This is a genomic window from Embleya sp. NPDC050493, from assembly GCF_044458105.1.
In the GTDB taxonomy this organism is placed as follows: domain Bacteria; phylum Actinomycetota; class Actinomycetes; order Streptomycetales; family Streptomycetaceae; genus Embleya.
Map to the genome: position 1 here is coordinate 675873 of NZ_JBITHP010000003.1, position 57671 is coordinate 733543.

The 57671-nt window shown below is 72.8% G+C and carries 47 protein-coding genes (2 of these 47 cut by a window edge); 20 read left to right on the forward strand and 27 right to left on the reverse strand.

Annotation, left to right across the window (positions count from 1 at the left end; all coding sequences use genetic code 11):
• From ACIBM5_RS09650 to ACIBM5_RS09680, 7 genes are all read left to right on the forward strand, one after another.
• On the forward strand, positions 1–1118 hold the 3' portion of the coding sequence (locus tag ACIBM5_RS09650; protein WP_396006269.1) for a PucR family transcriptional regulator ligand-binding domain-containing protein. Its footprint begins 577 nt before the window's first position; the window shows 1118 of its 1695 coding nt (coding positions 578–1695); its start codon lies beyond the left edge, outside the window; the stop codon is at positions 1116–1118.
• 231 nt (positions 1119–1349) lie between these two features.
• Complete coding sequence (locus ACIBM5_RS09655; RefSeq protein ID WP_396006270.1) at positions 1350–2246, forward strand: IclR family transcriptional regulator; 897 nt, start codon at positions 1350–1352, stop codon at positions 2244–2246.
• A 102-nt stretch (positions 2247–2348) separates the two neighbouring features.
• Positions 2349–3275, forward strand: coding sequence for an SDR family oxidoreductase (locus tag ACIBM5_RS09660; protein ID WP_396006271.1), 927 nt, complete (start codon positions 2349–2351; stop codon positions 3273–3275).
• A 188-nt stretch (positions 3276–3463) separates the two neighbouring features.
• Entirely contained in the window at positions 3464–4681 is a 1218-nt protein-coding gene (locus tag ACIBM5_RS09665; protein WP_396006272.1) for a CaiB/BaiF CoA transferase family protein, read from the forward strand.
• Positions 4678–6219 carry a carboxyl transferase domain-containing protein gene (locus tag ACIBM5_RS09670; protein ID WP_396006273.1) on the forward strand — a complete coding sequence of 514 codons (1542 nt, stop codon included), beginning with the start codon at positions 4678–4680 and terminating at the stop codon, positions 6217–6219. Before ACIBM5_RS09665 ends, ACIBM5_RS09670 begins: the two co-directional genes overlap by 4 nt.
• 249 nt (positions 6220–6468) lie before the next feature.
• Positions 6469–7425: a carbamate kinase gene (locus tag ACIBM5_RS09675; protein ID WP_396006274.1), complete on the forward strand. Its 957-nt coding sequence runs from the start codon at positions 6469–6471 to the stop codon at positions 7423–7425.
• Between the two features lie 88 nt (positions 7426–7513).
• Positions 7514–8638, forward strand: coding sequence for a ring-opening amidohydrolase (locus tag ACIBM5_RS09680; protein ID WP_396006275.1), 1125 nt, complete (start codon positions 7514–7516; stop codon positions 8636–8638).
• Positions 8639–8972: 334 nt separating this feature from the next.
• On the opposite strand, the gene ACIBM5_RS09685 is transcribed toward ACIBM5_RS09680, so the two are convergent.
• The 4 genes from ACIBM5_RS09685 to ACIBM5_RS09700 form a co-directional block, all read right to left on the reverse strand.
• Positions 8973–9611, reverse strand: coding sequence for a YciI family protein (locus ACIBM5_RS09685; RefSeq protein WP_396006276.1), 639 nt, complete (start codon positions 9609–9611; stop codon positions 8973–8975).
• A gap of 93 nt (positions 9612–9704) precedes the next feature.
• Complete coding sequence (locus ACIBM5_RS09690; RefSeq protein ID WP_396006277.1) at positions 9705–11210, reverse strand: ABC transporter substrate-binding protein; 1506 nt, start codon at positions 11208–11210, stop codon at positions 9705–9707.
• A gap of 213 nt (positions 11211–11423) precedes the next feature.
• The gene (locus ACIBM5_RS09695; RefSeq protein ID WP_396006278.1) at positions 11424–13040 is read right to left on the reverse strand and encodes an FAD-dependent oxidoreductase; all 1617 of its coding nucleotides are present in this window, start codon (positions 13038–13040) and stop codon (positions 11424–11426) included.
• A gap of 211 nt (positions 13041–13251) precedes the next feature.
• On the reverse strand, positions 13252–14118 hold the full coding sequence (locus ACIBM5_RS09700) for a glucose 1-dehydrogenase (protein ID WP_396006279.1): 867 nt from the start codon (positions 14116–14118) through the stop codon (positions 13252–13254).
• Between the two features lie 383 nt (positions 14119–14501).
• Here ACIBM5_RS09700 and ACIBM5_RS09705 point away from each other — a divergent pair, with 383 nt between their 5' ends.
• Positions 14502–15446 (forward strand): DMT family transporter, encoded by a 945-nt coding sequence (locus ACIBM5_RS09705; RefSeq protein WP_396006281.1) that lies wholly within the window; start codon positions 14502–14504, stop codon positions 15444–15446.
• Between the two features lie 195 nt (positions 15447–15641).
• Here the strand turns inward: ACIBM5_RS09705 and ACIBM5_RS09710 are convergent, their stop codons facing one another.
• Genes ACIBM5_RS09710 through ACIBM5_RS09720 form a run of 3 tightly spaced genes read right to left on the reverse strand, consistent with a single transcriptional unit; the run spans position 15642 to position 18609 of the window.
• Positions 15642–16481 carry a hypothetical protein gene (locus ACIBM5_RS09710; RefSeq protein WP_396006283.1) on the reverse strand — a complete coding sequence of 280 codons (840 nt, stop codon included), beginning with the start codon at positions 16479–16481 and terminating at the stop codon, positions 15642–15644.
• A complete protein-coding gene (locus ACIBM5_RS09715) occupies positions 16478–17482 on the reverse strand; it encodes a fatty acid desaturase family protein (RefSeq protein ID WP_396006284.1) in 1005 nt (334 codons plus the stop codon). The genes ACIBM5_RS09710 and ACIBM5_RS09715 overlap by 4 nt, the downstream gene beginning before the upstream one ends.
• An 11-nt stretch (positions 17483–17493) precedes the next feature.
• Positions 17494–18609 (reverse strand): amidinotransferase, encoded by a 1116-nt coding sequence (locus ACIBM5_RS09720; RefSeq protein WP_396006285.1) that lies wholly within the window; start codon positions 18607–18609, stop codon positions 17494–17496.
• A 731-nt stretch (positions 18610–19340) separates the two neighbouring features.
• Between ACIBM5_RS09720 and ACIBM5_RS09725 the strand changes: the two genes are divergently transcribed.
• Positions 19341–20123, forward strand: a complete 783-nt coding sequence (locus ACIBM5_RS09725) for an isoprenyl transferase (protein ID WP_396006286.1) — start codon at positions 19341–19343, stop codon at positions 20121–20123.
• A gap of 288 nt (positions 20124–20411) precedes the next feature.
• Here ACIBM5_RS09725 and ACIBM5_RS09730 read toward each other — a convergent pair whose 3' ends face one another.
• Both ACIBM5_RS09730 and ACIBM5_RS09735 read right to left on the reverse strand, forming a co-directional pair.
• Positions 20412–21644, reverse strand: a complete 1233-nt coding sequence (locus ACIBM5_RS09730) for an MFS transporter (protein ID WP_396006287.1) — start codon at positions 21642–21644, stop codon at positions 20412–20414.
• The gene (locus ACIBM5_RS09735; protein WP_396006288.1) at positions 21641–21919 is read right to left on the reverse strand and encodes a hypothetical protein; all 279 of its coding nucleotides are present in this window, start codon (positions 21917–21919) and stop codon (positions 21641–21643) included. The genes ACIBM5_RS09730 and ACIBM5_RS09735 overlap by 4 nt, the downstream gene beginning before the upstream one ends.
• A gap of 97 nt (positions 21920–22016) precedes the next feature.
• On the opposite strand from ACIBM5_RS09735, the gene ACIBM5_RS09740 reads away from it, so the two are divergent.
• Entirely contained in the window at positions 22017–23222 is a 1206-nt protein-coding gene (locus tag ACIBM5_RS09740) for an ROK family transcriptional regulator (protein ID WP_396006289.1), read from the forward strand.
• A gap of 204 nt (positions 23223–23426) precedes the next feature.
• On the opposite strand, the gene ACIBM5_RS09745 is transcribed toward ACIBM5_RS09740, so the two are convergent.
• The 7 genes from ACIBM5_RS09745 to ACIBM5_RS09775 all read right to left on the reverse strand — a co-directional run bounded on the left by ACIBM5_RS09745 (position 23427) and on the right by ACIBM5_RS09775 (position 32476).
• Complete coding sequence (locus ACIBM5_RS09745; protein ID WP_396006290.1) at positions 23427–24326, reverse strand: carbon-nitrogen hydrolase family protein; 900 nt, start codon at positions 24324–24326, stop codon at positions 23427–23429.
• Positions 24327–24447: 121 nt separating this feature from the next.
• On the reverse strand, positions 24448–25101 hold the full coding sequence (locus tag ACIBM5_RS09750) for a carbon monoxide dehydrogenase subunit G (RefSeq protein WP_396006291.1): 654 nt from the start codon (positions 25099–25101) through the stop codon (positions 24448–24450).
• Between the two features lie 15 nt (positions 25102–25116).
• On the reverse strand, positions 25117–27546 hold the full coding sequence (cutA, locus tag ACIBM5_RS09755) for an aerobic carbon-monoxide dehydrogenase large subunit (RefSeq protein ID WP_396006292.1): 2430 nt from the start codon (positions 27544–27546) through the stop codon (positions 25117–25119).
• Positions 27543–28112, reverse strand: coding sequence for a (2Fe-2S)-binding protein (locus ACIBM5_RS09760; RefSeq protein ID WP_396006293.1), 570 nt, complete (start codon positions 28110–28112; stop codon positions 27543–27545). Before ACIBM5_RS09760 ends, cutA begins: the two co-directional genes overlap by 4 nt.
• Positions 28109–29032 (reverse strand): FAD binding domain-containing protein, encoded by a 924-nt coding sequence (locus ACIBM5_RS09765; protein ID WP_396006295.1) that lies wholly within the window; start codon positions 29030–29032, stop codon positions 28109–28111. Before ACIBM5_RS09765 ends, ACIBM5_RS09760 begins: the two co-directional genes overlap by 4 nt.
• Before the next feature lie 56 nt (positions 29033–29088).
• Positions 29089–30561 carry a uracil-xanthine permease family protein gene (locus ACIBM5_RS09770; protein ID WP_396006296.1) on the reverse strand — a complete coding sequence of 491 codons (1473 nt, stop codon included), beginning with the start codon at positions 30559–30561 and terminating at the stop codon, positions 29089–29091.
• Positions 30562–30820: 259 nt separating this feature from the next.
• A complete protein-coding gene (locus tag ACIBM5_RS09775) occupies positions 30821–32476 on the reverse strand; it encodes a PucR family transcriptional regulator (protein WP_391583855.1) in 1656 nt (551 codons plus the stop codon).
• 291 nt (positions 32477–32767) lie between these two features.
• Between ACIBM5_RS09775 and ACIBM5_RS09780 the strand changes: the two genes are divergently transcribed.
• From ACIBM5_RS09780 to ACIBM5_RS09790, 3 genes are read left to right on the forward strand one after another with little or no spacing between them, the layout of a single operon-like run.
• A complete protein-coding gene (locus tag ACIBM5_RS09780) occupies positions 32768–33727 on the forward strand; it encodes a DUF2877 domain-containing protein (protein ID WP_396006297.1) in 960 nt (319 codons plus the stop codon).
• Positions 33728–33764: 37 nt separating this feature from the next.
• Positions 33765–35189: an FdrA family protein gene (locus ACIBM5_RS09785; RefSeq protein ID WP_396006299.1), complete on the forward strand. Its 1425-nt coding sequence runs from the start codon at positions 33765–33767 to the stop codon at positions 35187–35189.
• A complete protein-coding gene (locus ACIBM5_RS09790) occupies positions 35186–36607 on the forward strand; it encodes a DUF1116 domain-containing protein (protein WP_391583852.1) in 1422 nt (473 codons plus the stop codon). The genes ACIBM5_RS09785 and ACIBM5_RS09790 overlap by 4 nt, the downstream gene beginning before the upstream one ends.
• Before the next feature lie 384 nt (positions 36608–36991).
• Here ACIBM5_RS09790 and ACIBM5_RS09795 read toward each other — a convergent pair whose 3' ends face one another.
• From ACIBM5_RS09795 to ACIBM5_RS09805, 3 genes are read right to left on the reverse strand one after another with little or no spacing between them, the layout of a single operon-like run.
• Positions 36992–38101 (reverse strand): XdhC family protein, encoded by a 1110-nt coding sequence (locus ACIBM5_RS09795; protein WP_396006300.1) that lies wholly within the window; start codon positions 38099–38101, stop codon positions 36992–36994.
• A 6-nt stretch (positions 38102–38107) separates the two neighbouring features.
• A complete protein-coding gene (locus tag ACIBM5_RS09800) occupies positions 38108–39274 on the reverse strand; it encodes a VWA domain-containing protein (RefSeq protein ID WP_396006301.1) in 1167 nt (388 codons plus the stop codon).
• Position 39275: 1 nt separating this feature from the next.
• The gene (locus tag ACIBM5_RS09805; RefSeq protein ID WP_396006302.1) at positions 39276–40178 is read right to left on the reverse strand and encodes an AAA family ATPase; all 903 of its coding nucleotides are present in this window, start codon (positions 40176–40178) and stop codon (positions 39276–39278) included.
• A gap of 262 nt (positions 40179–40440) precedes the next feature.
• Here ACIBM5_RS09805 and ACIBM5_RS09810 point away from each other — a divergent pair, with 262 nt between their 5' ends.
• The gene (locus ACIBM5_RS09810) at positions 40441–41715 is read left to right on the forward strand and encodes a sensor histidine kinase (RefSeq protein WP_396006303.1); all 1275 of its coding nucleotides are present in this window, start codon (positions 40441–40443) and stop codon (positions 41713–41715) included.
• A 36-nt stretch (positions 41716–41751) separates the two neighbouring features.
• Complete coding sequence (locus tag ACIBM5_RS09815) at positions 41752–42426, forward strand: response regulator (protein ID WP_396006304.1); 675 nt, start codon at positions 41752–41754, stop codon at positions 42424–42426.
• Positions 42427–42457: 31 nt separating this feature from the next.
• Here ACIBM5_RS09815 and ACIBM5_RS09820 read toward each other — a convergent pair whose 3' ends face one another.
• Both ACIBM5_RS09820 and ACIBM5_RS09825 read right to left on the reverse strand, forming a co-directional pair.
• Positions 42458–43222, reverse strand: a complete 765-nt coding sequence (locus ACIBM5_RS09820) for a nucleotidyl transferase AbiEii/AbiGii toxin family protein (protein WP_396006306.1) — start codon at positions 43220–43222, stop codon at positions 42458–42460.
• Positions 43223–43561: 339 nt separating this feature from the next.
• The gene (locus tag ACIBM5_RS09825) at positions 43562–44881 is read right to left on the reverse strand and encodes an aromatic acid exporter family protein (RefSeq protein WP_396006307.1); all 1320 of its coding nucleotides are present in this window, start codon (positions 44879–44881) and stop codon (positions 43562–43564) included.
• A gap of 151 nt (positions 44882–45032) precedes the next feature.
• Between ACIBM5_RS09825 and ACIBM5_RS09830 the strand changes: the two genes are divergently transcribed.
• On the forward strand, positions 45033–45191 hold the full coding sequence (locus tag ACIBM5_RS09830) for a hypothetical protein (protein ID WP_396006309.1): 159 nt from the start codon (positions 45033–45035) through the stop codon (positions 45189–45191).
• 135 nt (positions 45192–45326) lie between these two features.
• Here ACIBM5_RS09830 and ACIBM5_RS09835 read toward each other — a convergent pair whose 3' ends face one another.
• Positions 45327–46502 carry a serine hydrolase domain-containing protein gene (locus tag ACIBM5_RS09835; protein ID WP_396006310.1) on the reverse strand — a complete coding sequence of 392 codons (1176 nt, stop codon included), beginning with the start codon at positions 46500–46502 and terminating at the stop codon, positions 45327–45329.
• 339 nt (positions 46503–46841) lie between these two features.
• Between ACIBM5_RS09835 and ACIBM5_RS09840 the strand changes: the two genes are divergently transcribed.
• Positions 46842–47126 (forward strand): hypothetical protein, encoded by a 285-nt coding sequence (locus tag ACIBM5_RS09840; protein ID WP_396006312.1) that lies wholly within the window; start codon positions 46842–46844, stop codon positions 47124–47126.
• 50 nt (positions 47127–47176) lie between these two features.
• On the opposite strand, the gene lanL is transcribed toward ACIBM5_RS09840, so the two are convergent.
• Together lanL and ACIBM5_RS09850 are read right to left on the reverse strand one after the other, a co-directional pair.
• The gene (gene lanL, locus ACIBM5_RS09845; RefSeq protein WP_396006313.1) at positions 47177–49765 is read right to left on the reverse strand and encodes a class IV lanthionine synthetase LanL; all 2589 of its coding nucleotides are present in this window, start codon (positions 49763–49765) and stop codon (positions 47177–47179) included.
• Between the two features lie 236 nt (positions 49766–50001).
• Entirely contained in the window at positions 50002–50172 is a 171-nt protein-coding gene (locus ACIBM5_RS09850; protein ID WP_391583840.1) for an SflA family class IV lanthipeptide, read from the reverse strand.
• Positions 50173–50600: 428 nt separating this feature from the next.
• On the opposite strand from ACIBM5_RS09850, the gene ACIBM5_RS09855 reads away from it, so the two are divergent.
• Together ACIBM5_RS09855 and ACIBM5_RS09860 are read left to right on the forward strand one after the other, a co-directional pair.
• Complete coding sequence (locus tag ACIBM5_RS09855; protein ID WP_396006315.1) at positions 50601–53372, forward strand: AAA family ATPase; 2772 nt, start codon at positions 50601–50603, stop codon at positions 53370–53372.
• Positions 53373–53562: 190 nt separating this feature from the next.
• Positions 53563–54384, forward strand: a complete 822-nt coding sequence (locus tag ACIBM5_RS09860) for a phosphatase (RefSeq protein ID WP_396006316.1) — start codon at positions 53563–53565, stop codon at positions 54382–54384.
• Between the two features lie 206 nt (positions 54385–54590).
• Here ACIBM5_RS09860 and ACIBM5_RS09865 read toward each other — a convergent pair whose 3' ends face one another.
• Positions 54591–55019: a DUF5997 family protein gene (locus ACIBM5_RS09865; RefSeq protein ID WP_396006317.1), complete on the reverse strand. Its 429-nt coding sequence runs from the start codon at positions 55017–55019 to the stop codon at positions 54591–54593.
• Between the two features lie 58 nt (positions 55020–55077).
• On the opposite strand from ACIBM5_RS09865, the gene ACIBM5_RS09870 reads away from it, so the two are divergent.
• The gene (locus tag ACIBM5_RS09870) at positions 55078–55857 is read left to right on the forward strand and encodes a LysR family substrate-binding domain-containing protein (RefSeq protein ID WP_396006318.1); all 780 of its coding nucleotides are present in this window, start codon (positions 55078–55080) and stop codon (positions 55855–55857) included.
• Positions 55858–55905: 48 nt separating this feature from the next.
• Here the strand turns inward: ACIBM5_RS09870 and ACIBM5_RS09875 are convergent, their stop codons facing one another.
• Together ACIBM5_RS09875 and ACIBM5_RS09880 are read right to left on the reverse strand one after the other, a co-directional pair.
• Entirely contained in the window at positions 55906–57249 is a 1344-nt protein-coding gene (locus ACIBM5_RS09875; protein ID WP_396006319.1) for an MFS transporter, read from the reverse strand.
• Positions 57250–57456: 207 nt separating this feature from the next.
• Positions 57457–57671, reverse strand: the 3' end of a protein-coding gene (locus ACIBM5_RS09880; RefSeq protein WP_396006320.1) for a hemerythrin domain-containing protein. Its footprint extends 433 nt past the window's final position; 215 of the gene's 648 nt are visible here — the last part of the coding sequence; its start codon lies off the right edge, out of view; its stop codon occupies positions 57457–57459.

The following is a 57671-nucleotide window of genomic DNA, read 5'->3' on the forward strand; positions in this document are numbered from 1 at the left end:
TGGTGCGGGCGCCGGCGGCGCAGGCGGGGGTGGAACTGCGCGGGGCGCTGTGGGGGCGGTTGCTGCTGGGCGCTTCGGGGGTGGGCGGGGCGGACGGGGACGACGAGGGAGCGGGCGCCGGCGAGGGCCCTGCGACGGCCGTGGCCGACGTGCCGGCGGGCGGGGCCGGGGACGGGGCGGGAACCGTACGGCCCGGTGCCGACGAGCACGGGGATGCCGGGTCGTGGTCGGGGGTGGCCGTCGAGGTCGCGGTGGAGGTCGCCGAGCACGCGGCGCAGGTGTTCGCGCCGGCCCTGTTGCGGCTGGCGGATCGGGACGGGTGGGTCGGACGCGAGCGTCGTGAACTCGTCGAGGGACTGCTGCGGGACGCGCTGCCGCCGCGCGAGGTGGCGGCGCGGCTGTCGGTCTGCGGCCTGGTTCCGGCCGGGACGGCGGCCTGGGCGAGTGTCGCCCTGCACCTGCCGGATCCGGTACGGGCGGTGACAGCGCTGTACGAGGGGCTGCGTGCCTGCGGCGGCCGCGGCCTGGTCAGCGACGGGCCGGGCGGAGCGTACGCGCTGATCGCGCTCGACCGGGACACGCACGTCGCAGAACTGGCCACGCGCCTGGGCCTGCCGACGGTGGCGGGCGACGAGCCGACCGCCGCGCTGGGGCCGTTGGTGCGCGACGTGGCCCGAGTGGGGCACAGCCTGCGCGCCGCGCGGGACACCCTGCGGCTGGCCCGTCGGCTCCGGCCGGTGCGGTCCGCGGCCGTCGCCGACACGGTGCTCGCCGACGCCTGGGCCCTGGAACGGGTGCTGGATCGGCTGACCCCCGAGGAACTCGCCGACCTGGTCGAGGACCAGCTCGGCCCGCTGCTCGCCTCGGACGCCGCGCGCGGCACCGGCCTGGTGGACACGCTGGAGGCGTACCTGCGCTGTGGTTGCTCCAAGACCGAAACCGCCGGGGTGCTGTTCCTGCGCCGCCAGTCGGTCCACCAGCGCCTGGCCCTGATCGAGTCCCTCCTGCGGGTCAGCCCCGACGCCCCCGACCGCCAGGGCCCGCTCCGGGCAGCCCTGACCGCCCGCGCCCTGCTCGCCACCCGGGGCCCACACCCGATCCGGGCCACGCCGACGTGAGGTCCCCGCCGGGGTCCCGGCGACATTCGACGGAATTCACCCGGCAGGTCGAGGGCGTGGCGCGGTTCGCGTGGGATCGGGCCGAATCGGCGCCGATCGTCGTGCACCCGGTCGAGGGCTCCGCGCGGCGTACCCCGTGCTACATATGGAATCCTTCTCGCGCGCCGTCGCCCGCGCCCGGCGGAGGCGGCGGCGCGTCACCATGCGGTCCCGGCGAGCAGAAGAGGCGCGATGCCCGAGCGGCGTTCCCCACCCACCGAGAGGGTGGCCCAGGTGCTCAATCTGCTCGCGGACCACGCGGGCAGGCCACTGTCGTTGGCGGTGATCGCGGAGCGCCTCGACCTGAGCAAGCCCACCTGCCTGGGCATCCTGACGACACTGACCGAGACCGGGTTCGTGCACCGCACCGCCGACAAGACCTACCGCCTCGGCGCGGCGATCGCCCGGCTCGGACGAGCGGCGGAAGTCGGCGTCGCGCCGCTGGACGTGCTGCTTCCGCACCTGAACGACCTGCACCGGGACCTCGGTCTGAGCTGCCTGCTGACCGCGCTTCGGGACGGCGAGACGGTGGTGGTCGGCCGCGCCGGGGCGATCGGCACCGGGCGCCGCCCCCAGGACCTGGTGGGTGATCGATTCCCCGCCGTCCCGCCCCTGGGCCTGGCCGAGCTGCTGTGGAACGGGGACCAGGCGCTGGACACCTGGCTGGAGCGCACACCGCTCGTACCCGTCACGGCACGCCGCGGCACGCTGCGTCGCGTGGTACGCGAGGCGCGCGAGTCCGGGTTCCTGATCGAATGTCTGACCGCGGCGCCCGCCGCGCGCAACGACGTGCTGGCCAACCTCGTGACGTCGGGCATGCCGGACGCCACCATCGCGACGCTGCGCGACTACCTCCCGGACGCCGACTGGGAGGAGTTCACCGCCGAGGTTCCCGACGAGGCGCTCGACGTGGCCACCATCCACGCGCCGGTCCACGATCATCAGGGCGCGCAGTGCTTCACCGTCTCCGTCGTGGTCGGGCGGCGCCGCCTCCCGCCGCGCACGTGCGCCAAGTGGACCCGCACCATCACCGAGTCGGCGCTTGCGGCAACGGCGGCCATCGGCGGTTGGAACCCCTGGACCGGGTGACGCCGACGCGTCCTGCCTTCGGCAGGATGTGCCCGATTTCGGGGGTGGCTGTTGGCGAGGGCGGACGGTGCCGGGGATCGGTCCGCTGCCTAGCGTGAGTGCATGATCGTGATCACTGGTGCGGCGGGGAAGACCGGGCGGGCGCTCACCTGGGCGTTGGCGGAGCGTGGGGCTCGGGTTCGGGCGTTCGTGCGCCGGCCCGAGCAGGTCGCGGTGGCGCTCGCGGCGGGGGCGACCGAGGCCGTGGTGGGGGACGTCGGGGAACCGGCCGACCTGGACCGGGCGCTGCGCGGGGGTACGGCGGTCTATCACATCGCCCCGAACGTGCATCCGGACGAGCCGGCCATCGGTCGTGCGGTGATCGCGGCGGCGCAGCGGGCCGGGGTGGGGCGGTTCGTGTTCCATTCGGTGCTGCGGCCGCAGTTGCGGGCGATGCCGCATCACGAGGCGAAGGCGCGGGTCGAGGAGGCCCTGTTCGAGTCGGGCCTCGCGGTGACCGTGTTGCAGCCGGGGCCGTACCAGCAGAACACCCTCGACGCGCGCGACGCGATCGTGCGGACCGGCGACTTCGCGGTGCCGTACCGGGTGGACGCGCCGTTCGCCGCCGTCGATCTGCGCGATGTCGCCCGGGCGGCGGCCGTGGTGTTGTGCGAGGAGGGGCACGAGGACGCGGTGTACGAACTGGCCGGTCCCGAGGCGCTGACCCCTAGGCGGATCGCCGAGGAGCTGTCCGAGGTGCTGGGCCGGCCGGTGACCGCACGCCGGATCGACCCGCGCGACTGGTGCGAGGAGGCCCGTGCCGGCGGGCTGTCCGGCTATGCGCTGGACACCCTCACCGCGATGTTCGCCTTCTACGACCGGCACGGCCTGACCGGCAATCCGCGCACCCTGGCCGCGCTGCTCGATCGTGCGCCGACCCGCTTCGTGGACTTCGCCCGGCGGGTGTTCGGGCCCGAGGACGCGCATGACGCACCGGGCTTCCAACACCAAGTTTTGCCAAGCGAGCGCGATTCCTTGGGCAGTAACTGACGGGGAGCGGAACCCCGAAGCCGCCTAGCTTGGACGCATCCGGCGCCGGACGACGCATCTCGTCCCGCCACCCACACCGCGCACACATGCACTGCCGGCACGCGTCACGCACCACACCCGCACACCGCACGGATGCACGGATGCACGGACGCGCCACACCGCACACTTGCAGAAAGGGGTGTTTCGACGTGAGCGGACCGCTCTGCGACCTCGTCGTGCTCGACCTCTCCCGCGCCCTCGCCGGCCCGCACGCCGCGATGATGCTCGGCGACATGGGCGCCCGGGTCATCAAGGTGGAGAACCCGGACGGCGGCGACGACACCCGTGGCTGGGGTCCGCCGTTCGTCGGGGCCGAGGATGCGCGCGAGTCGACCTACTTCCTGTCCTGCAACCGCAACAAGGAGTCGATCGTCCTCGACCTGAAGACCGAGGAGGGCCGACGCACGCTGGCCCGACTGATCCGGCACAGCGACGTGCTCGTGGAGAACTTCCGCACCGGCGTGCTCGATCGACTCGGCTTCCCGATGGAGGAGCTGACCCGGCTCAACCCGCGCCTGGTGGTGCTGTCCATCACCGGCTTCGGGCACGACGGCCCGCAGGGCGGTCGACCCGGCTACGACCAGATCGCCCAGGGCGAGGCCGGCCTGATGAGCCTGACCGGCCCCGGCCCCGACGACCCCACCCGGATCGGCGTGCCGATCGGCGACCTGCTGGCCGGGATGTACGGCGCCTACGGCGTGGTCGCCGCACTGCACGAGCGCGAACGCACCGGCCTCGGCCGGGTCGTGCGCACCTCGCTGCTCGCCGCGATCGTCGGCGTACACGCCTTCCAGGGCACCAACTACACCGTGGCCGGCCAGGTCGGGCACGCGCAGGGCAACCTGCACCCCTCGCTCCAGCCGTACGGCTCCTACCGCTGCAAGGACGCGATCATCCAGGTCGCGGTGGGCAGCGAGAAGTTGTGGGCCAAGTTCGCCCCGATGGTCGGCTTGGCGGTGGACGACCCGCGCTTCGCGGTCAACGCCGACCGCGTGGTCAACCGGGCCGAACTCGCGGACGCGATCAACGCCGCGTTCGCCGCGCGCGAGGTGGACGCGCTGTTGCCGGAACTGGCCGCCGCGGGCATACCGGCCGGCGAGGTGCGCACGATCGACCGGGTCTACGAGTGGGACCAGACCAGGTCGCAGGGTCTGCTGCTCGACGTCATGCACAGCACTCTCGGTCCGATCACCCTGCCCGGCCCGCCGATCCGCCTCGACGCCGTGGCCGACGTGGACGGCGGTTCGGCGGACGGCGGTCGGCGCCGGCACGAGGCCCCGCCGACGCTGGGCCAGCACACGGACAGCGTGCAGGCGTGGCTCGACGCCGAGGACGCCCGCGCCCTGCACGCCGCGCGGCGCGCATGAACACCGCGCCCGTGCCGGCGCCCGCGACCGCGCCCGTACCGAACCGCCGCACCCGCGTCGGTGCGCACGCGCTGATCCGGCTGGTCCTGGACCCCGACACCTGGACGAGCTGGGACACCGCGCCGCACCGCCCGGAGCGGCTGGACCCGGGGTACGTCGACGAACTGCGGGCCGCCGCGGCCAAGAGCGGCGTGGACGAGTCGGTGGTCACCGGCGAGGGCCGCATCCAGGGTCGCCGAGTGGCCGTGGTGGCCTGCGAGTTCGACTTCCTGGCCGGTTCGATCGGGGTGGCCGCGTCCTCGCGCCTGGTCGCCGCGATCGAACGTGCCACCGCCGAACGGCTGCCGCTCGTGGCATCGCCGACCTCCGGCGGAACCCGCATGCAGGAGGGCACGGTCGCCTTCCTCCAGATGGTGCGGATCAGTGCCGCCGTCGCCGCTCACAAGAGCGCCGGCCTGCCGTACCTCGTCTACCTGCGAGGCCCCACCACCGGTGGTGTGCTCGCCTCGTGGGGCTCACTCGGTCACGTCACCGCCGCCGAACCCGGCGCGCTGATCGGCTTCCTGGGCCCGCGCGTGTACGAGGCTCTGCACGGGCAACCCTTCCCGGAGGGTGTCCAGGTCGCGGAGAACCTGTACGCGCACGGACTGGTGGACGCCGTCGTCGAGCCCGACCGGCTCGGCGAAGTGGCCGCACGAGTCCTGGATATCGTCACCGCCCCGCGGGAACACCTGCCCGACGTCGCCCCGTTGCCGGTCGAGGATCTGGCCGACGTCCCGGCATGGACCTCGGTCGAACTCTCCCGTCGTGCCGAACGCCCGGGCGCCCGCGCCCTGTTGCGCCACGCGGCGAGCGCGGTGGTGCCGCTGCACGGGACCGGCCAGGGCGAGAGCGACCCCGGTCTGCTGCTCGCGCTGGCCAGGTTCGGCGGCGCGCCGTGCGTGGTGCTGGCCCAGGACCGGGCCCGGCAGTCGAGCCACGGTCCGTTCGGCCCGGCCGGGCTGCGGGTGGCCCGGCGCGGCATGCGACTGGCCGCCGAACTCGACCTGCCGCTGGTCAGCGTCGTGGACACCGGCGGCGCGGCGCTCAGCCGGGAGGCCGAGGAGGGTGGCCTGGCCGGCGAGATAGCCCGCTGTCTGGCCGAGTTGGTCACCCTGCCCACCCCGACGTTGTGCCTGCTGCTCGGGCAGGGCGCGGGCGGCGGCGCCATGGCCCTGTTGCCCGCCGATCGGGTGTTGTGCGCCCAGCACGGCTGGTTGTCGCCGCTGCCGCCCGAGGGGGCGTCGGCGCTGCGCTACCGGACGCCGTCCCGGGGAGCGGAGATCGCCGCCGCGCAGGGCATCAGGTCGCTGGACCTGCTGCGCGACGGGGTGGTGGACCGGATCGTGGCCGAGCGGCCCGACGCGGCCGACGAGCCGGTCGCGTTCCTGGCTCGGCTGGCGCAGGTGCTGGAGTACGAGTTGGTCGGCCTGCTGCGCCGACCCACGGCCGAGCGGCGTGCGGCCCGGTTGGAACGGTACGCCCGGCTGGGCTGCTGAGGGCGGCGGGCCGACCGCGGGCCCGACCGACCCGCCGGCGTTGCGCAGCGCCCGGCAGCCGCCGGCGGCGCGTACCGTCCGGATTCGCCGGCGATATCCACCGCCGTCCACCACTCGGCAAGATTTGCCAGATCGATGGGTGTTTGTGGTCAACAAACTCCCAAGCCATCGACCTGGTGACCGGCCTAGAGTCCCAAGTCCCGAACGGACGGGACTCCCGCGTACGACAGGAACAGGAGAGTTCGACACATGCCAACTCCCCGCACCGGGAGAGTACTCATCGCCCTCGGCGGAAACGCCATGACGGGACCCGATGGCAGCGCCACCCCGGACGCCCAGCGGTCCGCCGTCGCGGTGGCGATGGAAGCGGTGGCCGACCTGATCGCCTCCGGCGTCGAGGTGGTGCTCACCCACGGCAACGGACCGCAGGTGGGCAACCTGCTGGTCAAGAACGAACTCACCGCGCACGTCGTTCCTCCGGTGACCCTGGACTGGTGCGGCGCGCAGACGCAGGGCACCCTCGGCTTCACCATCGTCTCCGCCCTGGAGGCCGCACTGCGGCGCCGTGGGCTGGCGGCACCGGTGGCGGCCGTGGTGACCCGCACGCTCGTGGATGGCGCCGACCCGGCGTTCGAGCACCCCACCAAGCCGGTCGGCCGGCATCTGCCGCGGGCCGACGCGGAGCGGTTCGTCGCGCTCGGTCAGCACTGGGAGGACCGGGGCGCGAAGGGCTGGCGGCGGGTCGTACCGTCGCCGGATCCGCTGGAGGTGGTCGACGCGCCGGCCATCCGGACGCTGGTCGCGGCGGGCTTCACCACGATCGCGGCCGGTGGCGGCGGCATTCCGGTGGTGCGCGACGCGGACGGCGCCGAGCGCGGCGTGGAGGCGGTCCTGGACAAGGACCTCACCGCGGCCCTGCTCGCCGTGTCGGTGGACGCGGACGTGCTGGTGATCGCCACCGACGTACCCAACGCGATGCTCGACTACGGCACCGCGAACGTGCGGGTGATCGGCCGGGTCACCCCCGAAGAGCTGCGCGAACACGCCGCGGCCGGCCAGTTCGCCGGTGGCAGCATGGGACCCAAGGTCGAGGCGGCGGTGCGCTTCGTCGAGAAGGGCGGCCGGCGCTCGGTGATCACGTCACTGGACCGGATCACCGCCGCGGTGGCGGGCGAATCCGGGACGGTCGTGGAGTCGGGCGGGTAACGGCCCGTCGTCCGCGACAGTCGCAGGTGACGAAGTACAAAGAATTCGACCGCAAAGAATTCGGCGTCGAAGAATTCGGCGAACTCCAATGAACGAGGTGGAACGAGTGCCCAGGCCGATCGAGGTTCACAAGGTCGCCATCGAGAGCGTCACCGACGCGTCCGGATTGGCCAAGCTCATCGACGACGGCGTGTTCGCCGCGGACGACGTGCTCGCCGTCATCGGCAAGACCGAGGGCAACGGCGGGGTCAACGACTACACCCGCATCCTGGCCGACCGCGCCTTCCGCGAGGTGCTGGTCGCCAAGGGGAAGCGTTCGGCCGAGGAGGCGCAGCAGGTTCCGCTGGTGTGGTCCGGCGGTACCGACGGTGTGATCTCCCCGCACGCGACGGTCTTCGCGTACGCGCCGGAGAACCGGTACGAGCCCACCGACGAGCCGCGCGTGTCGGTCGGCGTCGCGATGAGCGAGCAGATCCTGCCCGAGGACATCGGCCGGGTGCCGATGGTGGAGAAGGTCGCCGCCGGCGTACGCAAGGCGATGGCCGTCGCGGGCATCACCGACCCGGCCGACGTGCACTACGTGCAGACCAAGACGCCGCTGCTGGTGCTGGACACCATCAACGACGCCAAGGCGCGCGGGTTCGACGTGTGGACCGAGGACACCCTCAAGTCGATGGACGTGTCCAACTCCACCACCGCGCTGGGCATCGCGGTGGCGCTCGGCGAGATCGAGCTGCCGACCGCCGAGCAGATCCACCGCGACCTGTCGCTGTACTCGTCGGTGGCGTCCTGCTCCTCCGGCGTCGAACTGGACTGCGCGCAGATCGTCGTGGTCGGCAACGTGCGCGGTGTGGGCGGTCCGTTCCGGGTCGGCCACGACGTGATGAAGGACGCGCTGGACGCGGACGGCATCTGGTCGGCGATCCGCTCGGCCGGCATCGACCTGCCGGACCGCCCGCACACCTCCGACCTGGGCGACCGCCTGGTCAACGTGTTCCTCAAGTGCGAGGCGGACCCGAGCGGCAGCGTGCGCGGTCGACGCAACATCATGCTCGACGACTCGGACGTGCACTGGCACCGCCAGATCAAGGCCACCGTCGGCGGCGTGACCGCGGCCGTCACCGGCGACCCGGCCGTCTTCGTCTCGGTCGCGGCCGTGCACCAGGGCCCCTCCGGCGGCGGCCCGGTCGCGGCGATCGTGCGGATGGACTGACCCGCCCCTCGCCGGACCGACGCACCTCTTTGCGGAACCCGTCGACGGCCACCGCCCCTCGTCCCGGGGCGGTGGCCGTCGGCACGTCCGCCGGTCGCGGCCACCCCCCCGGACGGGCAGCGGACCGGGTGCCGGATGTGCTCATGCTCCGCGCTCGCCCCGAGCTGCGGCCCCGAGCTTCAGTCGCCGCGCGGGTGGGTGGTGTGGCGGATCCAGACGTCGGGTTCGACGTAGAGCGCGTGGTCGTGGGTGAGGTCGCAGTGGACCGGGACCAGGGCGCCGGGCACCGCGATGTCGCCGTCGTGGTCGAAGGGAACGCTCAGGCGGCGCGCGATCAGGGTCCGCCGGAGGGGGCCTGATTCTCCTGCCGTCGGCCGCCGAAGCACCAGTCGTGGACCTCGATGTGCTCGTACAGGCCGGCTCGGGTGTACGGCGCGCGGGTCAACAGGCGCTCCGCGGACGTGCGGTCCGGCAACTCGGCCAGGATCGCGATGCCCAGCCATTCCTCAGCGGCGTCGGTGGAGAGCAACGGGCCGCAGACGATCAGGTTGTCGCGGTGGTCGCCGTCGACCAGAAGGCGCAGCTGCTCCTCGGGCGACCCGTCCCGACCGGCGGCCGGGTCCGCCCGGCCGTGGGCGAGGATCAGAAAGCGCGGGCGGCCTTCGGAACTCCCCTCGAAGTCCCACATCTTCCGGCCGAGCGTGTTGCGCCAACGCCGGATGAGCACCTCTTCCTCGTACACGCCCGCCCGGTGGTTCGGCTCGTCGTACGCGAACACGCGCGCGGCATCGGCGTCCGGCAGGTCGACGATGTGGACGCTGCCGGTCACCGTCTCGCCGTCGGGGGCGAAGGTCGGCCCGCGGGCGATCATGCCCTCGGCGTACCCGTCCATGAACGACCAGTGGGCTTCCAGAAGTTCGTCTCGCAAGGCCCTGGTTCCCGGCTTGTCGCGACAATAGAAGAGGTACTCCATGTCGATCCCCCATGTGTGACGCCGTCGTCGGCACGCACAGTACGGGAGCCGGCCCACCCTGTCGATCGACCACGAACACCCTTCGGTCGGGGGTCAGCCCACGTCGACGCGGTCCAGGAACGGCAACGCCTCGCCGTAGTACCGCAGGTCGGTGACCCTGGTGGTGTGGATCAGGCCGAGCGGGTTTCGGGTGTACACCCAGATCGGAAGGTCCGCGACCAGGGCGCGTTGCAGGTCGGCGTACGCCTGCCTGCGCACGGCGGGGTCGGTGGCCTGTCGGCCGCCGGCCAGGGCGCGGTCGGCCTCGGGGTTCTTCCAGCCGGTGGCGTTCTGTGCGCTGGTGGAGGTGTAGAAGTTGAACAGGATCGGCTCGGGATCGACGAAGGTCAGTTGGAAGAGCATGGCCTGGAAGTCCTTCTGGACCGCGTACTTGGTCAGGTACGTCCCCACGTCCGGCGCGTCGATGGTCATCGCCACGTTCCGGAACTCGCGCAGCCGGCTCTGGATGGTCTCGGCGGCCTTGGCGGCGGAGGGGTTGCGCGGGATCAGGAAGGTGAAGTCGACCTTCTTGCCCTCGGCGGCAAGGGCGTCGAACAGGCGTTGCGCCTCGGCCCGATCCGGCGCGGGTTGTGTGACGCCGGCGTCGAAGAACGGACCGGCCGGGGAGAACAGCCCCGTTGCGGGGGTGCAGCCGTTGTCCAGGACGCGGCAGATGGTGCCCGCGTCGAGGGAGAGGGCGATCGCCCGGCGGGCGCGCGGGTCGTCGAACGGGGCTCGGGCCAGGCTGAACTGGACCATCTGGCCGCCGCCGACCGGCGCCTCGACGGCCTTGAGTTCCTTGCCGGCGCGGGCCAGGAGGCGGGGGTCGCTGCTCGGAAACAGGTCCGCCTGCCCGGACTTGACGGTGCTGTACTGCTGCTCGATGTCGGGCACCGTCCGGATCACGAGCCGGTCGAGTTTGGGCAGGCCCTTGTGCTTTTGCCAGTAGTCCTTGTTCTTGACGAAGGTCTGCTCCGAGCCGCGGGTCCAGGTGTCCAGGGTGAACGGGCCCGCGCCGATCGGCTTGCTGCCGTAGGTGTCCGGGCCCTGGGCGATCGCGGAGGGGGCCTCGATGTACGGGAGATTGGTGGCGATGATCCGGTCGAGGTTGGGGTTCGGCGCGCCCACGACGGTGATCGACAGGGTGAGCGGGTCGACGACCGCGGTTCGCAGCGAGGCGGCGGCGTTGCGCTGCAACGAGCGGGTCTCCGGCTTGGCGTGGGTGTCGTAGTTCAGCTTGACCGCGGCCGCGTCGAACGGCGTCCCGTCGGAAAAGCGCACATCGGGCCGCAACTTCATCGTCCACGTCGCCCCGCCGTCCGCGCTGGACAGGGATTCGCCCAGGTGCGGGGTGGCCTTGCCGGTGGTGGTGTCGAGGTAGAACAGCGGGTCGTACAGGGCGTTCAGCCGCGGGCCGTCCACGAGCGCCGTGGTGTTGGCGCGGAACGGGTCCAGCGTGGTCGAGTCCTGAACCGCGAGCATCGTCAGGGTGTGCGCGGCGGAGGCACCGCCGCCCCCGCACGCCGCGGAGGCCGCGACCAGCGCGAGAACTCCCGTCACCACGCAGGTGCGGCGGGCCGCGCGGACACGGATCGGCCTCGTCGGTATCCGACTTGAGGCAACCGGCCCTGTAGGAACCGGCCCTGCGGGCATCGGTCTTGCGGACATCGGTCTTGCCGGGTCGGGTCCTGCGGACACCTGTGTCTCCTTGTGCCGGGGGTTCGGGGGTTCGGGCGGTCGGGAATCGGGATGATCGGCGGATCGGGTCGCCGGTCAGATGGTGCGGGCGGGCTGCCGGGCGGCGTGCCGGCCGGCCAGGTAGCCGACGACCATCCCCGCGGCGATGGTGGCGCCGCCGCTGGGGTAGGCCCAGCCGAACAGGTTGGCCGCGGTGTTGCCCGCCGCGTACAGGCCGGGCACGGTGCCGCCGCCCTGGCTGCGGACCCGGGCATGGCGGTCGATCCGGGGGCCGCCGTTGGTGCCGAGGGTGCCGGGGTGGATCTCGACCGCGTAGAACGGCGGTTCGGTGATCGGTGCGACCTGCCCGGGCGCCATCAGGCCACGTTCGGTGCGGTCGAAGTCGGGGTCCGTGCCCTTCTCGGCGTGGGTGTTGAACCGGCCGATGGTCGCCTCCAGGGCCGCTGCGGGGAGCCCGGCGAGTTCCGCGAGTTCGGCGATCGTGTCGGCGCGGTGCACCCACGCGGGGTCCGCGCCGCCGGGCAGCATGGACAGGATGCGGCGGCCGGCGCGTACCGTGTGGTCGAAGACGAGGTACGCCGGGCCGGTGTTGGGGAAACCCACCCCGTCGAACGCGCCGAACATCTTGGGGAAGTCGTTGTACGGGAGCGCCTCGTTCGCGAAGCGCACCCCCGCGCGGTTGACGACGACCGACGCGGGTGCGCCGCGACCCCACTCGAACTGCGGGACCCGCTCGCCGTCCCGGGTGATCTCGGGGTCGAACATCGCGGGGGTGCCCCAGTACGAGGTCATGTTGCCCAACTCGGCGCCTGCGGCCACGGCCATCGCCAGGCCGTCGCCGGTGTTGTTGCGCCACGGGGTGAGCGGCCGCACGTCGTACCCGATGTGCGCGCGCACCAGTTCGGGGTTCCATTCGAAGCCGCCGCAGGCCAGCACGACGCCCTTGCGCGCGCCGATGTTCAGCAGCGCGCCGTCGTGTTCCGCGCGTACGCCGACCACCTGCCCGTCGACGACGACCAGGTCGAGTGCCGGGGTCTGCGGCAGTGTGGTGACGCCGCGCTCCAGCAGGCCCTTGAACAGCCGCGCGATCAGCGCCGCGCCCTTGGGCCGGACGTCCTCGGCTTCGCGGCGGGCCAGTTCGGCCAGCAGCTCGGGCGTCTTGGGCGCCATGTCCTCGCTGAGCGTGGTCGCCGCCCCCAGCGACATCAGGGTGCCGCGATCGACCAACCTGGCCGCCCATTCGCCGAGTTCGCTGCCCACCGGGTACGGGTCCGGCTCCACCGCGCGGCCCGGGGTCGCGTGGTGACCGGGCAGGCCCCACGTCGCGTAATAGTCCACCAGTGGGCTGGTGTGGGTGCGCAGCGGCGTGTGCTCCTCCAGGTAGCGCAACATCTGCGGCGCGGTGTCGACGAACACCTCCGACAACTCCGGGTCGGGTTCACGCCCGTCGGCCGTCGCCCGAATGTAGGCGAGGGCGTCCTCGCGGTCGTCGCCGCCCGTCATGTGGTGGTTGCCCGGCAACCACATCACCCCGCCCGAGACGGCGGTCGTGCCGCCGAGCATGGCGGACTTCTCCAGGATCAGGACCTCCGCGCCGTCGTCGTGTGCGAGCGTCGCGGCGGTCAGGGCGGCACCGCCCGAGCCGACCACCACGACGTCGACGATGCGGTCCCAGCTGTTCGGGTTGTTCATCTGCTGTGTCCTTCGGGAGAGTCGGCGGGTTCGGCGCTTCGCGGGATCGCGGAACCGGGGATCGGGGAATCGGCAATCGGAGATCGCGGAACCGGGCGGAACCGGGAGTCGGGGGAATCCGGGGATCGCGGGTTCGGGTCGCGCAGGCTCGGGCGGCTCGACCGTCGAGTGGTCGACCGAACGCCCGCATCCGGGTCGGGGCGCGCAGGGGTCAGGAGCCGGGTCCCGCCGTCCAGCCGCCGTCGAAGACGAACTCGGATCCGGTGGAGTACGAGGACTCCTCCGACGCGAGGAACAGCGCGAGGTTCGCGGCCTCCTCGACGGTCCCGACCCGGCCGAGCGGCAGCTTGGCCATCGGGTCCAAGCCGTGTTGTCGCGCGAGCTCCAACCCGGCGCGGGCCATGTCCGTGTCGATCGCGCCGGGGTGGATCGAGTTGACCCGGACTCCGAGCGGCCCCAGTTCGATCGCCGCGGACTTGGTGAGCCCGCGGATCGCGAACTTCGTGGCCACGTACGCGCTCGTGTGGGCGGCGCCGACCAGGCCGTTGATGGACGACACGTTCACGATCGACCCGCCGCCGGCCGCCACGATGGCGGGCGCGGCCGTCCTGATGCCCAGGAAGCAACCGAGCAGGTTGATCTCCACGACCCGCATGAAGTCCGCGGTCGTGGTGTCCAGGATCGGCGCGAAGTGGTTCACCCCCGCGTTGTTCACCAGCACGTCCAGGGTCCCGAACCGCTCGCCCGCCAATCGCACCGCGGCCGCCCAGTCGTCCTCGTCGCGCACGTCCAGACGCGTGTACACCGCGTCCGCGCCGATCTCCGCCGCCAGGCTCGCGCCGTCCTCGTCCAGCACGTCGGCGAGCACGACCTTGGCGCCCTCGGCGGCGAATCGGCACGCGTGCGCCGCGCCCTGACCGCGGGCCGCGCCGGTGACCAGCGCGACCTTCCCGGCAAGGCGGCCGACGTCCCGGCCCACGCCCACATCCATGCTCCGACCCACGAAGTGCCCCTGTTCCTCGATGCCGCCCCGCCGCGCCGGCGGTACGGGAACGGTGCGGACGACCCGCTTCCGCATTTCACATATGAAATGCTCGTTCCAAACGAAGCATGTATCTGACGGGTCGTCAAGGCAAGAGGAAGGGCCTGACTTCTCGTCGGGAAGCCGCGTCCCGGGCAACGACCCGAGGCGCGCCGGCTCCTGCTCCCGCCCGTCGGCGAGGCCGCGACGGTCGGTCCGACGGCGCGGCCCGCGCCGTTCGAGTGCGCACCGGGCCGGTCGGTGTGGACGGCGGTTGGCCCCCGCGGGGAGGCCGAAGGTTCGTGCGGCAAATGTTCGGTCGGACACTCTCCGCTGATACTCGAATGGCCTAGAGTGACGTTCATGTGCCGCGCGGTGCCCGCCGGTCCCGCTGGTCCCGTGCTCGGTCTGGAGATGTGATCGTGTCGAACCGTGCCGCAATGCCTTCTCCGGTCGAGGACAGGCCGGCGCGGTCGGTGCCGCGTGGGCTGACCTACCTCTCGATCGCCGGGGTCACCTGGGGGACGACCGGGGCGGCCGTGGAAGTGATCTATCGGTCGAGCGACTTCGGGCCGATGGCCGTCTCGTTCTGGCGCTTCGTCAGCGGGATGGTGCTGCTGCTCGCGGCCGGCCTGCTGCGTCCCTCCGGCCCGGCCCCGCGTACCGCCGGGCAGCCGCCGGGGCGCCGTGCGCTCCTGTTCACCGGCACGGGCGCCGGCCTGGCCGTGTTCCAGTCGGCCTATTTCGGCGCGGTGATGCAGACCGGGCTGGCCGTCGCCACGATCGTCGCGTTGGGCGCCGCCCCGGTGTTGACCGCGGCCGGAGGCCGGCTGTTCCTGGGCGAACGCATCGGGCGCAGCGGGCTGTCGGCGATCGGCGGGGCGCTGATCGGGCTCGCGATACTGGTGTTGGGCAACCGGCAGACCGATGTCCGGCCCCTGGGTGTGGGGTTGGCGCTGCTGTCCGCGGCGGGATTCGCCGCATCCAACCTGCTCGGTCGGTGGACGGGGCGGCTCGGCGCGGGGGAGGATCCCGCCACCCTCACGGTGTGGTCGTTCGGGATCGGTGCGGCGGTGATGTTGCCGTTCGCCCTGGGCGAGGGGGTGTGGCCACAAACCGCGCAGCCGGGGCGGGTGTTGGCGATGATGCTCTACGTCGCCGCCGTGACGACCGCACTTGCCTATCCGCTGTACTTCGCCGGCACCGCCGCGGTACGGGCGGTCACCGCCTCGGTCGTGATGTTGATCGAACCGGTCAGCGCGGCGGCGCTGGCCGTCCTGCTGCTGGACGAGCGGCTCACCGCGGCGACGATCGTGGGCACGCTGATGATGCTCACGGCCGTCGGCGGCCTCGCACTGGCCGAGTCGCGGCCGGCCGAGCGATGACGATGGTCCGGGGCGGTGTCGTATCCGCCCCGGACCCACCGCCGCCGGACGCCCCGGGCCACTTCGGATCGGTCGCCGGCATGCGGGCCCGCCCGCAGCCGGGTTCGTCACCGACCCCGGGATCCGCTCATACTCCTGGCCCGCCCTCGCCCGGGCCCGTCCCGAGCCGGGCCGGGAAGGAACCGATCCCGATGCTCAGGTCCACCAGAGGAGTTCGCCGTCGTCGTCCTGCGCCGTGAAGCACGTCAGCAGTAGTCGGGCGGCGGGCCGGGCCTGTTCGCTGCCCACCACCGCGTGCGCGAGGTTGCCGTCGATCACGCACAGGTCGCCGGTGGCGACCGGCACCGTCAGATCGGCGTGGTCGGTCAACAGCTCCGGCGGATACGGGAAGCCGCTGTAGGTCAGCCCCAGCGCCGCCCGCGAAGCATCGTCCGGTTCGACGTTCCACAGGCGCAACGCCCCGCTCCCCACGGGCACTTGCGGATAGGCGTTGATCGCCATCACCCGGGACAGGCGTTGGATCTCGAAGCCCGCCTGGAGCGGGTCGCGAAGTTGCGCGAGATCGTCGTGCGGCATGAGCTGGTAGGCGCCGGTCTGGTTCCAGCACACCGCCTTCGAGTCGCCCGCGACCCGGCCGTCGTGCACGGCCGGGCGGGCCCCGGCGACCACGCCGTGGGCGACGAGCGCTTCGCGCAGGGCCGCCACCGGGTCGACGGCACCCTCGTACAGGGCCGCCACGGCGTCTGCCGATTTCGCCACGTCGGTCAGGTACTCCGCCGTGCTCTTCTCGATGTGCGAAGCGCCGACGAAGTACCCTTCGACGCCGTCCTGTCCCGCCCCGTAGCGCGGGGTGCGTTGCGGGGAGGCCCAGAAGTTGGCGGTGATCCGCGCGCAGTCCTGCGGCGTGACGAAGCCGGTCACCCGATACGCGGCCAACTCGCCGCGCAGCACGGCGTGGACGGCGGACACGTCCACGACGCCGGACGTCTCGTGTACACGGAAGCCCTCGGCGGGCAACGATCGACCGGTGATCACGACATCCTCCCGAATTCGGCGCCGGGTGCGCCGGACGCACCCGACGCACCGGGCGCACCGGACGCGGACGCACGGTGCAGCAGCGGTCGGCGGCGGTCGAGGAAACCGAGCATGGCCGGGACCGGGCTTATGATCCGCGGTTGGGCCTCGAGCCTGGCCCGGTTGCGCTCGCGTACCTGCGGCATCCTCGACCAGTGCATGCCGGGGCTCAGGTGGTGTTCCTGGTGGTAGCCGTCGTTGAAGGTGAGCAGGTTGTACAGCCGCCCGTAGTGGCTCACCGAATCGGCCGCCCGCTCGCTGGGGTCGGCCCCGTAATGGCGGTAGTAGTTCTGTACGTTCACCATGGTCAGCGCCACGAAGTAGGCCGGCAGGTAGCTCAGCAGGACCCACTGCCAGGAGATCACCGCGAGCAGCGCGGGGGTGAGCACATGCGCCGCCCGATCCGCCTGGATCAGCCGTAGTTCGCCGCGTCGTCGGTGTTCCCGACGCGAGGCCAACGAGCGCAGGGCGGTCTCGCCCGCGCCCACCCGCCACAGCCGGACCACGTACGACACTTCCCGTACGCGGTCGATCAACGACTCCAGCGCGCCGCCGAGCGCGTAGCGCGGCAGCGGGGCGTGCTCGCCGTTCCTGCCTCGACGGTAGGTCGACGTGGTGTCGCGGGTGGTGCCGTCCGCGCCCGGGGCGTCGTTGTTGAACCGATGGTGGTTGCGCACGTGGGTGAGCTGGTAGGCCTGCACCGACTGGCCGATGTTGGCCGAATTCAGTACGGACACGGCCGCGTTGAGTCGGTCGGAGGTGAACCACGGTACGTGCGTGAACAGATGGGAGATGACGATGATGTTGTACGCCGTCATCACCGCCAGCACGGCGGTCCCGCCGGCCTGCGCCGGGACCGAGGCGTCGTCCCAACGCACGGCCAGCAGCACGGTGACGGCGAACTGACCCACGCTGAATCCCAGGAGGAGTGCGTCCTTCGGAGTGTTCCGCCAGATCCTCATCGCCGGGTTCCTCACAGGTAGGATTCGAGGGTTCCGCGGCGGCGTACGTCGAGCGTGGCGCAGTGGAACGAGCCGCCGAAGCTGTTGAAGTTCCGGAAGTCGCACGGGATGGGCGTGAAGCCGAACCTGCGCATCGCGGTGATCATCGGCTCGTCCCGGCGCTCCACGATCACCCGTTCCTCGTCCAGCATCAGGATGTTCATGTTGAGCCACTTGCTGGTCATGTAGAGCGGGTGCCCGTCGGGGATGACCGGCTGCGGGGCCGCCATCACGTCCCATCCCTTGAACAGTTTCGGCACCTCGGGGACACGCTCCGGGTGGATCAGCAGTTTCCCGGGGGCCATCGGCACCAGGGTGGCGTCGATGTGCATCGGGTGCGCGTCCTTGAACTCCAGGACGTGGATCCGGTATTCGTCGCCCAGATGGCGGCGCAGCCACTCGATGCCGAAGGTGTTGGTGACATTGCTCGTCTGGGCGATGATGTCCCGGCCGCACCGGGTGAAGTCGGCGGCGTCGAAGGTGGGTTCGAACTCGGTGACCACCAGCCGGGTCGGCCCGTCCGCGCCGGGGTCGGTCCAGTCCTGGTCGTACTGCTCGTCCTTGAGTTCGGGTTTCGGTGCCGCGCTCCACCTGGCCCCGGCGTGGAAGTACTCCTTGAGCAGCGGTCGATAGGCCAGCGTCTCGAAGTAGCGGGAACGCCAGGCCATCGGGCATTCGATGATCTCGTCGCCGACGACCAGCAGGGCGTCTCGGGGCATGGCCGCGTACATGCCGGTGCTGGTCCAGTCCAGGGTGCGATAGGTCTGCTGCTGCGGGATGGGTTCCGGGCGACGGACGGTCACCCCCTCGGCTTCGAGGATGTGCACGAACTGTTCCAGTTCCCGGCGGGCGGCCTCGACTTGTTCGGGTGGGAAGGGTCGGCCCGCCCGACTGCGGAAGGTGTCGTGTTGATCGGCGGGTAGGACCGGCGGCAGGGACATGTGCCACGTGGGAAAGCCGGCTCCGTCGACGATGCCGACGATCACCTCCTCCAGCGGGTCCCATTCGGTGTAGGAACCGACGGGATACGCCGAGGTGTCCCGGCGCGGCGGCGGTTCGTTCGGGTTGCCCAGGTCGTCGAGAATCAAGGTCCACTCCTCGTCGGGCGGTTCGGGTGGGTTGCCTCGGTGCCGTCGGCGGCACCGACGCGAATGTCCGGGACGCCGTGCCCGTTGCGCACAGTGTTCGTCCCGTCACCGATCCAATGTCACGATCACGGTCCGAGACAAGTCCACTACGATAAGTTGGCTTGGCGACCGGGGGTTCGCCGTCCGCGCCCCGCCGGTCCGCCGCGTCCGGCCCCTCTGCGCGCCGCTCCGCGGCCCGCTCCCGCCGCCCGCTCCCGACCTGCGCCGATCCGCCACCCAGGGGCGCCGGGAACGGCCGTCGCCCGACGCCGCCGGTCCCTCCGATCACCGCGCCGAGTCGGTATCCCGGGTGACCCGGCGGCCAAACTGGCCGAATCCAGTCGCCACGACGCGCCGTCGCGGAACCGAACGACGAGGGGGCCCGGGCCCGTTGGCGAGATCCTCGCCGTCGCCCTCGGCTGGGCGGCCCGGCTCCGCTCCCGCCGCACCGGCTGACCGCACCGCGCGCGCCCGCCTCCCGCGCGCCCGCCTCCCGCGCGACCGCGGCCGCGGGCGCCCGTCGGCGGGCCGGGCCGCCGGGTGTGCGCCGCCCGTCGCCCGGGGCGCCGATTCGAACGTTCGACCTGGTCAAGTGGGCTGTGCGCCAACGCCCTTGGGTGCGTTCGTCGAGGTCGGGGACGAACTCCCTGGTATGGTCCGCCGAGGGTTTCGCCACGCGATGGAGAGGGTTCATGAAGCTGCTCCCGCTGTTCCTCCGGCGGCCGATCGAAGCGGTGTACGAGCGTCGACTGGCCACCACTCTGGTGGGGCTGCCGCGCCCACAGCACGTCGGGATCATGCTCGACGGCAACCGGCGCTGGGCCCGGCAGGCGGGACACGCGGACGTCCGGGAGGGGTACCGGGCGGGTGGCGCCAAGGCGACCGAGTTCCTGGGCTGGTGCGCGGCCGCGGGGATCGAGCGGGTGACCCTCTTCATGCTCTCCGACGACAACCTCGGCCGCCCCGCGGAAGAACTCGGTCCGCTGATCGAGATCATCGAGGAGACCGTCCGGGACATCACGGCCGAGGGCCGGCCCTGGGAGGTCCAGGTGATCGGCTCGCTCGACATGTTGCCCGGCGCCGGCGCCCGGGTGCTCAAGGAGGCCACCGCCGCGACGGTCGGGCGCGGTGGGCTCAAGGTGGACGTCGCGGTCGGCTACGGCGGCCGGCGGGAGATCGTCGACGCGGTCAAGAGTGCCTTCGAGGCGCACATGGCGGCCGGCGGCGACCCGGCCGAACTGGTCGCGCGGTTCGAGATCGAGGACATCTCCCGGCATCTGTACTCGCCGACCGCCGCCCACACCGACTTCATCATCCGAACCTCCGGCGAGCAGCGGTTGTCCGGCTTCCTGCTCTGGCAGTCCGCGTATGCCGAGATGCACTGGGTGGACTGCTACTGGCCGGCGTTTCGGCACGTGGACTTCCTGCGCGCACTGCGCTCGTACGCGAGCCGCGAACGGCGATTCGGCAGGTGACCGGAGCCGGGGCCGGAGCCACAACCGGAACCGGAATCAGGGCCGACGGTCGCCGCACCGGCGCGTGCCGAACCGGGCCTTCGGTGGTCCGTCCGTTCGGACCTGCCCGGCCGGGCGTCGAACGGCGCCGTACGGTTCGGCAGGTCGAGCCGCTCGCCCGGGCGTGGCCGTGCACCGGCGCTGCGGCTGTCCCGGACGCCGGACCCCGGGCGCCGGTGCGGGTGCCCGGTGCCGGTCGGGTGCTTTCCGGTAGCGGATCGACGGGGGAGCGGCACCCCCGACGAAGCACTACCGGCTCTTCGCCCTCACCCGCAGCACGTTCGCGCTCGCGATCAGGGCGAACGACAGCGCCGTCACCACGCCGAACGAGACCACCAGCGACGTCGCGTGTGCCAACCCGCCGATCAGCGACGGGGCGATCAGGCCCGAGGTGTAGGTGACGGTCGCGACGCCCGCGATGGCCTGGCTCGGATTGGGGCCGCTGCGCGCCGCCGCCGCGAAGGCCAGCGGGACGACGACCGCGACGCCCAGGCCGAGCAGGCCGAACCCTGCCATCGCGAACGCCGGGGCCGGCGCGGTGACCACCAACAGGCCGCCCGCCGTGGCCAGTACGCCCCCGGCGCGCACCGTGCGGACCGGGCCGAACCGGTCCACGACCGGGTCGCCCGCGAACCGCCCCACCGCCATCGCCAGCGCGAAGGCCGTGGTGGTCGCGGCCGCCAGGCCCGCCGAGGTGTCGAACTCGTCCTTCAGGTAGACCGCCGACCAGTCCAGGCTCGCGCCCTCCCCGAACACCGCGCAGAAGCCGACGAACCCGATCAGCAACGCCGACTTCGGCGGCAGTGCGAAGTGCGGCGGGGCTTCCTCGTCCGGGTCCGGCGGTACGTCCAGCACGCCGCGCGTGGCCGCCAGACCGAGCAGCAGCAACACCACGGCGGCAGCCGGGTGGTGGAGCCGCGCGTCGAGGTCCAGCTGTGCGGCGAGCGTGCCGACGGCGGAGCCGAACAGCACGCCCACGCTCCACATGCCGTGCAGGCCGGACATGATCGACCGGCCCAGCCGGTTCTCGGTCTCCACGCCGAGCGCGTTCATCGCGACGTCCGGCAACCCGGCCGACGCGCCGAACACGAACAGCGTCACGCACAGCACGACCAGGTTCGGTGCGAGCGACGGCAGCACGAGCGCGAGGGTCCACAGCGACAGCAGGATGCGCAGCGCGAGGCGTGCGCCGAGCCGGTGGTTGATCGCCGCGGCGAGCGGCATCGCGAGCGACGCGCCGATCGCCGGGAACGCCAGCGCGACGCCCAACTGCCCCGGGCCGACGCCCGCGTGGTCCTGGATCCACGGCACACGGGTGGCGAAGCTGCCGGTCACCGCGCCGTGCACGGCGAACACCGCCGCGATGGCCCGGCGCCCGCGGACGACGTGCGCCCGCTCCGTGCGGGCGTCGGCGGGGCCACCCCCGGGTGGGGAAGCCGAGGCCGCCGCAGGGACCGCCCCGACCGCCCCGCCGTCCGTCACCGCCGCTCCTTCGTACCGCGGACGCCGTCCACGTCGCGGGCGTTCGCGGCGGCAGGCTCGGTGGCCCGCCATACGTAGGTCCCGCCACCGCCGCGCGGCCGCCGCCTCCGCCGGCCCGCCCGACCGGGCGGACCGAAGGCATCCGCGATGCCGGGCCTCGGGGTGACGGCGGCGACGCCGGTGGCACCGCCGATGCCCATCTCCCGCCCCCGACCACAGCGGACCGCCTGGATGGCGCCGACGATCCCGGCCGCCTGAATCGCGTCAAAAGACATGAAATACCCCCGAGTTTCCCGGCATTCTCTGACCTGCTACCTGACAATAAACTATCAGGAACCCTGCCTGAAAGAAATATCTGCGAAGATCGACCCCATGCCCCCTGCCTCCCCCAGCACCGCCCGGGCCCACAACGACCGGCTCGCCCTCCGGCTTCTCCAGCAGCAGGGCCCGCTGACGGCGGGGCAGCTCAAGACGCTCACCGGACTGTCCCGCCCGACCGTGGCCGACCTCGTCGAGCGACTACAGAGCTCGGGACTCATCCACGACGTCGGCGAGTCCGCGACCGGCCGGCGCGGCCCCAACGCACGGCTGTACGGGATCGTCGCCGACATGGCGCACCTGGCCGCGCTCGACGTCCGCAGCGAGACCGTGAGCGTCGTGATCGCCGACCTCCTGGGCACCCGCCTCGGCGACGCCGCCGCACCCGTCGACGCCGGCGACGGCATACAGGCGGCCGTCGACCGGACCATCGCCCTCGTCGAACGCGCCGCACGCGACGCCGGCGCCACCCGCCTGCACAGCATCGGCATCGGCGCGCCCGGCCTGATCGACCCCACCACCGGCGAACTGCGCCAGGTACCGAGCCTCCCCACCTGGCACCGCAGCCTCGCCGGCGCCCTTCAGGACCGCCTGCACACCATCGTCCGGGTGGAGAACGAGACCAACCTCGCCGCCCTCGCCGAACGCCGCCTCGGCGTCGCCCGCGACCACGAGACGTTCGTGCTCATGTGGCTCGCCAACGGCATCGGCGCCGCCGTCGTCCTGGACGGAAAACTGCGCCGCGGCGCATCCGGAGGCGCGGGCGAGCTCGGTTTCCTGCCGGTCCCCGGCACCAGGAACCTGCCCTCGCGCGACGGCTGCGACGGGGGCTTCCACTCCCTCGTCGGCAAACCCGCCGTGTGCGAACTCGCCGAACGGCACGGGCTCGGCCACCTCGTCCCGGCCGGCGACACCCCGCACGACGCGGCGGTCGAGCCGCTCGGCGCCACCATCGTCCGTGCCGCCCGGGCCGCCGGGCCCGCGGGCTCCGCCTTCCTGGACGAGTTCGCCGCACGCCTCGCCCTCGGCGTCTGCGCCGTCACCGCGGTGCTCGACCCGGGCTTCGTCGTCCTCGCCGGCGAACTCGGCCACGCCGGCGGTGACGACCTCGCCGAGCGGGTCCAGGCCGAGGTCGCCGAACTCTCCCCGGTCGACACCGTCGTCCGGGCGACCACCCTCGGCGGCTCGGCGGTCCTCCAAGGCGCCCTCTTCGCCGCCCAACAGGCCGCCCAGGACGCGCTGTTCCCCTCCGACAACTGAACCCGGCAGCGCAACGCCCGGCCCGGAAAACGCCGAAGCCCGTCTTCGACCCCCCGCGTCGCGGTGCACGGCGGGGGGCGAAGACGGGCCGGGAGACGTGCGTTTCGCCGGCGCCCGCGGCGGCGTGCCGGTGGTCGCCGACGAGCGTGGAGTCGACGCCGACCGGCCGCCCGGTCTTCGCCGGGCGACCGCGCGGGAAGGCGGTCAGCCGTGCGGGAAGGTGGTCTTCGCCGGGCGGACCAGGTCGTCCGCGTAGTTCGCGATCAGGTCCAGGTTGCGGTCCGCCAGGTGATCGAAGACCTGGGGGACGTTGGAACCCGGGGTCAGCGATGCCAACGCGCGCTCCGGGTCCAGACGGGCCGAGACCCAGCCCTCGTGCGACGAGCCGCGGGCGACGACCTCGGCGCCCGGGGTGACGATCATCGAGTTGCCGAAGTACAGCACTCCGGCCGGGTCGCTGCCGGTGGCGTTGGCGCCGATCACGTAGACGTGGTTGTCGTACGCCCTTGCCCGGCAGGTGAGTTCCCACAGGTCGGCGGAGCGCAGCAGGGCCGACGGGCGGCAGATGACCTCCGCGCCGTGCACCGCCTGGATCCGGCTCAGCTCCGGGTAGTCGCCGTCGAAGCAGATGATCATGCCGATCCGACCGAGGTCGGTCTCCACCACGCTGACGTACTCGCCCGGCGTCACCCACCCGCCGCGCGAGCGCAGTTCGGGCCCGAACGGGTGGGTCTTGCGGTAGACGCCCAGGACCCGGCCGTCCGGCCCGGCCAGCACGGACGAGTTGTACACCACGCCCCGGTCGTCACCGCGCTCGTACGTGCCCCACACCAGGTGCACGCCCAACTCCCGGGCCCGCGCCTGGAACGGCTCGGTGAGCGCGCCGGGGACATCGTCGACCAGGTCCCACAACTCCTCGGCGCTCAGCGCCGGGGTGAAGCCGGTGGTCACGCTTTCCGGCAGCACCACCAACTCGGCACCGGTGGACTCGACGCAGCGGCTCACCCAGTCCAGCGCATGGGCGATGTTCGCCTCGACCACCGCCGCCGTGAGCGGTCCGGGCCGGGGCACGACCTGAACGGCCGCCGCCGTGAACGCACGCATGGCTACTCCTTTCCGAAACGATCGACGACCAACGACCGTCGATCAACGACCGGCACCGAAACCCGCACCGAAACCCGCATCGGCGACAGCGACCAACGGCCGGCTGTTCGACGACCGACGGTCAGCGACGCCGGGCGATCACGCCGCCGACGATCGCGCCGAGCAGCGCCACCGCCGCGCCGAACAGGGCGCCCTTCGCGAAGTCGTCGCCGAGCGAGGAGGCCGGGGCCGCATACCCGGCGGCGGCCGGCGCGGCACCCGCGACCGCGGCGCCATCGGCCGTCGCCGGCACGGGAGTTCCGTTGACCGCCGCGGGCACCGGCGTCAGCGGCGTCTGCCCGGTCAGGATCTTGTCGACCGACTTGAAGAACTCACCCGCCGTCTTCTTGGCGACACCCGTCAGCATGCGCTGTCCGACCCCGCCGATGACCCCGCCCACCACGGCCTCGGCGTCGTACTCCAGCCGGGTCCGGCCGCCGTCGATGTCCGCCAGGGTCACCTTGACCTCGGCGCTGACCGTGCCCGGGCCGCCCGAGCCGGACGCCTTGAGCATGAACGAGCCCGGCGGGACCTGGTCGGTGAGCTGCACGTTGCCCAGGTAGGTGCCCTTGATCGAGGCGACACCCATCGTCACCGTCATCCGATACGCGTCCGGGCCGGTTTCCTCCAGCTTCTCGCAGCCGGGGATGGTGCGGGTCAGTACGGCCGGGTCGTTCAGCGCCGCCCAGACCTTGTCGGCCGGCGCGTTCAGGATGGCGTTTCCTTGGACCTTCATGGTGCGACGTGCTCCTTAACGGTGGGTGCCGGCGGCATGGTCGGCGCCCCGGCGCAGCGCCGGGATCTCGCCGGCGGCGAACCGCTTGCGCAGGTGGAAGAGTTCGGACGGCTGGATCGGCATCCGCACGATCGGGAAGCCCTCGGCGTCCTCGATCGCGGAGGCGAACACGGCCGCGGCGGGGATCACGCCCGCCTCGCCGGCGCCCTTGATGCCGAGCGGGTTGAGCGGGGAGGGGGTCTCCAGGTGGTCGATCTCGATCCTGGGAATCTCGCTGGCGTACGGCATCAGGAAGTCCATGAACGAGGCGTTGACCAACTGGCCGTGCTCGTCGTACTCCATGCGCTCGTACAGCGCGCCACCGACGCCCTGGGCGACGCCGCCGTGCACCTGGCCCTCGACGATCATCGGGTTGATCAGGTGTCCGCAGTCGTGCACGACGCAGTAGCGCAGGATGCGGATCTCGGCGGTGTCGGGATCGGTCTCCACGATCACCGCGTGCATCCCGTTGGCGAAGGTGGCGGTCGGCGGCGAGTAGTAGTCGCGGCCCTCCAGGCCGGGTTCGTCGTCCTCGGCGACCGGCGGCTTGGAGAAGTCGGCGGCGCCGGTGAGTTGGGTGGCCGCCTGGGAGGCCTCGTCGAAGGCGTAGCGCAGCGGGTTGGACAACACCGCGACCGTGCCGAGCGCGACCGAGGAGCCGGGGCTGCCCTTGACCCGCACGTGACCGTCGACGATCTCCAGGTCGCGCGGGTCGGCCTCCAGCGCCTCGCCGGCGATCCGCAGCGCCTTGGCCTTGACGTTGCGTGCGGCCAAGGCGATGGCGTTGCCGCTCATCACTGCCGCCCGTGAGGCGAACGTGCCGACGGCGTACGGGAATCGGCGGGTGTCGCCGGTGGTCACCGTGACGTCTTCGAGCGGTACGCCCAATTCGTCGGCGACGATCTGCGCGAACACCGTCTGATGGCCCTGGCCCTGGCTGGTCAGGCCGGTGGCGACGTTGACCTTGCCGGTGGTCTCGATCTGGACGTGGCCGCCCTCGTACGGGCCCACGCCGGTGCCCTCGACGTAGCACGCGACGCCGATGCCGACCCGGCGGCCCTCGGCGCGTGCCTGTGCCCGGTAGGCCTCGAACTCGTCCCAGCCGACCAGCTTCTTGAGCGCCTCCAGCGAGGCGGGGAAGTCGCCCGAGTCGTAGATCAGCGGGCGGCCGTCCTGGAAGAGCAGGCCGTGGTCGTACGGCATTTCCTCGGGCCTGATGAAGTTGACGGCGCGCACCTCGGTGCGGTCCTTGCCCAGATGGTCGGCGATCGCGTCCATCGCGCGCTCCATCGCGAACACGCCCTGCGGGCGGCCGGCGCCGCGGTAGGGAGTGACTATCACCGTGTTGGTGTAGAGGCTGCGGAAGTCCACCCGGTAGGCGCCGGGCTTGTACGGGCCGAGCAACTGGGTGGAGGTGATGATCGGGACGATGATCCCGTACGGCGTGTACGCGCCGTTGTCGTGCAGGATCTCCACGTCCAGGCCCAGCAGTCGGCCGTCGTCGTCGAAGCCGACCCGCACGGTCTGCAACTGGCCGCGCTCGTGGGCGGCGGAGATGAAGTGCTCGCGGCGGTCCTCGGTCCACTTGACCTCGTGGTCGAGCAGCCGGGCCGCCCACGGGATCAGGATCTCCTCGGGCCACGGGTGCACGATCTTGACGCCGAAGCCGCCGCCGACGTCGGGGGTCACGCACTCGACCCGGTCCAGCGGCAGGTCCAGCTTGGCGGCGACGGCCGCGCGCACACCGGTGGAGGTCTGCGTGGAGGTGTACACGCGCAGGCTCGCGTCGGCCGCGTCCCAGCGGGCGTAGACACCGCGGCCCTCCATCGGCATGCACGCGCTGCGCTCGATGTCGAGCTTCAGCTCCAGCCGGTTCGGCGCGGCGGCGATCGCCGCGGGCGCGTCGCCGACCTCCTGGACCAGGTGCGCGGCGCAGTTGCCGGGGACGTCGTCGTGGACGAGGCGGTCGGCGCGGTACGCGTTCTCGATGCCGACCACCGGCGGCAGCGGTTCGTACTCGACGGTGATCCGCTCGCAGGCGTCCTCGGCCAGGTAGCGGTCCCGGGCGACGACCATCACGACGGCCTCGCCGACGTGGTTGACGAACTCCTTGGCCAGCGGGTAGGCGGTGCGGCCGTGGGTGAGCGCGGGGTGCGGGATGAGCAGCGGGAGCGGTTCGGCGACCCGGCCGGACAGGTCCTCGTAGGTGTAGATCGCGACCAGGCCGTCGACGTCGAGTGCGCCGGTGACGTCGATCCCGGTGACCCGGGCCCGGGCGTGCGGGCTGCGTACGAACGCGGCCTCGTAGGCGCCCTCGCCCAGGTCGTCGAGGTAGCGGCCGTTGCCGACCAGCAGGCGCAGGTCCTCGGTGCGTTGTACGGGTGCGCCGAACATCTTGGTGGTCATCGGGCGTCCCCTTCGGCCTGCTCGCCGGCCGGCACGTCGGTCCGCGTGTCGGACTGCTCGGCCCGGCGTTCGTTGGTGATCTCGGCGGCGCGCAGCACCGACTTCACGATGTTCTGGTATCCGGTACAACGACACAGGTTGCCGGAGATGGCCTCGCGGGCCTCCTCCTCGGTGGGCGTCGGGTTCTCCTCCAGGAACGCGGAGACCACGGTCAGGAAGCCGGGTGTGCAGAATCCGCACTGGAGGCCGTGGCACTCGCGGAAGGCCTGCTGCACGGGATGCATGGTGCCGTCGGCGTCGGCCAGTCCCTCGACCGTGGTGATCTCGTGGCCCTGCGCGCTGACGGCGAACATCAGGCAGCCGCGCATCGGCTTGCCGTCGACCCGGATCGTGCACGCGCCGCACACGCCGTGCTCGCAGCCCACATGCGTGCCGGTCAGCCCCAGATCGTGGCGCAGGCAGTCGGAGAGCAGGCGGCGCGGGGTGACGGTGGCGGTGCGCAGGACGCCGTTCACGCTCAGCCGGATGTCGAGGCGTTGCTCGGTGGGGATCTGCGTCTCGGTCATCGGGCGCTCCGCTCGTCGGTGCCGGTGCTGCTCGGCGCGGTGGGGTTCGGGTCGGTCGACGCAGCGCGTTCGGTGGCGGTGCGCAGGGCGCGGACGGTGAGTACGCCGGCCAGCTGGGCGCGGTACTCGGCGGTGGCGTGAATGTCCGGTTCGGGCTCCAGGCTGGAGGACGCGAGCGTCGCGGCGTCGGTCCAGTCGGCGGTGTCCGCGGTGCGGCCGATCAGCGCGTCGGTCAGGTCGAGCACGAGCGGGACGGGGGAGAGCGAGAGGTAGGCGGCGCGGGCCGAGACGATCCGCAGATCGTCGTCGACGGTGACCGCCGCCGCCACGCCGCACATCGCGTAGTCGCCGTGCCGGCGGGCGATTTCCACGAACTCGGTGCCGGTGCGGCCGGGCAGGCGCGGGAAATGGGCGGCCACGGCCAGTTCACCGGCCTCGATGCACGACTCCAGCGGGCCGAGGAAGAAGTCCTCGGCGGCGACGGTGCGGGTCGCGCCCTTGCGGGCCAGCGTCATCGAACCGCCGAGCAGGGCGAGTACGGCGGTCATCTCGCCGGAGGGGTCGGCGTGCGCGAGGCTGCCCACCGTGGTGCCGCGGTTGCGGATCACCGGGTGGGCGACCAGGCGCAGGCCCTGGCGCAGCAGGGGCACGACCGCGTGTGCGGCCTCGTCCGCCTCGACCTCGGCGTGCCGGGCGAGCGCGCCCACCGCGACGCCGCCGGGGTCGGTGCGGACGTAGGAGAGTTCGGCGAGCCCGTTGATGTCGACCAGGTGGGCCGGGGCCGCGAGTCTCATGTTGAGCATCGGGATCAGACTCTGGCCGCCGGCGAGGACCTTTCCGTCGTGGCCGACCGCGTCGAGTGCGTCGAGGGCCTCGGCGAGATCGGTCGGTGCGTGATATCGGAATGCCGGCGGCTTCACGGTGTCGTCTCCTCCTGATGTTCGCGTGCGGTGGTGCGCGTCGGGTGGGTCGGCCGTCAGCTCGGCGGCGACGTCTTCGTCGGCGGAGCGGCGGTGGAGCCGGCCGACGACCGATCCGCGGGCCGGTGTTCCTCCACGGTGCCCAGGGACAGCGCGGTGCCGCCCTCGAGTTCGACGTCGGCGGGGGACTTCGGGTCGCGCATGTGCGCGGGGGCCAGGGCGTGCAGGACGTGGTAGATCACCAGGGTGACTATCGTGCCCAGCGCGATGCCCTCGATGGTGAAGTCGTCGTTGAACTTGATCGCGACGCCGCCGATGCCGATCACGACGCCGGCCGCGACCGGGACCAGGTTGATCGGGTTGGCGAAGTCGACCCTGTTCTCGATCCAGATCTTGGCGCCGAGCAGGCCGATCATGCCGTAGAGCACGACGGTGATCCCGCCGAGCACGCCGCCGGGGGTGGCCGCGATCAGTGCGCCGAACTTGGGACACAGGCCGAACAGCACGGCGACGACGGCGGCCACGTAGTAGGCGGCGGTGGAGTAGACCCGGGTGGCGGCCATGACGCCGATGTTCTCGGCGTAGGTGGTGGTGGGCGAGCCGCCGACCGCGCTGGCCATCATGGTGCCCAGGCCGTCCGCGGTGATCGCCTTGCCCAGGCTGCCGTCCAGGTCGGCGCCGGTCATCTCGGAGACGGCCTTGACGTGGCCGGCGTTCTCCGCGATCAGCGCGATCACGGCGGGCAGCGCGACCAGGATCGCCGAGGTCTTGAAGTCCGGGGCGTGCGTGGAGGGCAGCCCGAACCAGTCGGCGGAGGTGACGCCGGAGAAGTCGACCCGGTCGTGCGCGAATTCCTTGCCGTCGTGCTGACCGGGCTGGACCGAGGTGATCTGCCCGAAGCCCTTGTCGAACAGCCACGACATCGCGTAGCCGAAGACCAGGCCGAGGAAGATCGCGATTCGGGACCAGAAGCCGCGCAACAGCACGGTCATCGCGATCACGGCGGTCATCGTCAGGATGGCGATCCACTGGTCCTGCGGCCAGTACACCTCGGCGACCACGGGCGCCAGGTTGAAGCCGATCAACAGCACCACGGCGCCGGTGACCACCGGCGGCAGCGCCTTGTTGACGAGTTCGGCGCCGAGCAGATGGATCAGCACACCGGCGAGCGCGAGCACGGCGCCGGCGATCAGGATCGATCCGGTCACCGTCGCGCTGGATCCGCCGGAGGCGCGGATGGTGGCGACCGCGCCGACGAACGCGGCGCTGGTGCCCAGGTAGCTGGGGATCTTGCCCTGCACGATGAGCAGGAAGACCACCGTGGCCAGACCCGACATCATGATCGCCAGGTTCGGGTCCAGACCCATGACCACCGGGAATACGAATGTCGCGCCGAACATCGCGACGATGTGCTGTGCGCCCAGACCGATGGTCCGACCCCACGAGAGCCGTTCGTCGGGGCGTACGACCTCACCCGGAGGTGGGGTACTGCCGTCCCCGTAGAGCTTCCATCCCAAGCCGAGTGCCATGTTCAGCCGCCTTCCAGGCGTAGGGGGGTGCGAGGACGATTCGCTGTCGCACGACCCGGCACGGTGAGCGCGATCCGGTGATGTTCGCCGTTCTCGCCACGAGGTTGGGGGAAGGTTATGGACGGGTCGGACACTGCGGCTTGGGTGATAGCTGACAGAGCCGGCCAGGCGGTGTTGTGGAATTCACCCAAGGTTTGTTGCCTTCGTGTGTCCGCGTATGGATGAACGACCACGGGTCTCTCCGTACGTGCGCGTTACGCTACAGCCCGCGCATGCGGCGCACCTGGAGCGCCAGCATGATGTTGAGCCGCAGATGCGAATCAGTGGTGAAGGCGCCGAGCAGCCGTTCCAGTTTGCCGATCCGGTAGCGCAGCGTGTTGTAGTGGAAATGCAGGATGCGGGCCGTCTCGGCCACGTTGAGATTGGTGTCGAGCAGCACCTCCAGGGTGGTGCGCAGATCGGTGGTCTCCTCGTCCTCGCGACTCGCGAGTTCCCCGAGCGTCTCGCGCATGAAACTGGTCAGTTCGGCGGAGTCGGGGACCAGGCTGAGCAGGCGGTACACGCCCAGGCTGTCGAAGTCGGCGATGCCGCCCGGGCCGTGCATCTGCCGGCCGACCTTGGCCGCGCGGCGGGCCTGTTCGTAGGCCTCGGGCAGCAGTGCCGGGTCGGTCACCACACGGCTGACACCGGTGGAGAACGAGCGGCGTCCGCCGCCGCCGTCGCCGGAGACCTGGGCGACCATGTGCCGGACCAGTTCGCCGGGCGGGGTGCGCTCGGAGGCCCCCATCACCACCACGACCTCCTGGCTGTAACCGACCACGGCCGCACGCGGATCGCGTTCGCGCACGACGATGCCCCACGCCGTGGCGAAGCGTTCGTGTGCGGGCCGCAGGTCGTCGCTCTCCGGGTCGGGGCCCTCGCCGGGTTCGAGCTGCGCGACCACCACGGTCAACGGACGGTCGATCGCCCAGCCCAGCGACGCGCAGTGCCGAACGGTGTGCGCCGGGTCGCCGGCCCGGCCGGCCAACAGGTCGCGCATGAAGTCGCCCTGGTACTTGCTCTCCACCGCGGCGACCGCGAGTTCCTTGGTGATCACCAGCGCCGCGGTGGCGGCGGCGCGTTCCAACACCTGGATGTCGCTCTCGTCGAGCGTGCGTCCGGCGGAGATCAGTACGACCCGGCCGTGGTCGAGGGCGCCGGCCAGGATCGGCACCAGGGCCACCCCGGCGGCCGGTTCCTCCAGGGCCCGCGCACCGTGCTTGAAGCGCTCGACCCGGAACCGGCCGGTGGCGTCGAAGACGCCGCGCCCGGACGCCTTGCCCGCGACGGTCTCCGAGGCGGAGGAGGCCAGCAGCCGGCCGTCGGGCGTGGTGACCATGACGGTGCCGCCGAGCAGCCGGCTGAGCTCGTCGGTGATCGCCTCCAGGCCGCCGCCCGCGAGTACCACGCTCACCAGCGCGCGGTGCGCCTCCTCGGAGCGGGCCAGCACCGCGGCCTGCCGGTTGAGGATGTCGGTGAGCACCTGGTTGAGGATGTCGTCGAAGGCGACGTCGTCGGGCAGCCGGATGATCGGCAGGCCCACCCGGTCGGCGGCGTCCAGCATGTCGGCGGGCAACTCGTCCAGGTAGCGGCCCAACTTGATGCCCACCGCGGCGAGTCGGCGCGATTCCAGCTCGGTGACCAGGTCGCACAACGACTGCGGGGTCTCGCGCAGCGGATAGCCGGTGGTCAGCAGGAGTTCGTGCGGCTTGGTCCAGGGCAGGATGTCCGGGACCTCCATCACGTTGAGCCGCTGCACGACGCGGTCCAATCCGCGCTCGCCGGCCATCAGCCGGGCGCCGGACAGACTGGAGAGGCTCAGCACGTCGCGGACCGACACGCCGCGAACGAGCGTGCCCGTACTCGCGGTTCGCACGCCCCCGGGGCTCCCGCCAGGGCTTGGCAAATTACGCGAATTAAGTGCGTCAAGGTTGGCAACTTGCTCCATTCGAGGACCATAGCCATTGGATTAAGTTCACAACAGACATAGAGCCGGTCCGATTCAAGTCGTTTCGGAAGAGCGGCCGCACCGCCGCTCACCCGACCCGGGGGCCTCGACCACACCGCGTTCACCATCGGCGCGCACCGCTTCGTTCCGTATCGCCTCGGTTCCGCACCGCTTCGATTCCGCCGCTTCGATTCCGCACCGTTCCCGGGAGGCACCATCGTGGTAGACCCCGGAGAACACGGCGATCCCTTGCCGACGGCGACGCCGACGGCTGTGCCGGGCTCGGCGTCGGTGCGCATCCGCGCCGCACTGGAGCGGCCGGCGCGGCCCGCCCGGGTGCTCGGCGTCTTCCCGGCCGCGATCTACCTGGCCGATCCGGACGGCACCGTTCTCGCGCTGTGCACCCACGACGCGGTCCGGCTGCCCAACGCCCTCGTCCTCGCCGCCCGCACCGCGGCCTCCCCCTTCCCCGCACTGGCCGGCCGCACCGACGCCCGAATCGGCGACGGAGGGGTGTGCCTGGGGGCGCTGGGCGTGACCGCGGTCCGCTGGTGGACCCCGCCGCGCCCGCCCGCACCGGGCGATCCCGACACCCGCCGGGCCGGCCGCGCCGCGCTGCGCGCCGCACTGGCGCCGGGGCGCACCGGCCTGTCCGACCGGGCCCGAACCGACCTGGCCGACCTGGGCCGGTACGCGGCTACCGACCCCGAGCGGGCCGGCGCCGCCGCGCTGCGCCTGGTCGGCCTGGGCCCGGGCCTGACCCCCAGCGGCGACGACGCGCTGTGCGGCTTCCTGCTCGCGCGGCGCCTGCTGGACCCCGAACCCACCGGCGCCCGGCACGCGGACGCCCTCGGGGCGCGCGTCGCGGCGCACGCCCCCGGCCGCACCACCGACCTGTCCGCCGCCCTGCTCGGCCACGCCGCCCGCGGCGACGGCTGCGCACAACTGGTCGACCTGATCGGCGCGGTCGGCCGCGGCACCGACGTACTTCCTCGCCTGCACCACCTGCTGACGGTGGGACACACCTCCGGCGCGGACCTCGCCCACGGCGTCCTGGCCGGGGCCGAGGCGGCCGACGCAGGCGCCGTACCAGCCGTGGCCGCAGCCCCGTTCGGGCTCGGCGACGGAACCGAACTCCCGTACCCCGAAGGAAGGAGCGCCCGTGAGCAGCGCGCTTGAGCTGCGCCGCGGAACATACCGAGACTCGGTCAGCCTGATGCAGGTGAGCCGATCGGTATCCGCGGTGGACGGGGTGACCAAGGCGCTCGTCGCCATGGCGACGGAACTCAACGTCGGCCTCTTGGCGGGCATGGGCTTCGACACCCCCGACGGCGCCGGACCCAACGACCTGATCGTGGCGATCCGGGCCGACGACGAGGACGCGCTGCGGCGCGCCCGCGAGGTGCTCGAAGAGGCCCTCGTGTCGTCCACCGGCGGCGGCACCGGGATCGGCTCCGCCGCCGGTGTCCCGCCGCGCACGATCCGCACCGCCGCGGGCGCCGTGCCCGGCGCGAGCCTGGCGCTGATCTCGGTGCCCGGGCCACACGCGTTCGCCGAGGCGATGGACGCCCTCGAAGCCGACCTGGACGTGCTGATCTTCAGCGACAACGTGCCCGTCGAGCAGGAGATCCGACTCAAGGACGTCGGCCGCGAACGCGGACTCCTGGTGATGGGCCCCGACTGCGGCACCGCGCTGGTCGGCGGCGTCGGCCTCGGCTTCGCCAACTCGGTGCGCCCGGGCCCGATCGGCATCGTGGCCGCCTCCGGCACCGGCTCGCAGGAACTGATGTGCCTGCTGCACGCGGCCGGCAGCGGCGTCAGCCACTGCCTGGGCGTGGGCGGACGCGACCTGAGCGAGGCGGTCGGCGCCCGCTCGACCCGCCAGGCGCTGGCGATGCTGGACGCGGACCCGGCCACCGAACTGATCGTGGTGGTCTCCAAGCCGCCCGCCGACTCGGTCGCGGCCGAGGTCGAGCGCTACGCCGCGACGCTGACCACCCCGGTGCAACTGGCCTTCCTCGGTCAGGGCCGCGACGACCTGACCGCCGCCGCGACCAAGGCACTGGCCGCGATCGGCCACGCCGGCGTCCAGGACCGGGTCTGGCGACCCGAGCACGCGGCCCCCACCCGAACCGGCGCGCTGCGCGGGCTGTTCTGCGGCGGCACGCTGTGCGACGAGGCGATGATCATCGCCGCCGACCGGCTCGGGCCGATCGCGTCCAACATCCCGCTGCGGGCCGACTGGGCGCTGCCCGCGGACCTGCACACCGCCGGACACCTGATGATCGACTTCGGCGACGACGGGCTGACCGCGGGCCGACCGCACCCGATGATCGACCCGAGCCTGCGGCTGGAGCGACTCGCCGAGGAACTGGCCGATCCGGCCTGCGCCGTCGTGCTCCTGGACGTCGTGCTCGGCCACGGCGCACACCCCGACCCGGCCGCCGACCTGGCCGAGGTGCTGCGCGCGGCCGGCCCGAACGCGCCCACCGTACTGATCTCGCTGTGCGGCACCGACCTGGACCCGCAGGACCTGGAGGCCCAGGCCCGCACGCTGACCGCCGCCGGCGCCGAGGTCCACCTGTCCAATGCCGAGGCCGCCCGGCGCGCCGTGGCGATCGTAGAAGGGCTCGACGCGTGAGTGCTCCCAACCCCCGAGGCAGCGCGCTGCTGACCCGCGACCCGTCGGTGGTGACCGTCGGCGCCGAACTGCTCGCCGACGCGCTGGCCGCCCAGGCCGTACCGGTGACCGCCGTCGACTGGCGCCCGCCGCTGCCCGGCACCGCCGACGCGCTGGCCACGGTGCTCGCCGACGCGCGCCGCGAGGCGGCCAACAAGGTCGCGATCGAGCGGGTCCTGGCGTCCACGCCGCACCTGGTGGACGTCAAGCCCGCGAGCGAGGCACTGGGCCTGACGGCCGGCCAGTTCCGGCACGCCGGACCGCCGATCGACTGGGCCCGCGCGTCGGGTCCGATGCGCGGCGCGCTGATCGGCGCGGTGCTCTTCGAGGGCCTGGCCGACTCGCCCGAGGCGGCGGAGAAGTTCCTCGCCGAGGGCCACGCCGAGCTGGACTCGTGCCATCACCACCACGCGGTGGGGCCGATGGCGGGTGTGGTCAGCCCGTCGATGTGGATGTTCGAGCTGGAGGACACCACCCACGGCACCCGCGCGTGGTGCTCGCTCAACGAGGGCCTGGGCAAGGTGCTGCGCTACGGCGCGTACGGGACCGAGGTGATCGACCGGCTGCGCTGGATGTCGGCGGTGCTGGGCCCGCTGCTGCGCACCGCGGTGCGTGCGGGCGAGCCGATCGACATCCGGGCGATCATCGCGCAGATGTTGCAGATGGGCGACGAGGGCCACAACCGCAACCGCGCGGGGACCCTGATGCTGCTGCGCGAACTGCTGCCGAACATGATCGACAGCGGCGCGCCGACCTCGGACATCGCCGAGGCCGCCCGCTTCGTCGGCGGCAACGACCACTTCTTCCTGAACCTGGACATGCCCGCCTGCAAGCTGGCGATGGACGCCGGCCGCGACGTGCCCGGCTCCTCGCTCGTGGTGGCGATGGCCCGCAACGGCACCGACTTCGGCATCCAGGTCTCCGGCACCGGCGACCGCTGGTACACCGGCCCCGCCGAGGTTCCGGACGGCCTGTACCTGGGCGCCTACGGCCCGGACGACGCCAACCCGGACATCGGCGACTCGGCGATCACCGAGACCGCCGGCATCGGCGGCTTCGCGATGGCCGCGGCGCCGGCGATCGTGCGGTTCATCGGCGGCGAGGTGGACGACGCGCTGGCCGCGACCCGGCGGATGTACGAGATCACCCTCGCGGAGAACCCGGCCTACCAGATCCCGGTGCTGGACTTCCGCGGCACACCGACCGGGATCGACGTGACCAAGGTGGTCCGGACCGGCATCCTGCCGCAGATCAACACCGGCATCGCCGGCAAGGTCGCGGGTACCGGCCAGGTCGGCGCGGGCCTGGTCACCCCGCCGGCGGACTGCTTCGTCGCCGCGATCGAGGCACTGGCCGAGGCGGCCCCGCCGATCGGCTGAGGCATACGACGGAAGGAGCCCGCCACGCGATTCGCGCGGCGGGCTCCTTCGTGCGTGGCGCTTCCGCTTGGTGTGGTGTTCGGGCGCTTCCCTGACCCGCATCGTGCGCACCTCGATGGTCGAGGAACTCGACCGCGAGTATGCGCGCACCGCCGCCGGAAACGGTTTGCCGCCGAGGGGCCCAGTGGTGGACCCGAGGTGCTCGGTCGTGTGGTGCCCGGCGTGCGGTGCTCGGTCCTGCGGTGCCCGGCCTGCCCGGTCGGGTGGGTGCCGGCCTGCGCTGCTCGGCCGTGTGGTGCTCGCCCACGTGGTGCCCGGGTGGTGTTCCTCGGCCGTGTAGTGCCCGGCCCGGCCGCCCGGTCTGCGGTGCCGCGCCGCGTGGGTTCAGCGGTGGATGCGGCCGTCGGTGAGCGACAGCGGGCGCGCGGAGCCGCCGTGCCGGGCCTGGATGATCTCGGCCAGTACCGCGATCGCGGTCTCCTGCGGTGTGCGCGCACCCAGGTCCAGGCCGATCGGGGAGTGCAGCAGTGTCAGCTCGGCCTCGGTCACGCCCGCCTCGCGCAGCCGGACCAGCCGGTCCGCGTGCGCACGTCGACTGCCCATCGCGCCGACGTAGGCGACCGGCAGCCGCAGTGCCCGGACCAGCACCGGCACGTCGAACTTGGGATCGTGGGTGAGCACGCACACCGCCGTACGCCCGTCCACCCGGGTGCCCGCGAGATAGCGGTCGGGCCAGTCCACCACCAGCTCGTCGACGTCCGGAAAACGCTCCGCCGTCGCGAACACCGGGCGCGCGTCGCACACGGTCACCCGGAATCCGGCCAACGCGCCCATCCGGGCCATCGCCACCGCGTAGTCGTTGGAGCCGAACACCAGCAGGCGCGGACGCGGCACGTACGAGCGCACGAAGACGATCTCGTCCTGCCGCACGCCCAGCGCCTCGACCGGGACCAGCGCCTCGCCGTCGGCGCGGACCAGCGTGGTCCGGTCGGCCGCGAGCAGCTCGCGCAGCGCGAGCACGACCGGGCCGCTCTCCTCGTCGCCGGCGGCCTCCCGGTCCGCGCCGACCACCACCCGGGTGCCGAGCCGATCCGCGTCGGGCGTGGCGACCACGGTGGCGACCGCGAGCGATCGACCCTCGCGCAGCGCGGCGATCAGCTCGGGAAACTCCGGATATCGCGCCGGGTCGACCGGCTCGACGTACACCTCCAGCGTGCCGCCGCAGGTCAGACCCACCATCAGCGCGTCGTCGTCGCTGATGCCGTAGGCCGCGGTGCGCGGCCGGCCCTGCGCGATGACCTCCAGTGCCAGCTCGTACACCGCGCCCTCGACGCACCCGCCCGACACGCTGCCCAGCGCCACACCGTCGGCGGACACCGCCATCACCGCGCCCGCGTCGCGCGGGGCGCTGCGCAGCGTGGACACCACCGTGGCCAGCGCGAAGGTGCGCCCGTCCCGATACCACGTCTCCAGTCGGTCGAGCAGTTCACGCATCGTCGTTCACCCGGTCCGTCGCTCGTCGACCAGCAGTGCACACAATTCCTCCAGCGCCGCCAGGCTGTGCCCGGCGACAAAGTCGTCAACGTACGGCAGAGCCGCGGCCATACCGCCCGCAAGGGGTTGATACCCCTCCCGGGCCCGGTGCGGATTGACCCAGATCACCCGATGGGCGAGCCGATGCAGCCGGGCCATGCCCACCGCGAGCCGGTCCGGGTCGCCGCGCTCCCACCCGTCGGAGGCGATCACCACCACCGCGCCGCGGGCCACACCGCGCCGACCCCAGCCCGCCAGGAACGCGTGCAGCTGATCGCCGAGCCGGGTGCCCCCGCTGAAGTCGGGCACCACGGCGGACGCGGCGGCCAGCGCCCGATCCGGGTCGGTGTGGCCCAGCTCGCGGCTGATCCGGGTCAGCCGGGTACCGATGGTGAACACCTCGGTACCGCGGCGCCGACGAACCGCGGCATGGCCCAGCCGCAGCAGCGCGTCCGCGTACGGTGCCATCGAGCCGCTGACGTCGAGCAGCAGCACCAGCCGGCGCGGCCGCACGACCCGCTCGGTGTGCCGCAGCCGGTCCACCTCGCCGGTTCGCAGCGCCGCGCGCACCGTGCGGGTGCGGTCGATCCGGCCGTGTCGGGCCGGCCGTCGACGCCGGGTGCGGCGCATCGGCGCGGCCGGGCGCAGCAGCGCGAGCAGGCGGCGCAGTTCGGCGCGCCCGGCCGGATCCAGCGCGGCGATGTCGCGCCGGCGCAGGACCTCGGTGCGGTCGGCCGCGGCGACCCGGGGTTCATGCTCGGATGCGCCGGACTCCGGGGCCTGCTCGGTGCCCGGCAGGCCGACCGCGCGCTCGATGTCCACCGCGGGCCTGCGGCGGCCCGGCGGCGGTTGTTCGCAGCCGAAGTACGCGGTGAACGCGGCGTCGTAGCGGGCCAGTTCCTGCGGGCCCGAGCACAGCGCGAGCCGGCCCGCCCAGTACGTGCCCGCCCGCCCGTCGGCGCCCAGCTCGGCCGCGGCGGCCAGGAAGACCTGCACCCGCCCGGGGTCGGCCGCGACGCCGGCGGCCCGGACCGTGCGGGCGAAGGCGACCAGGGTCTCCACCCCGTCGCGGCGCGTCGGCGCGGCCGCGGCGGCACGCACCGTGGCGGCGTCGAGCGGGCGGGGCGAGGCCATCTCAGTCGCCCGCCGCGAGCAGCCGGCCGAGCCCGGCCGTGTGCACCGCGTCCAGGTCCTCGCGATGCTTGAGCACCGTGCCCAGGGTGCGTGCCGCGCTGTCCGGGTCCAGGTCGCGCACGCCCAGCACGAGCAGTGCGCAGGCCCAGTCCAGCGTCTCGGACACACCGGGCGGCTTGACCAGGTCGGTCGCGCGCAGCCGGTTGACGGCGCGGACCACGTCCTCGGCCAGTCGGGCGCTCACCTCGGGCAGCCGGCGGCGCACGATCGCCACCTCGTGCGCGTGGTCGGGGTGGTCGAGCCAGTGGTAGAGGCAGCGCCGCTTGAGCGCGTCGTGCAGTTCGCGGGTGCGGTTGGACGTCAACACCACCAGCGGCGGCACCTTCGCGGCGATCCGGCCCAGTTCGGGCACGGTCACCGCGAAATCGGACAGCACCTCCAGGAGGAACGCGTCGAACTCGTCGTCGGCCCGATCCACCTCGTCCACGAGCAGCACCGCCGGTGCCGCCTCGATCGCCCGCAGCACCGGCCGGGCGATCAGGTAGCGCCGGTCGTACAGCCCGGCCTCCAGGGTCGCGGCATCGGTCTCGCCCGCCGCGCCGGCCGCCCGCAGATGCAACATCTGACGCGGGAAGTCCCAGTCGTACAGCGCCTGCGAGGCGTCCAGGCCCTCGTAGCACTGGAGCCGGAAGAGCGGTACGCGAAACGCGTCCGACAGGGCCTGGGCGAGTGCGGTCTTGCCCACCCCGGGTTCGCCCTCCACCAGCAGCGGCCGGCCCATCCGCAGCGCGAGCCAGGCGGCGGTGCCGATGCCGTCCCCGGCCAGGTAGTCCACGCCGTCCAGCCGGGCGACCACAGCCTCGGGCCCGTCGACGTCCTCGCCGTCCCACCACGCCTCCGCCACGGCACACCTTTCGACACGCGTACGGCCCGGCCCGTCCGGGACGGGCGATCGGTGTTCAGTACATGCTGTGCAGGCCGCGTGCACGACGGCAACATCTGCCAAAGCACGGCGCGATCCCTGCACAACCGTGCCGGGGCGGTCCGGTGGGGCGCCGGATGTGTCCGGCGGCGTCCGGGTCCGTCGCCGTCTACAACCAGCGTGGTAGACGCGGGTGGACCGTGGGTTTGACGACCGACCCGCGATTGCGGGCTACGCTGCGCCGATGCGGGCGCGAACGCTGTGGAGTAGGCAGGCCTTCATCCTTCCGCCGATCGTGGTGGACGCGATCCTGGCGTTGTCCTACATCGTGGTCAGCCTGCTGCTGGCCCGCGAGGATCCCACCGGAAATTGGCGCAGGACCGACACGTGCGGCTTCGTGCTGATCGTGGTGATCAACCTGCCGCTGATCCTGCGCCGACGCGCTCCGATCCCGGTCCTGCTGGCCGTGCTCACCCTCCAGGTCTGGTACATCGCCCTGGGCTACTGGCCGGTGGTGAACTCCCTCGGCACGCTGATGGCGATCTACACCGTCGCCGCGCACCGTCCGGTCCGGGTCCTGCTCTGGTGCGTGCCGGCGGTGAGCGCGACCTGGCTGTACGCCGGACTGGCCGCGGACGGCGGCTCGATGGCCACCGTCGTCGCCCAGGCCCTGGTCATCCCGCCGGGGATCTGCTGGTTCGGCATCGCGGCCCGGCGGCTGGGCGAACGCAACGCGCAGTACGCGGTGTTGACGGCCCGGCTGGCCCGCGAGCAGGAGGCTCGGGCCCGGCGCGCGGTGACCGACGAACGGGTGCGCATCGCCCGCGAGTTGCACGACGTGGTCGCCCACCACGTGTCGGTGATCTCGGTGCAGGCGGGCCTGGCCGAGTATGTGCTCACCTCCGATCCGCCCACCGCCGAGGCGGCGTTGCGCACGATCGGCGAGACCACGCGCGAGACGCTGGACGAGATGCGCCGGATGTTGATGCTGCTGCGGGCGGACGGCGAGGAGACGAACCCGGACGATGCGCCACCGGACGCCGCGCGCGGGCGGACCGCCGACGATCGGCTGGATCCGGCGCCGGGTCTGGCCCGGTTGCACGAGGTGGTGCGCCGGATCCGGGCGGCGGGAGTCGACGTGCGACGCCGGACGGTGGGCATCGAGCGCCCGTTGTCGCCGGGCATCGAGTTGTGCGCGTACCGGATCGTCCAGGAGGCCCTGACCAACGTGCTCAAACACGCCCGAACCGCCCGGGTGGACCTTTTGGTGGACTATGGGCCGCACCACTTGCGCATCACCGTGACCGACGACGGCGGCGAGGGGCCGATAGTCGCACCGCACGGTTCGGATCCGGGCACAATCGGTGGGGTGGCGGCGCACGGGTTGATCGGCATGTCCGAGCGCGCCAAGCTCTACGGCGGGACGCTCGTTGCGGGACGGCGACCCGAAGGGGGATTCGAGGTCGTCCTCGTCCTGCCGATCCCGGCCGAGCCCGTCGGGAGCGCGGGGGACGTCTAGGCCGCCTCGTACCGACGTGACGGAAGGAACGACGGGGTGACCAAGGTATTGGTGGTCGACGACCAGGTCTTGATCCGGGCGGGACTGGCCGCGTTGTTACGCGCGGCCCCGGGTATCGAGGTGGTCGGGGAGGCATCCGACGGGGCCGAGGCCGTCGACATGGCCGCCAAGTTGCGGCCCGAGTTGATCCTGATGGACATCCGGATGCCCGGGGTGAGCGGCGTGGTCGCCACCGAACGCATCCTGGCCGCCGCCGAGGGCACTCCGCCTCGGATCGTGGTGCTGACCACGTTCGATCTGGACGAGTACGTCTATGCCGCGCTGCGGGCCGGCGCGTCCGGGTTCCTGCTCAAGGAGATCGGCCCGCAGCGATTGTTGGCCGCGATCGATGCGGTGATGGCCGGCGACATGCTCTTCGCGCCCAGTGTCACCCGGCGGTTGATCGAGACCTACGTCTCGTTCGCCGACGCGGCCGGCGGCGGCGACGTGCCGCCCGACCTGGAGGCGTTGACCGGACGGGAGTTGGAGGTGCTGCGCCTGGTCGGCAGGGGCATGGCCAACAACGAGATCGCCGGCACGCTGGTGGTCACCGAGTCGACGGTCAAGACCCACTTCAACCGCGCGCTGGCCAAGCTGAACCTCTCCAGCCGGGCCCAGGCGGTGGTGTTGGCCTACGAGACCGGCCTGGTCACACCCGGCGGCCGGCGCTGATCGACGGACCCGGCGGCTGCGACGGCCCGGGTCACCCGGGTCCGTCGCCGGACGGTCGCTCCGTCGGGGCCGCCGGCCCCGTGGACTGCGCCAACGCTGCCAGCCTGGCGAGCACCTTCGGGTCGAGCGCGGCGGCGATCGGGCGGCTGTGCCGGGCGGAGAGTTCGGTGAATCGCTCCTGGAACCAGGCGCGGACGGCGGCGACTCGCGCGGTCGGCGCGCCGAACCGGGTGAACTCGACCTCCTCGCGCTCGGTGACGTGCTTGAACGCGGTCAGGAAGTCCTCGGCACGCAGCTCCGGATCGTGTGCCAGGGCCAGGTCGATCAGCCGGTCGGGGTCGTAGCGGTCGGCGAGCGCGAAGACGTCGAAGGCGTCCCGCACCTCCGAGCGCAGGACCAGGGTGACCAGCTTGGCCGCGGCGAGGTCGTCGGGATGCAGCACCGGAACGCCGGCCACGACGGCGGGCTCGTGGGTGCGGGGCGCGACGTGCAGGGTGAGCGGCGTGCCGTGCCCGGCCCCGGCGGGCCGCACGTTCAGCCGCACGAACGCCTTGCCGGTGGCCCTGCCGTCGACGGAGACGCGGCACCCCTGCTCGGTCAGGGCCGCGGCGATCGCGGTGCGGGCGGCGGTGAGCCTCCCGGCGTCGCGGGTGGCGAGGGCGAAGTCGACGCCGTCACCGTCCCGGTCCGACAGGCCGTGCCGGCGCAGGCCTCGGACACCGGCCAGCGCGAGGCCGAACGGCTCGCCGGCCGCCGCGACGGTGTGGATGAGCTGTTCTTCGGGGTTGTGCCGCACGGTGTCCGGTCCTTGGCTTCGGGGCTTCACAGGGTACGTGTGCCCCGGCGGCCCGGGCCGGCGCGGCGTCCGGACGCGACTACGCCGGGGGTTGACCCGTCTCGGTTCGGCTACCGCGCCGGTTGCAGCCACCCCTCCACCCGGGACGGGATGCCGCCGCGGAGCCGGGCTGCTTGGCTGGACCCACGGCGGTTCGCCGGGCCCGCCCCGGACACCCGGCACCCCCGCCACTCGGCATGAGCTCGTACACGGGGGTGAGCTCAGGTCGTGCCCAGGGGTGGCCGGTGCGGGGCTCGCGCACCGGCCGGCCGTACCCGACCGCTCGTCCGCCGGGATGCGTCACCGGCGCCGGCGCAGCGTGTGTCGGTGCAACCGGCGCGGAACCCGCAGCAGCCGGTCGGTGGGCGCCACGGCCCGGCGGATGCGTGCGCGCACCGCCGGACCGGGCCGGGCGACCGCGGCCCGCAGCCGGCGCTCCGCGGCGAGCCGCCGGCGGCGCTCGTCGATCCGCTGGGCCAGGTCACCCGGGGTGCCCGCGGGCCGGGTCTCGTCGACGAGCTTGTCGATCGCGGTCAGCAGGCTGCCGTACAACTCCCAGCGGTCCGGGTTCTCGATCGAGTCGGCGAGCAGGATCGCCTCGGTGCGCGAGCGGTCCGCGTCGGCCTCGGCCAGCCGGTCGCGCAGCCTGTCCTCGGCCCGGGCGGAGTCCTCCGGGAGATCCTGACCGTGCAGCACCACCAGGTGGCTGTACGCGGCGAACAGCGCGGCCAGCGAGCGGAACAGGCTGCGCAGCGACTGCACGGTGGCCAACGGGATCTCGGCGTAGGCCGGCTCGCCCCGCTCGCCCCGCGCATACAGACCGCCCAGCGCCCGGCACGCCATGCGCAGCGCCACCGCGCTGATCTCGGCGGTGTCCAGACCGCTGCGCAGGGCGAGCACACGCACCGTGGCCCGTCGGCCGCGCGGATTGAACCGGGTGCCCTCCTCGGCGGTGGACAGCGTCGCGTCCACCCGCACGATGTCCCGGTCGATCCGGCGAGCCTCCTCCAACCAGCCGTGCGCCCGGTCGTGGCCGAGGTCGTCGTCGAGTTCCCCGGCCATGGTGTCCAGGAGCCGGATCAGCGCGTCGAAGGCGGACAACACCGCCTCGTTCGCGGGCCGCACGTGCACCGGCGGCGCCAACACCAGGGAGAACACCATGCCGACGGCCGCGCCGATCAGGGTCTCCGCAACCCGGTCCCACGCGGTGTCCGCGACCTGGCTGACGCCGAGCACGATCATCGCGCTGATCGCCACCTCGTTGATCGAGTCGCCGAGCCGGATCAGGTGCCCCAGACCGAGCGAGGCCAACAGCAGCAGGGTCAGACTCCACCAGTTGAGCCCGACGGCCTCGCTGAACAGCACCGCGATCAGGACCCCCGAGACCACGCTGGCCACCCGCTGGGCACCGGTGGTGAAGGTCGCGTACGAGGTGACCTGGACGACCAGGAGCGCGGTGAGCGGGGCCAGGATCGGCTGTGGATCGGCGCCGGCCAGGAACAGCGCGGCGACGTAGGAGGTCACCGCCGCCACGGTGGTGCGCAGGACCTGGGCGATCAGTGAGGTCTCGCTCTCCTTGACCCTGGACAGCGCCGCGGCGAGATCGACTTCCGACGGCATGCGGCTCCTTTCTTCTCTCCCCGGACTCCGGTGGGCCTCGGAGCTTTCGGGTGGCCCTCGGGACCCTCGGGCGGGCACATCTCCCTCGTATGCCCTGTTCGGGACTCGCACACCACGCGCTTCACGATCACCGAAGCAATCGGGACGTGAAATGTCCCGGGTCGCATGCGGGGTGAGCACGCTGGTGCGCCGGGCCGAACTCGTCTACCGGCGTGAACTCGCCGGGCGCACACTCGCCGACGCCCTCGCGGCGGCCTCGCCGACGGCGGCGGAGCGGGCCCGGCGCAGATATGCCCGCATGGCCGGCTGAGCCGATCGCGTCGGGCCTTCCGCAACGCCGCCACTCTCTTCGGGGGTGACCGCCGGCCCCTCGCCGGGTCGGGAAGGGGACCGTCCGGCCCGGTGCGTCCGCGCACCCGGCCGGACGGTCCCCCTCAGCTGCGGTTCAGCGGCACAGGGCCGTGTTCACGACGCTGTCGACACGCTCCCTGGCTGCCTCGCCGGACAGTTGCATGGTCACCGCGACGTTGACGGCGCGGCCGTCGTCGGTGGCTCCGCCCCGGGTCTCGTAGCCCGGGAAGCTGCCGCCGTGGCCCCAGTAGAGGCGGCCGTCCGCACACGGCAGCGGCTTGCTCACGAGCCCCAGGCCGTAGCGGGCACCGGGGCCGAAGGTGGCTTCGGCGGGAACGGTGGTGCGCATCTGGGCGAGTTGGGCCGGCGGGAGGAGTCGGCCGGCCAGGAGCGCGGTGTAGAACCGGTTGAGGTCGGAGTTGGTGGAGATCAGCTGACCTGCCGCCCAGCCCCAGGACGGGTCGATCTCCGTGATGTCGCGCAGCGGCGCGCCGGGCGCATCGCGGTAGTAGCCCTTGGGGTGGGGCTCTCGGATCGTGGCATCACCGGGGGCGGGGAAGTAGGTGTGCCGCAGCCCGATGCGCTTGATGATGCGCCGGTCCATCTCCTGGGCGAGGGACCGGCCGGTGACCTTCTCGACGATCAGGCCGGCCAGTACGTAATTCGTGTTGCTGTACGCCCACTTCTTCCCGGGGGCGAAGTCGGCCTTGTACCGGAGGGCGATGTCGACGAGTTCGCGGGGCGCGAAGTATCGGATCTCCTCGCCGAGATGGTCGCTGTAGTTGGGCAGACCGCTGGTCTGCTGCAACAGGTGACGGATCGTGATGTGGCGTCCGTCGATTTCCTCCCCGCGGACCAGACCCGGGAGGTAGTCGTCGATCTTGGCATCGAGGTCGATCCGGCCTTCGCCGACCAGTTGCAGCACGACCACCGCGGTGAACGCCTTGGTATTGCTGCCGATTCGCACCTGACCGTCCTCCGGCACCGGCGCGCCGGTGGCCGCGTCGCCCACCCCGGCGGTGTAGGTACGGGTGTGGCCGGAACGGTCCCGGACACTCGCCAGCCCGGCGGGCAGGTCGTCGGAGCGCACCAGCGCGCTCAGGCTCTGCCGGACGCCGTCCGGCCTGCCGCCGGCATATGCCGAGGGCGGTACCAGGACCCCCATCGCGATCACGCCGACTGCCATCGCGGCGGCGACCGGCGCGACCTTGCGCCGACCGTCCCTCGTCTGCCCGGAAGAACGAAACCTCTGCCATGCCTGCTGTCGCACGAGCCGAACTCCTACGGAATCTCTGGGGAACCAGCGGGATTTGCCGGACCCAGCATCTCGGGATGCGACCGCCCGGGACGAGCGTGCCACCCGGCCGCTCCGGGTAGTGCTAACCCCCCGGTACGGTCGGCCGGTGTACGTCCGTCGTCAGCCCCGGTTCGATGCGATCGCGGTGTGTGCCGCCGGGCGGCAGGGTGTCACGGTGTCGCCCGCACAGGTCCTCGGACACTGCCCGGACCCGGGACTCGTGCGCACGGCCCGGTTGCGTGGCCTGTGCGACGGGCCAGGATGGAAGTGGTGCCATCCCACTGGTGACATCGGCACGTCTGGAGGACCGTCATGGCCATTCTCATGCAGATCGATCTGACGGGGGTCGACACGGAGAAGTACGACAAGCTCTCCGCGCGGGTGCAGTCCGGCGAGATTCCGGCGACGGGATGTCTGGCCCACGTGGCGATCGCGACGGGCGACGGCGTACGCGTCATCGACCTGTGGGAGTCGCAGGCGGCGATGGAAGCGTTCACCGCCCGCCTGATGCCGGTGGCCGAGGAACTGGGCTTCCCGCCGAGTCCGACCCCGCCGCTGATCAACGAGGTGCACGGCTACTGGGTCCCCGGGACGTAGCGGAACCGGATTCCCGGCAGGCAGACCTCCATCGGTCCCGAGCACACCGGTCACAGGCCCCGCGGCGGCCCGACGAGGCGCTCGCCGCCCCGGTCGCATACCCGGCGCAGCAGGGACAACACGCCCGTGCCGCCCGTGGCCCAGCCGGGATCGGTGCCGGTGAGCGTGTTGTCCGGGAACAGCGGACGCCGGAGCGTGCCGCCGCTGCGGGTCAGGATCAGGGCCACCACGTCCTCGGCGGCCCGCCAGTGTGCGTCGTCGTCGGTGGCGAGTGCGGCGTCCACGAGCAGTTCGCCGACTCCGGACAGGCCGCAGCACTGCGACACCAGGCTCATCCTCGGTGCGAGCGCATGACACAACCGGGCGCAGCGCAGGCCGAGTTCGAGCAGTTCGGGATCTCGCGCGGGCGAGCCCGCCGCGATCAGCACGGTACCGATCCCGGCCATGCCCCGACACCAGGACCCGAAGTGCCGGGCGGCGCCCGGGCGCGCCGCCGAAGCCAGCAACTCCGGTGTGCGTGCGGCGAGTCGATCCAGACCCGCCCGGGCGGCGCGGGCGATCGCCGGATCGGCGCCGGCGTCCCCGCAGCTGGTGAGGGCATGCAGGAAATGCACGATGCCGGCGCTGCCGTGGGCGTAGCCGTGCGCGTAGGCCGCGCGGGAGGAGGCCGGTGGCAGGTCGAGTTCGGGGTGCTCCGGGTCGTGCGGGCGGTCCAGGAGTGACTGGGCGCAGGAGTGTGCCGCGGCCAGGTGTTCGGCGGCCTGCGCGGTGCGACCTGCCGCCTGCGCCTGCCGGGCGAGCAGCAGTCGGCCCGTTCCGGCGCCCGCCGCGCCGCCGATCTGGTCGCCGGTGTCGTCGTACGGCAGCGGCTCGGCGGAAAGGGCCGGCCGCGGGATGTCGGCGTCCGGCAGCGTGGCCGCGCCGCACAGGAACAGCTCGACCCCGGTCCGGCCGGTGTACAACGCACCGGAGAGCGCATCCAGTTCGGGGTGTGTCGCGGTGCGCCGGGCCAGCCCGGCCACCGCTTCCGGCACCCCCGGCCGGTCGATGTGCCGCAGCAGTTCCAGGCCCACTCCGGCCGCGCCCGCGTAGAGCGTCAGCGTCGATCCGGGCCGCGGACCCGACCCGGTGGGCAGGTCGGCGGCGGTGCGTACGCAGTCGGCCACGGTGTGCGCGATCACGTCGTCCAGGAGGCCGGCGGTGATTCGCGGCGGCGCCGGCAACCGCCGTCCGCGCGGCGGTTCGGGCAGGCCGGCCCGCAGCCGCCGGGCGCAGTCGATCCGCTCGGCCCGATCGAGGTCCAGGAGCCCGGCGACCAGCGCCCGGACCGGTCGGTGGGTGGCGCCCGGCAGCGCGGCGGCCAGGCAGGCCAGGGTGCGGTCGCGGCCGACGGCCGGGTCGGGATCGACGATCACCGGATCCATGCCGGTCAGTGCGTAGTGCAGGGTCGCGCCCAGCGCGTACAGGTCGTCGGCGGGGTCGGGCGGGTCGTCGGTCGAGCCCGTGGCCGGGGTGTAGCCGGGGGTGCCGCCCGCCGGGCGGTGGGCGCCCAGCGCGCTGATGCCGAAGTCGACCACCCGGCAGGTGCCGTCCGTGTCGAGGACCACGTTGCCCGGTTTGAGGTCGCGCATCACCACGCCCCGGGCGTGCATCCCGTCCAGTACCGCGAGCAGTCGGCGGGCCAGCACGCTCACCCGGCGCCCGGGCCGGGCATCGCCCGGATAGGGGCCGTGCGTCTGCACGTCGCGGCGCAGGTCCGCGGGGCCGCAGTCGGTGGTGACCAGGTACTCGTCCTCGCCGTGGCGCACATGGTCGACCACCCGCGGCACGCCCTCCAGGTCGGCCAGGGTCGCCAGCACGGCGCGCTCGTGCCGCAACCGGCCCCGGGCGTCCACCCCGTCGCCGTCCTCGCCCGCGTACGCCCTGGCCTGCTTGACCACCACCCGCGCGCCGGTCGTGGTGTCCGATGCGCGGTACACGTCCCCGTGCGGGGATCGGGCGATGCCCGAGGTGAGTCGGTAGCGACCGCCGACCAGACGGGCGGGTCGCCCCGAGCCGGGCGCGGGGCCGCCGAACGGGTCGGCCGCCCAAGGGGGTTGGCGGTAGCGGATGCTCGCCCGGCCGGGGAAGCGCTGTCCGTCGGGGCCGATCATCACCAACTCGGCGGCCGTGGGCCCGAGTGCGCGGAAGGGGCCGTAGCGGTAGTAGACGGGTGCGTCGGGCCGGACCCGCCGGTCGCCGAGCACGCGCGGGCCGTGGCGACCGGCCAGTACGTCGGCCAGTTCCCGGCCGAGGGCCGTCACGTCCTGTTCGCGCGGGTAGACGGTGACCGCCTTGCCGACCACCGCCGGGTCGCGTACGCCGGCGTTCAGTTCTTCCAGGACGGTGGTACTGACCGCGAACTTGGCCAGGCAGGTGTAGCGCAGCAGGACCGGAACCAGCAGATCCAGCGTCGATACGAAGTCCTCGGGGCGGGCCGAGACGTGCAACTTCCAGCCGTGGTCGAGCGCGGGCATGCGCGGGTCGAACAGGTGCAGCCAGACGTCGTCCGCGCGGCAGCGCCGATCGTGACCGGCCACCAGTGCGTCCAGTCGGGTGCGAAGGTCCTGCGCGGATCCGGCCGCAATCGACCGCACCATGTCCCCTCCCGCTTCTGCCGCTGCCCGCTTCGTCGCGGCCACGGGTGCCGCGGATGGGTCGCCGGCGGGCGCCCCGCACGCCGTGGCTCGTGCGTGCGTCGCCGCCGGGACGCGAGCCCGATCGGGTCGAGCGCTCTCCGATCGGGCCGCCGTGCGTGCCGGTGCGTCCGGACGATCGAGCGGTCCGGATCATCGGGCCCGTCCGGGTGTCACGGGGTCGGGCCGGATCCGTCGGGTCAGTTGTTCCAGTCACACCCGACGCGGGTCGTCGCGGTGGGCCAGGGCTCCGGCAGACACGCCTCGATCCGGCGGTCCGGGTTCGATTCGTCCTCGAACTCGACGGCTTCCTCTTCCACTTCGACGTCGAGCGGCCCGGCGTCGCGAATCTCCACCGTTACGGGGCTCATATCGATCCTTCCTGCAAAAAGGGCGGGTAGATCATCACACGAACCATCTGTCGTACGGTCGTTCGCGGTCGGCGTGCCCAACGGCTCCTCCGCTGGTGCGGATGAGGCGGCTGGGTCGTCGCACCGCGCCATCAGTCTCCCCGGTGGACAACGAAAGGAGAACGTGTCGAATCGGCCGGCTTATGGCGGGATTTCGCGCCGATGAACGGGAAGGGCCGGGCCCTCGGCCACACCCGGCGGGCCAGGGGCGACACACGGACCAGCCGCCACCCCCTTCCGTCGCACCCGTCGCCCCCCGGCGCCGCCGTGCCCGGCCATGTGCGGATTCGGCCCACCCCCTACGGTGATCATGTGCCCGGACCGACCGGCCGACCGACCCCGCGGGAGCCCAGGGGCGGTGCGAACCCGAACCCGGAGAGTCCGCAGTCGTGACCACACCCTCGTCCCGGGCCGGCGACGCGACGCGCGCGAGGTTGTGGGGCCGTGATGCCGAACGTGCCGCGATCGCCGCGGTGATCGAGCGGGCCCGGGCAGGCCGCGGCGCGGTCCTGGTGCTGCGCGGACCGGCCGGTATCGGCAAGTCCGCGCTGCTGGACGAGGCCGCGCACGAGGCCGCGGATGTGCGGGTGCTGCGCGTCGCGGGCGTGGAGGCCGAGGCGGGCCTGCCGTTCGCCGCGTTGCAGGCGCTGTTGCGACCGGTGGTGCATCGACTGGACACGCTGCCCGACGTGCAGGCCGCCGCGCTGCGCGGGGCGCTGGGTCTGGCCGCGGCGGGTGCGGACCGATACCTGGTCGGTTCGGCCGTGCTCGGGTTGCTCTCCGACCTGTCCCGGGAGCGGCCGCTGCTGTGCCTGATCGACGACGCGCACTGGCTGGACGCCGCCTCCGCCGAAGTGCTGTTGTTCGCGGCCCGGCGGCTGGACGCCGAGGGCGTGGGCGTGCTCTTCGCCGCCCGGGACGCACCGGAGGCCTTCGAGGCCCGTGCGCTGCCCGAGCTCGCGCCGTCCGCACTGGACCGGGACCTGGCCGACGCACTGCTCGCCGAACGGGTCCCGGACCTGACCCCGGCGCTGCGCGAGCGCATCGTCGCCGAGTCCGCCGGCAACCCGTTGGCCCTGATCGAACTCGCCGCCGGGCTCGACGCGGACGCGCGTACCGGCCGGATCGACCCGCCCGCCGCGCTGCCCGTCACCGACCGGGTCCTGGCCGAGTTCGGCGACCGGATCGACCGGCTGCCCGCGCCCGCCCGCGTGGTGTTGACCGTCGCCGCCGCCGAGGGCACCGGCGACCTGGGCACGGTGCTCCGGGCCGCGCGGACCCTGGGCGCCGGCGCCGAGGACCTCGACGCGTGCGTGGCGGCCGGCCTGCTGCGTGGCACCGCCGGCACGATCGTGTTCCGGCACCCGCTGGTGCGCTCGACCGCCTACCAGCGGGCCGACGTGGCCGGCCGGTTGGCGGTGCACCGCGCGCTGGCGGCGGCCACCGACGGCGAGCGGCGGCTGTGGCACGCGGCCGAGGGCACCGCCGGGCCGGACGAGAGTGTCGCCGCCGCGCTGGAGCGGGCCGCGGTGCACGCCCACGAACGGGGCGCGACCGGGGCCGCCGCGCCGATCCACGAATGGGCCGCCCGGCTCAGCCCGGAGCCCGCGGACCGGGCCCGGCGTACCGTCCTGGCCGCCCAGTCGGCGGTGATCGCGGGTCGCACCGAGCACGCGGCGGCGCTGGCCGAGCGGGCCTTCGCGCAGACCGAGGACCCGCTGCTGCGCGCCGGCCTGGCCATGGTTCGGGCCACCGCGGCGACCGAACGCGGCACCCCGCGCGGCGCCGCCCGACTGCTGATCGAGCACGCCCGACCGATCGCGCGCACGCACCCGGACCCGGCGCTGAGCCTGCTGACCATGGCCGCCGGCAGCGCCTGGTCCGCGGCGGAGCAGGTCGAGCTGCGCGAACTGGCCGTGCTCGCGGCCGAGTTGCCGTCCGCCTCGGGTGCGTCGGCGGACCCGGGGTCGCCGGTCGCGGCGATCACCGCGCTGGCGCACCTGGTCGACGACGGCCCGGCGCGCAGCCTGCCGGTCCTGCGGTCCTTCGTCACCGGGATACGGGCCCGTCCGCCCGGCCCGCTGCTCGTCCGGATCCTGGCCGGCACCGTCGCGGTACTGCTCGGCGACGACGACGCGGCCCTGGAACTGGCCGCCGGCGACGCGGCACGCACCCGGGCCCGCGGCCAGCTCGGCGCGCTGCCCGGCACGCTCCAGGTCCTGGCCCACGCCCAGGCGATGGCGGGCCTGGATCACGACGCGGCGGCGACCGTGGCCGAGGCGCTCACCCTCGCGCGGGACACCGGGCAGGCGCGCCGGCCGGCCCGACTCGGCGTGATCACCGCCCGGATCGCCGCCGTACGGGGTGACGAGGCCGGCTGCCGGGCGGCGCTCGCGACCGGCACCGACCGGGCCGACAGGCCCGAATTCGGCGGCGTCACCGAAGCCGCGGTCGCCGCGGACTGCGCGCTCGGGCTGCTCGACCTCACCCTGGGCCGGTACGAAACGGCGGTCCGCCGGCTGACCGACTGCACCCGCGGCCCGGCCCGGCACACCGCCGCGGCCGTGGCCGCGCAGGCCGACCTGGTCGAGGCCGCCGCCCGGGCGGGCACCCCCGAGCGCGGGCGCGAGGCGGGCGAGCGCTTCGAGGCGTGGGCCCGGGCGAGCGGGACCCCGTGGGCGATCGCGGTCGCGCTGCGCTGTCGGGCGCTGCTCGCCGACCCGGCTGCGGCGGGGGAGCGGTACGCCGAGGCGATTCGCGAACACGAGCGCGGCGGGCGGCCGTTCGAACGGGCGCGCACCGAACTGCTGTACGGCGAATGGCTGCGCCGGGCCCGCCGGCGCTCGGCCGCACGCACCCCACTGCGCGCCGCGCTCGCCGCCTTCGAGCGCCTGGCCGCGTCGCCGTGGGCCGAGCGGGCCCGGACCGAGCTGCGCGCCACCGGAGACGCGGCTCCGGCCGATACGGGGGACGCGGACGTACTGGGCCGACTGACCCCGCAGGAACTGCACATCGTGCGACTCGCCGCCGAGGGCGTGAGCAACCGGGACATCGCGGGCCGGTTGTTCCTGAGCCCGCGCACCGTCGAATACCACCTCTACAAGGCATATCCCAAGCTCGGCGTCGGCTCGCGCAGCGAACTCTCCCGGTTCCGCGGCTGAGGCCACGCGGGGCCCGGCTCGGCCCGAGCCCCGAGTCGAGCGGTCCGGCGCCCGAGGGCGATGCGCCGACCGGCTCGGCGTCCGCGGTCGAGGCGAGCAGTTCGGTGTCGGAGGCCGCGGTGCGGCCACCGGCGGCCGGTCACGGGCCCCGGTTGCCGTGGGTCTCCGACCGGGTGGGCACAATGGCCGCATGACGACGCCGAACACCCCTCCGTCCCGTGACGAGTTGCTTCGGCACCTGACGAACACCCGCATCGCCGGCGAAGTGGCCACGCCCCGGGAGGTCAACCTCCGGCACTATGTCGAACTGGTGAAGGGCAACCGGCGGTTTTGGCTGGGCCTGGACCTGGGCGATCGCTGGAAGACCGAGGACGACGTGCTCGCCGTGATGGTCGAGCGGGTGGGCGTGCATCCCGACCCCGACCACCGCACCGGCCAGGACACCATCGACCCGCGGCTCACCCTGGACGGGCTCGACCGGATGGCCGCCGTCCTGCGCGACGCCGCCGCCCGACGGTTGCGCGTGCTGCTTGCGACCGGACACCCCGGCGGCCTGCTGGACGTACACCAGGCCATCGGCCGGGCACTGCGGGCGGCCGGCGCCGAGATCCTCGACATCCCGCGCGGGCTGCACACCACCGAGGGCGACGACGACACCAGCGGCAGCGTGCGCCAGTTCGGCGACGTGGCGGTGCTGGAGCGCGGGGCCACGCTGTGGCACACCCACGCGCCGCAGCCGATGAGCGCGATCCTGGACGCCCTCGCCGCGGCCGGGCAGCCTTGGCCCGACCTGGTGGTCGCCGACCACGGCTGGGCGGGCCGCGCCGGGCAACACGGCATTCCCACCGTCGCGTTCGCCGACTGCAACGACCCGGCGCTGTTCCTCGGCGAGGCCGAGGGCACCGTCACGGTCACCGTCCCGCTCGACGACCACGTCGTGGACGCCCGGGACTACGCACCGATGACCGCCTACCTGCTCGCCACCGCCGGCCTGACTAACGACGTCGGCTGAGCGGCCTTCGGCCGCTCGGGGCCGATCGGGGCCGACCGGGGCGAGGCCCGACAGGACGCCGCACGGCCGGAGTTCGAGGTCCATGGCGGCGGCCGCCGACTCGGGCACCCCGCGGCCGTTGATCACGGTGGCGGTGGAGCCGGCCGATCCGGCCGACGCGGCGAGGGGCCGCCCGGCCCCGGGCCGGGCGACCCCCGTACGGCGGGTCAGGAGCGCGGTCGGCGCGCCTTCGCGCGGGGCTCGTCGCTCTGCTCCGCGCTCTTCTCCTTGTTCTTCTCCTTGATCCGGATCGTTTCCTTCCGGACCTCGGCCTGGGTGGCGCGCTCCTGGCGCAGCCACTCCGGACCGTCCTCCTTCAGCGCGTCGATCTGCTCGGTGGTGAGGGCGTCGGTGATGCCGCCGCGGGCGAGGCCGGCGATGGAGACACCGAGCCTGCTCGCGACGACGGGCCGCGGGTGCGGGCCGTTGCGGCGCAGTTCCCGGAGCCACTCGGGCGGGTCGGCCTGCAGCGCGTTCAACTCGTCGCGGGAGACGACACCCTCTTGGAACTCGGCGGGGGTGGCCTGGAGGTACACGCCCAGCTTCTTCGCCGCGGTCGCGGGCTTCATCGTCTGGGTGGTCTTGTGCGACGTCATGGTGTCAAGAGTAGCGACCGTGTGCGGTGCCTCCGATCATGGCCGGTAGCCTGACGTGGTGACAGGCTCGGAAGCACCCACCCCGTTCCGGCTCGCCTACGTTCCGGGAGTGACCCCCACGAAATGGGTGCGGGTCTGGAACGAGCGGCTGCCCGACGTGCCGTTGACCCTGATCGCGGTGTCCGCCGCCGACGCGGCCGACGTGTTGCGCGCGGGCGGGGCCGACGCGGGGTTGGTGCGGCTGCCGATCGAGCGGACCGACCTGAGCGCGATTCCGCTGTACGCGGAGACCACGGTGGTCGTGGTGCCCAAGGACCACGAGGTGGCGGCGATGGACGAGGTGGTCGCCGAGGACCTGGCCGACGCGCTGGTACTGCACCCCCTCGACGACACCCTGGAGTGGGAGCGGCGCCCGGGGGTGCCCGCGAAGGAACGGCCCGCGACCACGGCGGACGCGGTCGAACTGGTGGCCGCCGGGGTGGGCCTGCTCGTGGTCCCGCAGTCGCTCGCCCGCCTGCACCACCGCAAGGACCTGACCTACCGGCCGGTCACCGATGCGCCCGAGTCGCGCGTGGCGTTGGCGTGGCCGGAGGCGCGGACCACGGACCTGGTCGAGGAGTTCATCGGGATCGTCCGGGGCCGCACGGTCAACAGCTCGCGCGGCCGGACTCCGACCCCGCCGCAACCCAAGTCCGCGGCCAAGGCCAAGGCCCAGCGCCCCGACGCCTCCGGCGCCCGACGCAAGCCGGGTGCCGGCGGGTCGGCCGGGAGGGGCGCGCGCGGCGGGCCCGGCGCGAGCAAGGGCGCCAAGCGCGGCAAGCCACGCGGCCGTTCCTGACCCCGTCGCGACCCGCCGCCGGGACACGATCGATTCCGATGCCCGAACTCACGCCTCCGCGACGGCCGGCGCCGGGCGGGCGGCCGGTTCCGGCGCGCCCTCGGGGACCACGCGGAACAGGGCGATCGCACCGACCAGACTGATCGTGCACATCGCGACCAGGTACCACGTGACGCCGGTCGAGGAGTCGCCGGAGTTCAACAGCGCGGTGGAGATCGTCGGTGCCAGTCCGCCGCCGAGCACGGCGCCGAGTTGCAGGATCAGCGAGGACCCCGAGTAGCGGACGTGCACGGGGAACGTGTCGGCGATGATGCCGCCCTGCACACAGTGCGTGATCGGAATGATCAGGCCCATTCCGGCGAGGGCGAGCACCGCGAGCGCCGAATTCCCGGTGTTCAGCAGCGGGAAGAAGGCGATACACCAGGCCAGGATCGCGGCCGAACCGCCGATGAACATGGAGCGCCGGCCGTATCGGTCGGCAATTCGGGTCCACAGCGGAATGCTCACGAACCAGAGCACGGCGGCGGCCGAGATGCTCAGGATCAGGAATCGCTTCTCATAGTCGAGATGCTTGGTGCCGTAGGACAGCGTGAACACCATGAAGACATAGGCGACCGCCGAGTTGGCGACCACGGCGAGCAGGGTGAGACCGAGTCGGGGAAGACCGACCTTGAATGCCTCGGCGAGCGGGAATCGGACCACGTGGTCCTGTTCCAGGGCACGATTGAAGGATGGGGATTCGCTGACCCGCAGGCGGATCACCAGTCCGGCCGCGACCAGGATGAAACTCATCAGGAACGGGATGCGCCAGCCCCATCCGGTGAATGCGTGATCGCTCATCCCGGTACTGGCGGCGAGGAAGACCATGTTCGCCAGGACCAGTCCCGCCGGTGTTCCCATCTGCGGGAATCCCGCGTACAGGTTCCGCTTCCCGGCGGGTGCGTGCTCCATCGACATCAACGTCGCGCCGGCACCCTCGCCGCCCAGCCCGATGCCCTGGACGATGCGCAACAGGACGAGCAGGACCGGTGCCCAATAGCCGATCGTGTCGTAATTGGGAATGGCGCCGATCAGGGTCGAGCCGACGCCCATCAGCACCAGCGACACCACGAGGGTCGCCTTTCGGCCGATGCGGTCGCCGAAATGGCCGAAGACCAGCCCGCCCAGCGGTCGGGCGACGAATCCGACGGCGAGCGTGCCGAAGGACGCGAGAGTACCCGCCGCCGGGCTCAGGGAGGGGAAGAATTGTTTGTCGAAGATGAGTGCGGCAGCCGTGCCGTAGAGAAAGAAGTCGTACCATTCGAGCGTGGTCCCGGCCAATGTCGCGGCGGCCGTTCTGCCCGCGGCCTTTTCGCCGGGGTCCACGCTCTCTGTCGGAGCCGAATTACGCATGGGTGACCTATCCACTCGGGGGGCGGGCGTTCACTCCGCAAAGCCGCTGCGGCGGCCGATGTTCACAGCGCGTCAAGATGGATCCTGACCCCGGGAGACATCACATACAAATGCCGAATCCGAGGTTCGGTATATCCATGTCGGTATGACGCGTGTGCTTCCCCGAGCCCGCGACGCGGACCGGTCGGTGCGCTCGGTCGCCCGGTGTTACCAGCGGACCCGGCGGGCGTGCCCGGCGCGCAGGGCGCGGTGGGCGAGTCGCACGGCCGGCGGGAACTGGGCCCGGACGGCGGATTGCCGGTCCGGGGGGAGTCCTTCGAGGAGCCAGGACAGGAACGCCGCCCCGGGACCCGGGCCCAGCGGTTTCCGCTGGGCGATGTCGAAGTGCGCCCAGTCGCCGGGCGTGACCAGGTTCGCCACCA

Bases quoted from the DNA above. Each gene is read 5' to 3' on its own strand.
- ACIBM5_RS09655 (WP_396006270.1), top strand. From the start codon at position 1,350: ATGCCCGAGCGGCGTTCCCCACCCACCGAGAGGGTGGCCCAGGTGCTC.
- ACIBM5_RS09660 (WP_396006271.1), top strand. From the start codon at position 2,349: ATGATCGTGATCACTGGTGCGGCGGGGAAGACCGGGCGGGCGCTCACC.
- ACIBM5_RS09670 (WP_396006273.1), top strand. From the start codon at position 4,678: ATGAACACCGCGCCCGTGCCGGCGCCCGCGACCGCGCCCGTACCGAAC.
- ACIBM5_RS09675 (WP_396006274.1), top strand. From the start codon at position 6,469: ATGCCAACTCCCCGCACCGGGAGAGTACTCATCGCCCTCGGCGGAAAC.
- ACIBM5_RS09680 (WP_396006275.1), top strand. From the start codon at position 7,514: ATGAACGAGGTGGAACGAGTGCCCAGGCCGATCGAGGTTCACAAGGTC.
- ACIBM5_RS09685 (WP_396006276.1), bottom strand. From the start codon at position 9,611: ATGGAGTACCTCTTCTATTGTCGCGACAAGCCGGGAACCAGGGCCTTG.
- ACIBM5_RS09695 (WP_396006278.1), bottom strand. From the start codon at position 13,040: ATGAACAACCCGAACAGCTGGGACCGCATCGTCGACGTCGTGGTGGTC.
- ACIBM5_RS09700 (WP_396006279.1), bottom strand. From the start codon at position 14,118: ATGCGGAAGCGGGTCGTCCGCACCGTTCCCGTACCGCCGGCGCGGCGG.
- ACIBM5_RS09705 (WP_396006281.1), top strand. From the start codon at position 14,502: ATGCCTTCTCCGGTCGAGGACAGGCCGGCGCGGTCGGTGCCGCGTGGG.
- ACIBM5_RS09715 (WP_396006284.1), bottom strand. From the start codon at position 17,482: ATGAGGATCTGGCGGAACACTCCGAAGGACGCACTCCTCCTGGGATTC.
- ACIBM5_RS09725 (WP_396006286.1), top strand. From the start codon at position 19,341: ATGAAGCTGCTCCCGCTGTTCCTCCGGCGGCCGATCGAAGCGGTGTAC.
- ACIBM5_RS09735 (WP_396006288.1), bottom strand. From the start codon at position 21,919: ATGTCTTTTGACGCGATTCAGGCGGCCGGGATCGTCGGCGCCATCCAG.
- ACIBM5_RS09740 (WP_396006289.1), top strand. From the start codon at position 22,017: ATGCCCCCTGCCTCCCCCAGCACCGCCCGGGCCCACAACGACCGGCTC.
- ACIBM5_RS09745 (WP_396006290.1), bottom strand. From the start codon at position 24,326: ATGCGTGCGTTCACGGCGGCGGCCGTTCAGGTCGTGCCCCGGCCCGGA.
- ACIBM5_RS09750 (WP_396006291.1), bottom strand. From the start codon at position 25,101: ATGAAGGTCCAAGGAAACGCCATCCTGAACGCGCCGGCCGACAAGGTC.
- cutA (WP_396006292.1), bottom strand. From the start codon at position 27,546: ATGACCACCAAGATGTTCGGCGCACCCGTACAACGCACCGAGGACCTG.
- ACIBM5_RS09760 (WP_396006293.1), bottom strand. From the start codon at position 28,112: ATGACCGAGACGCAGATCCCCACCGAGCAACGCCTCGACATCCGGCTG.
- ACIBM5_RS09770 (WP_396006296.1), bottom strand. From the start codon at position 30,561: ATGGCACTCGGCTTGGGATGGAAGCTCTACGGGGACGGCAGTACCCCA.
- ACIBM5_RS09785 (WP_396006299.1), top strand. From the start codon at position 33,765: ATGCAGGTGAGCCGATCGGTATCCGCGGTGGACGGGGTGACCAAGGCG.
- ACIBM5_RS09795 (WP_396006300.1), bottom strand. From the start codon at position 38,101: ATGCGTGAACTGCTCGACCGACTGGAGACGTGGTATCGGGACGGGCGC.
- ACIBM5_RS09800 (WP_396006301.1), bottom strand. From the start codon at position 39,274: ATGGCCTCGCCCCGCCCGCTCGACGCCGCCACGGTGCGTGCCGCCGCG.
- ACIBM5_RS09810 (WP_396006303.1), top strand. From the start codon at position 40,441: ATGCGGGCGCGAACGCTGTGGAGTAGGCAGGCCTTCATCCTTCCGCCG.
- ACIBM5_RS09825 (WP_396006307.1), bottom strand. From the start codon at position 44,881: ATGCCGTCGGAAGTCGATCTCGCCGCGGCGCTGTCCAGGGTCAAGGAG.
- ACIBM5_RS09830 (WP_396006309.1), top strand. From the start codon at position 45,033: ATGTCCCGGGTCGCATGCGGGGTGAGCACGCTGGTGCGCCGGGCCGAA.
- ACIBM5_RS09840 (WP_396006312.1), top strand. From the start codon at position 46,842: ATGGCCATTCTCATGCAGATCGATCTGACGGGGGTCGACACGGAGAAG.
- lanL (WP_396006313.1), bottom strand. From the start codon at position 49,765: ATGGTGCGGTCGATTGCGGCCGGATCCGCGCAGGACCTTCGCACCCGA.
- ACIBM5_RS09850 (WP_391583840.1), bottom strand. From the start codon at position 50,172: ATGAGCCCCGTAACGGTGGAGATTCGCGACGCCGGGCCGCTCGACGTC.
- ACIBM5_RS09860 (WP_396006316.1), top strand. From the start codon at position 53,563: ATGACGACGCCGAACACCCCTCCGTCCCGTGACGAGTTGCTTCGGCAC.
- ACIBM5_RS09865 (WP_396006317.1), bottom strand. From the start codon at position 55,019: ATGACGTCGCACAAGACCACCCAGACGATGAAGCCCGCGACCGCGGCG.
- ACIBM5_RS09875 (WP_396006319.1), bottom strand. From the start codon at position 57,249: ATGCGTAATTCGGCTCCGACAGAGAGCGTGGACCCCGGCGAAAAGGCC.